Annotated in this window: 50 protein-coding genes, 2 pseudogenes and 1 riboswitch; of the genes and pseudogenes, 39 read left to right on the top strand and 13 right to left on the bottom strand. The window is 62.0% G+C overall.

Annotated elements, in window-relative coordinates:
• Positions 1 to 830 precede the first annotated feature (830 nt).
• Genes P5705_RS12320 through P5705_RS12310 form a run of 3 tightly spaced genes read left to right on the top strand, consistent with a single transcriptional unit; the run spans position 831 to position 3952 of the window.
• Positions 831 to 1547 carry a tellurite resistance TerB family protein gene (locus tag P5705_RS12320; RefSeq protein ID WP_277461135.1) on the top strand — a complete coding sequence of 239 codons (717 nt, stop codon included), beginning with the start codon at positions 831 to 833 and terminating at the stop codon, positions 1545 to 1547.
• Positions 1438 to 3201: a deoxyguanosinetriphosphate triphosphohydrolase family protein gene (locus P5705_RS12315; protein ID WP_346780505.1), complete on the top strand. Its 1764-nt coding sequence runs from the start codon at positions 1438 to 1440 to the stop codon at positions 3199 to 3201. Before P5705_RS12320 ends, P5705_RS12315 begins: the two co-directional genes overlap by 110 nt.
• Complete coding sequence (locus P5705_RS12310; RefSeq protein ID WP_277461133.1) at positions 3185 to 3952, top strand: hypothetical protein; 768 nt, start codon at positions 3185 to 3187, stop codon at positions 3950 to 3952. Before P5705_RS12315 ends, P5705_RS12310 begins: the two co-directional genes overlap by 17 nt.
• Positions 3953 to 4113: 161 nt before the next feature.
• Here the strand turns inward: P5705_RS12310 and P5705_RS12305 are convergent, their stop codons facing one another.
• The gene (locus P5705_RS12305) at positions 4114 to 4686 is read right to left on the bottom strand and encodes a LuxR C-terminal-related transcriptional regulator (protein ID WP_252091596.1); all 573 of its coding nucleotides are present in this window, start codon (positions 4684 to 4686) and stop codon (positions 4114 to 4116) included.
• A 140-nt stretch (positions 4687 to 4826) separates the two neighbouring features.
• Here P5705_RS12305 and P5705_RS12300 point away from each other — a divergent pair, with 140 nt between their 5' ends.
• From P5705_RS12300 to P5705_RS12215, 18 genes are all read left to right on the top strand, one after another.
• A complete protein-coding gene (locus tag P5705_RS12300; protein ID WP_011533742.1) occupies positions 4827 to 6005 on the top strand; it encodes an acetyl-CoA acetyltransferase in 1179 nt (392 codons plus the stop codon).
• A 1-nt stretch (position 6006) separates the two neighbouring features.
• Complete coding sequence (locus P5705_RS12295; protein ID WP_277461130.1) at positions 6007 to 7548, top strand: class I adenylate-forming enzyme family protein; 1542 nt, start codon at positions 6007 to 6009, stop codon at positions 7546 to 7548.
• A gap of 42 nt (positions 7549 to 7590) precedes the next feature.
• Positions 7591 to 8931 (top strand): MFS transporter, encoded by a 1341-nt coding sequence (locus tag P5705_RS12290; protein WP_277461129.1) that lies wholly within the window; start codon positions 7591 to 7593, stop codon positions 8929 to 8931.
• A gap of 198 nt (positions 8932 to 9129) precedes the next feature.
• Complete coding sequence (gene qhpR, locus P5705_RS12285) at positions 9130 to 10134, top strand: AraC-like transcriptional regulator QhpR (protein WP_277461128.1); 1005 nt, start codon at positions 9130 to 9132, stop codon at positions 10132 to 10134.
• A 90-nt stretch (positions 10135 to 10224) separates the two neighbouring features.
• Positions 10225 to 11589 (top strand): NAD(P)/FAD-dependent oxidoreductase, encoded by a 1365-nt coding sequence (locus tag P5705_RS12280; RefSeq protein ID WP_277461127.1) that lies wholly within the window; start codon positions 10225 to 10227, stop codon positions 11587 to 11589.
• Positions 11590 to 11889: 300 nt separating this feature from the next.
• Positions 11890 to 13227 carry a DUF1329 domain-containing protein gene (locus tag P5705_RS12275; protein WP_277461126.1) on the top strand — a complete coding sequence of 446 codons (1338 nt, stop codon included), beginning with the start codon at positions 11890 to 11892 and terminating at the stop codon, positions 13225 to 13227.
• An 18-nt stretch (positions 13228 to 13245) separates the two neighbouring features.
• A complete protein-coding gene (locus P5705_RS12270) occupies positions 13246 to 15072 on the top strand; it encodes a DUF1302 domain-containing protein (protein ID WP_277461125.1) in 1827 nt (608 codons plus the stop codon).
• A 45-nt stretch (positions 15073 to 15117) separates the two neighbouring features.
• Positions 15118 to 17478 carry an efflux RND transporter permease subunit gene (locus tag P5705_RS12265; protein ID WP_277461124.1) on the top strand — a complete coding sequence of 787 codons (2361 nt, stop codon included), beginning with the start codon at positions 15118 to 15120 and terminating at the stop codon, positions 17476 to 17478.
• A gap of 13 nt (positions 17479 to 17491) precedes the next feature.
• Positions 17492 to 18469 (top strand): WD40/YVTN/BNR-like repeat-containing protein, encoded by a 978-nt coding sequence (locus tag P5705_RS12260; protein ID WP_277461123.1) that lies wholly within the window; start codon positions 17492 to 17494, stop codon positions 18467 to 18469.
• A 37-nt stretch (positions 18470 to 18506) separates the two neighbouring features.
• Positions 18507 to 19727 carry an amine dehydrogenase large subunit gene (locus P5705_RS12255; RefSeq protein WP_277461122.1) on the top strand — a complete coding sequence of 407 codons (1221 nt, stop codon included), beginning with the start codon at positions 18507 to 18509 and terminating at the stop codon, positions 19725 to 19727.
• The gene (locus P5705_RS12250) at positions 19721 to 20275 is read left to right on the top strand and encodes a MauE/DoxX family redox-associated membrane protein (protein WP_277461121.1); all 555 of its coding nucleotides are present in this window, start codon (positions 19721 to 19723) and stop codon (positions 20273 to 20275) included. Before P5705_RS12255 ends, P5705_RS12250 begins: the two co-directional genes overlap by 7 nt.
• Positions 20272 to 20874 carry a methylamine dehydrogenase accessory protein MauD gene (gene mauD / locus P5705_RS12245; protein ID WP_277461120.1) on the top strand — a complete coding sequence of 201 codons (603 nt, stop codon included), beginning with the start codon at positions 20272 to 20274 and terminating at the stop codon, positions 20872 to 20874. Before P5705_RS12250 ends, mauD begins: the two co-directional genes overlap by 4 nt.
• Positions 20871 to 21395: a methylamine dehydrogenase light chain gene (locus tag P5705_RS12240; protein ID WP_277461119.1), complete on the top strand. Its 525-nt coding sequence runs from the start codon at positions 20871 to 20873 to the stop codon at positions 21393 to 21395. Before mauD ends, P5705_RS12240 begins: the two co-directional genes overlap by 4 nt.
• A 3-nt stretch (positions 21396 to 21398) precedes the next feature.
• Positions 21399 to 21827 carry a c-type cytochrome gene (locus tag P5705_RS12235; protein ID WP_277461118.1) on the top strand — a complete coding sequence of 143 codons (429 nt, stop codon included), beginning with the start codon at positions 21399 to 21401 and terminating at the stop codon, positions 21825 to 21827.
• A complete protein-coding gene (locus P5705_RS12230) occupies positions 21824 to 22444 on the top strand; it encodes a c-type cytochrome (RefSeq protein WP_277461117.1) in 621 nt (206 codons plus the stop codon). The genes P5705_RS12235 and P5705_RS12230 overlap by 4 nt, the downstream gene beginning before the upstream one ends.
• A 150-nt stretch (positions 22445 to 22594) precedes the next feature.
• A complete protein-coding gene (locus P5705_RS12225) occupies positions 22595 to 23110 on the top strand; it encodes a hypothetical protein (RefSeq protein WP_277461116.1) in 516 nt (171 codons plus the stop codon).
• Entirely contained in the window at positions 23107 to 23823 is a 717-nt protein-coding gene (locus tag P5705_RS12220; RefSeq protein WP_277461115.1) for an NAD(P)H-dependent oxidoreductase, read from the top strand. Before P5705_RS12225 ends, P5705_RS12220 begins: the two co-directional genes overlap by 4 nt.
• Positions 23824 to 23982: 159 nt before the next feature.
• Positions 23983 to 24804 (top strand): MipA/OmpV family protein, encoded by an 822-nt coding sequence (locus P5705_RS12215; RefSeq protein WP_277461114.1) that lies wholly within the window; start codon positions 23983 to 23985, stop codon positions 24802 to 24804.
• Between the two features lie 3 nt (positions 24805 to 24807).
• Here the strand turns inward: P5705_RS12215 and P5705_RS12210 are convergent, their stop codons facing one another.
• Positions 24808 to 25269, bottom strand: coding sequence for a VOC family protein (locus P5705_RS12210; protein ID WP_277461113.1), 462 nt, complete (start codon positions 25267 to 25269; stop codon positions 24808 to 24810).
• A 27-nt stretch (positions 25270 to 25296) separates the two neighbouring features.
• Positions 25297 to 25470 carry a DUF2986 domain-containing protein gene (locus P5705_RS12205; RefSeq protein ID WP_277461112.1) on the bottom strand — a complete coding sequence of 58 codons (174 nt, stop codon included), beginning with the start codon at positions 25468 to 25470 and terminating at the stop codon, positions 25297 to 25299.
• Positions 25471 to 25669: 199 nt separating this feature from the next.
• Here P5705_RS12205 and P5705_RS12200 point away from each other — a divergent pair, with 199 nt between their 5' ends.
• Positions 25670 to 26440 (top strand): ribonuclease T2 family protein, encoded by a 771-nt coding sequence (locus P5705_RS12200; RefSeq protein ID WP_277461111.1) that lies wholly within the window; start codon positions 25670 to 25672, stop codon positions 26438 to 26440.
• Between the two features lie 4 nt (positions 26441 to 26444).
• Here the strand turns inward: P5705_RS12200 and P5705_RS12195 are convergent, their stop codons facing one another.
• Positions 26445 to 27791, bottom strand: a complete 1347-nt coding sequence (locus P5705_RS12195) for a glutamine synthetase family protein (protein ID WP_277461110.1) — start codon at positions 27789 to 27791, stop codon at positions 26445 to 26447.
• A gap of 483 nt (positions 27792 to 28274) precedes the next feature.
• Between P5705_RS12195 and P5705_RS12190 the strand changes: the two genes are divergently transcribed.
• The 3 genes and pseudogenes from P5705_RS12190 (at position 28275) to P5705_RS12180 (ending at position 31674) form a co-directional block, all read left to right on the top strand.
• Positions 28275 to 28910, top strand: a complete 636-nt coding sequence (locus P5705_RS12190) for a lytic polysaccharide monooxygenase auxiliary activity family 9 protein (RefSeq protein WP_277461109.1) — start codon at positions 28275 to 28277, stop codon at positions 28908 to 28910.
• Positions 28911 to 28947: 37 nt separating this feature from the next.
• A pseudogene (locus P5705_RS12185) lies at positions 28948 to 29940 on the top strand (chitinase); the annotation flags it as partial.
• 252 nt (positions 29941 to 30192) lie between these two features.
• Positions 30193 to 31674, top strand: a complete 1482-nt coding sequence (locus P5705_RS12180; protein ID WP_277461108.1) for an AlkA N-terminal domain-containing protein — start codon at positions 30193 to 30195, stop codon at positions 31672 to 31674.
• A 48-nt stretch (positions 31675 to 31722) separates the two neighbouring features.
• On the opposite strand, the gene P5705_RS12175 is transcribed toward P5705_RS12180, so the two are convergent.
• The 3 genes from P5705_RS12175 to P5705_RS12165 all read right to left on the bottom strand — a co-directional run bounded on the left by P5705_RS12175 (position 31723) and on the right by P5705_RS12165 (position 35444).
• Complete coding sequence (locus P5705_RS12175) at positions 31723 to 32118, bottom strand: ACT domain-containing protein (protein ID WP_277461107.1); 396 nt, start codon at positions 32116 to 32118, stop codon at positions 31723 to 31725.
• A gap of 152 nt (positions 32119 to 32270) precedes the next feature.
• Positions 32271 to 32426 (bottom strand): hypothetical protein, encoded by a 156-nt coding sequence (locus tag P5705_RS12170; protein ID WP_277461106.1) that lies wholly within the window; start codon positions 32424 to 32426, stop codon positions 32271 to 32273.
• Between the two features lie 153 nt (positions 32427 to 32579).
• Entirely contained in the window at positions 32580 to 35444 is a 2865-nt protein-coding gene (locus tag P5705_RS12165) for a hypothetical protein (RefSeq protein WP_277461105.1), read from the bottom strand.
• A gap of 278 nt (positions 35445 to 35722) precedes the next feature.
• On the opposite strand from P5705_RS12165, the gene P5705_RS12160 reads away from it, so the two are divergent.
• Both P5705_RS12160 and P5705_RS12155 read left to right on the top strand, forming a co-directional pair.
• Positions 35723 to 36145, top strand: a complete 423-nt coding sequence (locus P5705_RS12160) for a VOC family protein (RefSeq protein ID WP_277461104.1) — start codon at positions 35723 to 35725, stop codon at positions 36143 to 36145.
• Between the two features lie 317 nt (positions 36146 to 36462).
• Positions 36463 to 37860 carry an SGNH/GDSL hydrolase family protein gene (locus tag P5705_RS12155; RefSeq protein WP_277461103.1) on the top strand — a complete coding sequence of 466 codons (1398 nt, stop codon included), beginning with the start codon at positions 36463 to 36465 and terminating at the stop codon, positions 37858 to 37860.
• Positions 37861 to 37891: 31 nt separating this feature from the next.
• On the opposite strand, the gene P5705_RS12150 is transcribed toward P5705_RS12155, so the two are convergent.
• The gene (locus tag P5705_RS12150) at positions 37892 to 38797 is read right to left on the bottom strand and encodes a LysR family transcriptional regulator (protein ID WP_277461155.1); all 906 of its coding nucleotides are present in this window, start codon (positions 38795 to 38797) and stop codon (positions 37892 to 37894) included.
• 148 nt (positions 38798 to 38945) lie between these two features.
• Between P5705_RS12150 and P5705_RS12145 the strand changes: the two genes are divergently transcribed.
• Positions 38946 to 39320: a c-type cytochrome gene (locus P5705_RS12145; protein ID WP_277461154.1), complete on the top strand. Its 375-nt coding sequence runs from the start codon at positions 38946 to 38948 to the stop codon at positions 39318 to 39320.
• Between the two features lie 454 nt (positions 39321 to 39774).
• Here P5705_RS12145 and P5705_RS12140 read toward each other — a convergent pair whose 3' ends face one another.
• A complete protein-coding gene (locus P5705_RS12140) occupies positions 39775 to 40647 on the bottom strand; it encodes a hypothetical protein (protein WP_277461102.1) in 873 nt (290 codons plus the stop codon).
• 673 nt (positions 40648 to 41320) lie between these two features.
• On the opposite strand from P5705_RS12140, the gene P5705_RS12135 reads away from it, so the two are divergent.
• From P5705_RS12135 to P5705_RS12115, 5 genes are all read left to right on the top strand, one after another.
• Entirely contained in the window at positions 41321 to 41578 is a 258-nt protein-coding gene (locus tag P5705_RS12135) for a hypothetical protein (protein WP_277461101.1), read from the top strand.
• Positions 41579 to 41721: 143 nt separating this feature from the next.
• Positions 41722 to 42009, top strand: coding sequence for a DUF3077 domain-containing protein (locus tag P5705_RS12130; RefSeq protein ID WP_277461100.1), 288 nt, complete (start codon positions 41722 to 41724; stop codon positions 42007 to 42009).
• A 191-nt stretch (positions 42010 to 42200) separates the two neighbouring features.
• Positions 42201 to 42405: riboswitch (cobalamin riboswitch) on the top strand.
• 93 nt (positions 42406 to 42498) lie between these two features.
• Complete coding sequence (locus P5705_RS12125; protein WP_277461099.1) at positions 42499 to 43236, top strand: (2Fe-2S) ferredoxin domain-containing protein; 738 nt, start codon at positions 42499 to 42501, stop codon at positions 43234 to 43236.
• A gap of 325 nt (positions 43237 to 43561) precedes the next feature.
• Complete coding sequence (locus tag P5705_RS12120) at positions 43562 to 44173, top strand: hypothetical protein (protein WP_277461098.1); 612 nt, start codon at positions 43562 to 43564, stop codon at positions 44171 to 44173.
• A gap of 406 nt (positions 44174 to 44579) precedes the next feature.
• Positions 44580 to 45533: an endonuclease domain-containing protein gene (locus P5705_RS12115; protein WP_277461097.1), complete on the top strand. Its 954-nt coding sequence runs from the start codon at positions 44580 to 44582 to the stop codon at positions 45531 to 45533.
• A gap of 375 nt (positions 45534 to 45908) precedes the next feature.
• Here P5705_RS12115 and P5705_RS12110 read toward each other — a convergent pair.
• A pseudogene (locus tag P5705_RS12110) lies at positions 45909 to 46824 on the bottom strand (LysR family transcriptional regulator).
• Complete coding sequence (locus tag P5705_RS12105) at positions 46821 to 47072, bottom strand: hypothetical protein (protein WP_277461156.1); 252 nt, start codon at positions 47070 to 47072, stop codon at positions 46821 to 46823. The pseudogene P5705_RS12110 and the gene P5705_RS12105 overlap by 4 nt, the downstream one beginning before the upstream one ends.
• On the opposite strand from P5705_RS12105, the gene P5705_RS12100 reads away from it, so the two are divergent.
• The 4 genes from P5705_RS12100 (at position 46975) to P5705_RS12085 (ending at position 51187) form a co-directional block, all read left to right on the top strand.
• The gene (locus P5705_RS12100; protein ID WP_277461153.1) at positions 46975 to 47895 is read left to right on the top strand and encodes an ABC transporter substrate-binding protein; all 921 of its coding nucleotides are present in this window, start codon (positions 46975 to 46977) and stop codon (positions 47893 to 47895) included. The two genes, P5705_RS12105 and P5705_RS12100, sit on opposite strands and share 98 nt — an antisense overlap.
• Positions 47896 to 47969: 74 nt before the next feature.
• A complete protein-coding gene (locus tag P5705_RS12095) occupies positions 47970 to 48821 on the top strand; it encodes an ABC transporter permease (protein WP_011533796.1) in 852 nt (283 codons plus the stop codon).
• Positions 48818 to 49651 (top strand): quaternary amine ABC transporter ATP-binding protein, encoded by an 834-nt coding sequence (locus P5705_RS12090; protein WP_277461095.1) that lies wholly within the window; start codon positions 48818 to 48820, stop codon positions 49649 to 49651. The genes P5705_RS12095 and P5705_RS12090 overlap by 4 nt, the downstream gene beginning before the upstream one ends.
• Positions 49652 to 49663: 12 nt before the next feature.
• Positions 49664 to 51187, top strand: a complete 1524-nt coding sequence (locus tag P5705_RS12085; RefSeq protein WP_277461094.1) for an HAL/PAL/TAL family ammonia-lyase — start codon at positions 49664 to 49666, stop codon at positions 51185 to 51187.
• A gap of 198 nt (positions 51188 to 51385) precedes the next feature.
• On the opposite strand, the gene P5705_RS12080 is transcribed toward P5705_RS12085, so the two are convergent.
• Positions 51386 to 53053 carry an alpha/beta hydrolase gene (locus P5705_RS12080; RefSeq protein WP_277461092.1) on the bottom strand — a complete coding sequence of 556 codons (1668 nt, stop codon included), beginning with the start codon at positions 53051 to 53053 and terminating at the stop codon, positions 51386 to 51388.
• A 243-nt stretch (positions 53054 to 53296) separates the two neighbouring features.
• Here P5705_RS12080 and P5705_RS12075 point away from each other — a divergent pair, with 243 nt between their 5' ends.
• On the top strand, positions 53297 to 55018 hold the full coding sequence (locus P5705_RS12075; RefSeq protein WP_277461091.1) for a hypothetical protein: 1722 nt from the start codon (positions 53297 to 53299) through the stop codon (positions 55016 to 55018).
• Positions 55019 to 55082: 64 nt separating this feature from the next.
• Entirely contained in the window at positions 55083 to 56012 is a 930-nt protein-coding gene (locus P5705_RS12070; protein WP_277461090.1) for a malate dehydrogenase, read from the top strand.
• Between the two features lie 77 nt (positions 56013 to 56089).
• Here the strand turns inward: P5705_RS12070 and P5705_RS12065 are convergent, their stop codons facing one another.
• Positions 56090 to 57316, bottom strand: coding sequence for an MFS transporter (locus tag P5705_RS12065; protein ID WP_240066139.1), 1227 nt, complete (start codon positions 57314 to 57316; stop codon positions 56090 to 56092).
• Between the last annotated feature and the right edge of the window lie 355 nt (positions 57317 to 57671).

Here is a 57671-nt window from a genome sequence, read left to right as displayed (position 1 = left end):
CCTGAGGTAGAAAATGCGGCAAAACACAGTAAGGACTATAAAGAGAACTGTAGCGCACGCCAGATGAACGCCGGGTACCCGTTCAATCGCTGGGGGCTCAATACACTTGGCTATCGCGGCTCCCGCCGAGCGCACGGCTTCGTCAACAGCTGGGCATAGCTTGCAGCTGCATGGGAACAACGCAATCCCGAGTGCAGCGAAAGCCGCAATCTTACTCAGCCAAGCCTCGCACTTCGAACCGCCAAGGTAGGCAAATAAGAAAGCGGCAATTGAGAACAGGGCCCCCACAAATACGTCCCGCGCCCAACCGCCTTGAATATATGCTTCACTGATAGAAGCAAGCCATTTACCTGCCAAGAGGGTGCACACTGCTCCCAGGGACACTGCAATAAGACCCACTATCAGCTTCATGGTGCCTTGATCTATGTCTTCAGGCTCATCCCTCGGGTCACGTGTTGCTTCGATAGGGCATCGGCCAGGGAGTGCGTTTGAAGGAGTTTCTGTGTCCATATAGGGAATCTCGAGTTATTCGGACAGTGTTCCGATGGATGAATGGGCGGTGCTGGCGCGGTATAAACCCTCGTTCCACACCTGACACTATGCAATCAGGATGTACTGTCGAACTTCACTATCCCTAGAGCTCCTCTCGAACGGCCTTGGAGGCACATTTAGGTTTAGCACAGGGCGGCTGGACTTGCCCCCGCTAAATCGGACACCAATTCCCCGTTAAATTGATGCTGCTTGCCCGTCAGTCAGACGGTCATGGCGAATTACCTTGCGGGGTCTATCGTTGCTTCTCTGGGCAACGACTACCGAGCGAGGGCGCTGCAATGAACACCAGTGATCTACTCGAACAGTTACTGCGGGCCGGGCAGGGCTCGCAAGCGCAACAAGGGAGCGGTGGCGTGTCATCGCAAGACGGCCTGGGCGGTTTGGGCGGCTTGCTAGGAGGGCTGCTGGGAGGCGGCAGTGCAGCGGGTGGCGGAGGTGGCCTTGGTGGTTTACTCGGCGGCCTGCTGGGTGGCGGCAGCGCAGGCGGCGCTACCCAGGGGCGTTCCGCAGGTGGCACCGATTACGCGGCCCTGGCGTCGTTGGGCATGCTGGCGTTCCAGGCCTATCAAAGCTGGCAGCGCAGCCAGGCGGCAGCCCCGCAACAGGCCCTGCGTACTGTCGATCAATTGTCCGGCCCCGATGCCGACAATCACAGCCATGCCATCTTGCGCGCGCTGATTGCGGCAGCCAAGGCTGACGGTCGCATCGACCAGCAAGAAGAACAGCTGATCTACGCCGAGATCAAACGTCAAACCAGCGACCCGCAACTGCAACAATGGCTGGATGAGGAAGTCAGCAAGCCACTCGATGCTGCCGAGGTGGCACAGTCGGCCCAGGACCCGGCCATGGCCGCGGAAATGTACCTGGCCAGCGTGATGCTGGTGGATGACCAGCAGGCCGCAGAGCGGGCCTATCTGGACGAATTGGCCAGTGCACTGCAAATCGATCCGACATTGCAGGTGCACCTGGAACAGCAGGCCAAAGGCGCCGCCTGACTGGGCTGAGGTACCTGCGCTTCTCGTTATTTCGAGTCACGCGCAGACCACGACTGCTGGTCGGCTGAGGCAGCTGCGCGTTTGGCTGTGGAGCTCAATGTGCTACTGTTCTCGGCCATCTGAACGCAGCCTTCCGGGAAGGACCCTGATGAAAGAACAGCCAGCAGCCCCAAGCATTTGGTCTGAAGCACGTCGCCCTCGCAAACCTGATGCTTCAGTCGAGGGTGGAGGTAGGCAAGAGGCCGAAGTTGAGTCCTCCAGCCCTAGCAGGGACCACCGATCGGTCTTTCAGCAGGACTATGATCGCTTGCTGTTTTCCACTCCGGTTCGTCGCCTGGCTGATAAAACTCAGGTCTGGCCCATGGAAGAAAATGATGGCGTGCGTACGCGCTTGACGCACTCTCATGAGGTGGCCAACCTGGCGCGCTCTATTGGTGCTCGTGCGTACAAGGCAGTCCGCGATGAGTTCAAGCTCTACAGCACCGACGAAGGGCAAACCGATGTCATCAACCCTTTATTGTTATCAATAGGTCTTGGGCACGACTTGGGTAATCCTCCGTTTGGTCACCAAGGGGAGGTTGCTATTGGGCGTTGGTTTGAACGACGTAAGAACTGGATCTTTACTCACCTTCGCGAAGGCGTGGAGGGTAAAGGTGACACCCCTTTAGACGTTACAGTCCCCAATGCTTATCGGTCTGAGTTCACTGACTTTGATGGCAATCCGCAGAGTCTTCGCCTCCTGACCCGCTTGCAGACCCATATTGACGGCCTTGGTCTCGACCTGTCCGCTGCTACTCTTGCTGCTGGATTGAAATATCCTGTGAGTTACTTGAGCAGGGTTAAAAATGATCCCGTCAGGAAAAAAGGCGGTTACTTCGAATCTGAAAAAGACGTGGTTGAGTGGGTGAGAGCGCACACTGGTCTGGAGGAAGGACAGCGTCACCCTCTGACTTGGATCATGGAAGCGTGTGACGATATTGCTTACTCCGTGTTGGACGTGGATGATGTGCTCAAGAAAGGCATTATGTCTCCAGATGATATTCTGGTGATTCTACGTCAGGTGTTTAAAAGCGATGATCCGGTAGTTGAAAAGATTCAAGGCGTCTTCCGTAGAGTCGAGTCGCGCAAACTTTCCCCGAAGAATCAGCGTGATATCAAGATCGAGTACTTGCGCGCATGCCTGATCGGAAGTTTGATCGATCACGCGAGCGCCAGGTTCGTGGCACAGTCTTCCGCTATATTTTCATTTGAGCCAATCCAGCCGTTGATGGACAGTAGCGTGCTTTGTGGGGAACTGCAGAAAGTCGCGAAGCAGAACGCCTTTAATCATTATTCCGTGCTGCGAACCGAGGCATTGGGTGCAGCGGCTATCGATGGGTTGATGACAGTGATTTGGGAGGCGATTTCTCATCGGAAGGATATTTCCGACCTTCGTTCTGCGCGGATAGGGGCTCGTGCCAAGTATGTGTTTTCCTTAATCAGCCAAAACTATGTTGAGCAGGCTCATGAGCCTACCAATCCCTCAGAAGTGGCATCAGGCCTGCGCTATCGTGAGCTTCGTCTACTCACCGATATGGTGTCAGGAATGACCGATACATTTGCCATGCGTCTCTGGAACGATATTAAAGATATGCCCGATGCCAATTGCGCCTAATCAATCTGCGTTAAAACGCCGACTGGATCGATATCTCTGGAGCAATAAATCTCGAGAGATGGAGGCCTTGCAGGCGATTTTGGCGGAAAATTTTCTCTCCTTTGAACGGGTTGCGGTGATCGGTGGGCTTGTCCGCGACCTTGCTCGCGAAGGTCGATATGGCTTCAGGTCTGATGTGGATCTTGTCATTGAAGACTCCAAAGAGAAGGTCAAATTGCTGGCCGAGCGGCTTGGTGCGGAGCCTAACCGGTTCGGCGGTTACGGTTATAAAAGTGGGCCATGGAAAATTGATTTCTGGGCCCTCGAAACCACATGGGCACGACAGCATGTGCCAATGCAAACATTGGAAGATGTTCTGCTTGGCACTTTCTTTGACTGGGATGCGATCGCTTATGATCTGAGGGCGCGGAAGCTGATATGTCCTGAGGACTATTTTGAACGTTTAAAGACCAAGAGACTTGACGTTAATTTGCAGCCTAACCCCTCTCCCATGGGGAATCTTGTTCGAGCGATCCGAAGGTTGGTGATATGGCAGCTGGCCCCGGGTGAGGCGCTAAGGCGCTTCATTGATGAACATCTGGATGAAGAGGCACTCCGTTATGTTCAAGAGAAGGAGGCGGAGTTGTTTTCCTACTGTGTGTCAACGCGATGGGGGAATGTTCAGGAGGCGAAACTCTCCTTGTTTTATGAGCGAGCAATTGAGGTGCGTCAGTATGAGTTGTTCGATGTGGATGATAGGTGGCAAGGGTAGTTTTGTTTTCGTGGTCGAGTGTAATTCATTTTTGGCGTAATTCTGTCAAGGATCGAGGGTTAAGTTGACAGTGGATAAAGTGTGTTTCTTTCCCGAGGGAAGCTTGATTTGCCTGTCAAGAAGCGTTGCTTTGGCTTTTGAGCTGCGCTCAAATCATACTCTCAACTAATAAAAATAATCTTCGAAACCAACTCCGCACTGTTCTTCGCCTGCAACTTCTTCATCAACCGCGCCCGATGCACCTCCACCGTTCGGTGCGATATCCCCAACCGCCGCGCCACCTCCTTGCACGTCAACCCATTCACGATATGCAACGAAATCTCCCGCTCCCGCGGCGTCAGCTGAACCGTAGGCGCCGGCTGCCGATCAAGCCGTTCAAAGTGCCAGATCATCAGCTCGAACGGATCCTCCGTCGTCAACGTGAACCCATGGGCCCGCGCCCAGAACACCTCGCCATTGCGATGCTGCATGAACCGCTCATCGGTATAGAAAGCCCCCAGCCCATTGCGCAGCCAGTGCTCGCTACGTTCGCCGATGGCTTGGTAATCCGCATGGGAGGGATACAACAACAAGGTCAGATGCCCTTGCAGTTCTTCCCGGGTATACCCGAACAGCCGCGCAAACGCCTGGTTGCAGTCGAGCATCCGCCGATGCCCGGTAATCAGTTGCGGCGCGGGCGACACCTGAAATGCCAGGCGCTCGAGGTCGGGGTAGGGTGGGGTATGTACTGTCATCAGGCGTCCTGCCTCGGTGTCATGGTCATGCCCCGTAGCGCTCACTACTTACTCACGTACGTAGTTGCCCCAACTAGCGTGGGATTCGGGTGCTGACACATTGTATGGATTACCCGCTTCAAGGACAGAAGAAAATCACCATGTTTCATGATTCCGTTTCCATCGTCGCAGCCGCGCACAGTCCTTTTGGTCGCCTGGATGGCCTGAACCTCGAGGACCTGATCGTCAAGGTCACCCGCGACGCCCTGGCCGATGCCGCCATCGAAGCCGCCGAGATCGATGCGTTGTTCCTCGGCCACTTCAACTCGGGGCTGGTGGCCGATGGCTTTCCCGCCTCGCTGATGCTGCAGGCCGACCCGCAACTGCGCTTCAAGCCCGCCACCCGCTGCGAGAACGCCTGCGCCTCGGGGGCGGCGGCGATCCAGGCGGGAATCCACGCCATCCGTAGCGGCGCCGCCGAGCTGGTGCTGGTGGTGGGGGCCGAGAAAATGACCGGCAACAGCACGGTCGAGGTCACTCGGGCGCTGGCCGGCGCCGGTTACCAGAACGCGATGTCGGAGGCTGGGCTGAGCTTCGCCCAGCTGTTCGGCCAGGTGGCGCAGCAGTACACCGAGCGCTACCACAGCCCGCTGGCATCGATGGCGGCGATCGCGGTGAAGAACCACGCCAACGCCATGGCCAACCCGTTGGCGCAGATGCACCGGGTGATGGACTTCGAGCACTGCAACAACCCGTCGCCGAGCAACCCGCTGATCGCGCCGCCGTTGCGCCTGACCGACTGCTCGCTGATCAGCGACGGCGCGGCGGCGATCATCCTGGCGTCGCCGCGCCGGGCGCGCTCGATGCGGCGCCAGGTGGCGATCCGCTCGATGGTGCAGGTCAACGACTTCCTGCCGTTGTCGCGCCGCGACATGCTGGCCTTCGAGGGGCCGCAACGGGCGATCCACGGGGCGTTGCGCGAAACCGGCGTGACCTTGAACGACCTGAGCTTCGCCGAGGTCCACGACTGCTTCACCATCGCCGAACTGCTGATCTACGAAGCCATGGGCTTGGCCCCTAGAGGGGAAGGGCACCGCGCCATCGACGATGGCACCGTGCGCCCGGGCGGGCGGCTGCCGGTGAACCTCTCTGGCGGGCTCAAGGCCAAGGGGCACCCGGTGGGGGCCACCGGGGTGTCGATGCATGCCCTGGGCTTTGCCCAGCTGGTCGGCGAGCCTATCGGGTTGGGTGTGCCGGGCGCCGAGTTCGGCCTGCTGTTCAACATGGGCGGCATGGCGGTGGCCAACTACGCCAGTGTCCTGCAGGCGGTGCGGGTGTGACATGAACATCGCCAACTGGCTGTGCGACACCGCCCAGCGCTGGCCCCAACGCGCGGCGCTGTTCGAGGGCGCGCGCCAGGTGGCCGATTACCAGGCGTTCGCGGCGCGGGCTCGAGCCCGGGCCCTGCAATTGCGTCACGAATACGGCATCTCGCCGGGCGATCGGGTGGCGCTGCTGATGAAGAACAGCTGCGGCTACCTCGAACTGCTCTACGCCATCTGGTGGTGCGGGGCGGTGGCGGTGCCGATCAACAGCAAGCTGCACGCCCTGGAGGCTGCCTGGATTGCCGGCAATGCCGGGGCCTGGCTGATCTACACCGATGACGGCCAGGTATTCGACGGCATCGCCTTGCCGCTCGGCTGCCGGGAGCTGGCCGCACCCGGATTGGGCGAGCTTCGGCAGGTGGCGGGTGAGGAGCTGGTGCGGCCGCACCCACGCACGGACGCCGACCTGGCCTGGCTGTTCTACACCTCCGGCACCACCGGGCGCTCCAAGGGGGTGAAACTGTCCCATGGCAACCTGGTCGCCATGTCCCTGTGCTACCCGCTGGATGTGGACACGGTGGGCGCGGACGATGCGGTGCTCTATGCCGCGCCGATCTCCCACGGCGCCGGGCTCTACAACTTCATTCACGTACGCTGCGGCGCCCGCCATGTGGTGCCGGAGTCCCGTGGGTTCCAGGCGGCGGAGCTGTTCGAGCTGGCCCAGGCGCTGGGCAATGTCAGCCTGTTCGCCGCGCCGACCATGGTCAAGCGCATGGTCGAGCAGGCCCGGCTGCAGGGCTATGGCGGCGAAGGGCTGAAGACCATCATCTACGGCGGCGGGCCGATGTACCTGGCCGATCTGGAACAGGCGTTGGACACCTTCGGCCCGCGCCTGGTGCAGATCTACGGCCAGGGCGAATGCCCGATGACCATCAGCGCGCTGTCCCGTGAAGCCATCGCCGACCGAGCCAACCCCGACTGGCCACGCATCGCCGCCTCGGTGGGGCGTGCCCAGGCCTGCGTCGAGGTGCGGGTGGTGGGCGCCGATGGAAGCCCCTTGCCGCTCGGGGCAACCGGCGAGATCGCCGTGCGCGGCGCGCCGGTGATGCAGGGCTATTGGGACAATCCGCAGGCCACCCGTGCCGCCCTGGTGGACGGCTGGCTGCTGACCGGCGACATTGGCCAGCTCGACGATCAGGGCTACCTGACCCTGACCGACCGCAGCAAGGATGTGATCATCTCCGGCGGCAGCAACATCTACCCGCGGGAAGTGGAAGAGGTGCTGATGCAGCATCCCGGGGTGTTCGAAGTGTGCGTGGTGGGCGAGGCCGACCCCGAATGGGGCGAGTCGGTGGTAGCCTTCGTGGTGCCGCGCAGGCCGGGTTGCCTCCAGGCCCAGGCGCTCAACGACTGGTTCCTGGCGCGCATGGCCTCGTTCAAGAAACCGAAAAAATACCAGTTCTGCACCGAGCTGCCGAAAAACAGCTATGGCAAGATTCTCAAGACCCGCGTGCGCCAGTGGCTGCAAGACCCGAAAGGGGCCTTGAGCAGCCCCTGAAGCACGGTATTCATGGACAGCAACACGACAGGAGTTCCCTTGATGGGCATGTCACCCAATACCCCCCAGCGCCAGCGGCGCCGGGCGTTTCTCGGCGCCACCACCGGTCACTTGATCGAGTGGTACGACTACGGCGTCTACGGCTTCCTGGCCTTGTACATCGGCAAGGCCTTCTTCGTCTCCGACGACCCCACCAGCAGCCTGCTGGCCAGCTTCGCGGCCTTTGCCCTGAGCTTCTTCATCCGCCCTTTGGGCGGTTTGTTCTTCGGCCCCCTGGCGGACCGCATCGGCCGCCGCCGCACGCTGATCACGGTGCTGGTGCTGATGGCCGGCTCCACCTTCCTGCTCGGCCTGTTGCCAACCTACGCCAGCATCGGCATCGCCGCGCCGGTGTTGCTGGTGCTGATCCGCTGCGTGCAGGGTTTCTCCGCCGGCGGCGAGATCGGCACCATCACCAGCTTCATCTCCGAATATGCCGGTCCCGGGCGCCGAGGCTTTGCCACCTGCTGGCTGATGGTCACCGCCGTGCTCGGCCTATTGTTGGGTGGCGCCGTGGCCAATGGCATGACCTGGGCGCTGGGCGCCGAGCTGATGCAGGCGTGGGGCTGGCGGATTCCGTTCCTGATCGCCGGGCCCCTGGGTTTCATCTCGCTGTATATCCGCCTGAAGCTGGAGGACAGCCCGGAGTTCATCGCCCTGGTGGAGGCCGGGGAAACCTCCAAGGCGCCGCTGCGCGAGGTGTGGCAGTGGAAGCGCTCGATTGCCCTGGTGTTCTTCATCATCACCCTGCACAGCTCGATCTTCTACCTGGTGCTGACCTTCGCCTCGACCTACATGTCCAACACCCTCAAATTCGACAGCGGCACCACCTTGCTCTACGTGTTCGTCGCCAGCCTGTCGGCGGCGGTGGTGATGCCGTTTGGCGGCGCCTTCACCGACCGCTACGGGCGCAAGCCGTTCCTGATGGTGATCGGCGTGCTGGCGACCCTGGCCATGTACTGGTTCTTCAAGGCGGCGCCCGGCGCCACCCCGGCCACCTTGTTCTGGCCGTTGATGGCGGTGGCGATCCTGTTCGGGCTCTATGCGTCGTCGACCTATGCGCTGATGAGCGAGTTGCTGCCGACGCGCATCCGTTCCACCGGCATCGCCATGGCCTACAACATCCCGGTGGCGGTGTTCGGCGGCAGCGCGCCGTTGATTTCCACCTGGCTGATCAAGGTGACCGGCGATATCACCGCGCCCTGGTATTTCTATGTGGCGACTGGGGTGGCGTCGTTGATTGCGCTGGTGGTGCTGCGCAAGGAAGACTTCGTGGCCTGCGCCCAGGAAGTGCGGCAACCTAGCGATGTTGAACCAAGCCCCTTGAACCTGCGTTCGGTTTGATCCCCTGTAGGAGCCGGCCTTGCCGGCGAACACCGGCACAGCCGGTGCCAGCCACCGCGTTGCCTGTTTCGCCGGCAAGGCCGGCTCCTACAGCACCATTCGCACCTGCCTGTTGAGGCTTTGCCTGGTCTCGGCAACAATCGGTTACGATGCCGGTTGCTGAAAACGGCACAGACTCACTGGCCTGCGAAGAACAACATGAAATCAGCGCGCACTGTCATCTCGGAAAACTTCTTCCGCCGCTTCAAGCCCATCTTCGCCCCGCACCTGGACGCCCTTGGCATCGACTTGCCGTTGCTGGACCGCGCCGATATCGAGATCCCCGGCGACCAGTACGTCGCCCTGTGGGAAGCCGCCGGCACCCGCAACCCCGCCATCGGCCTGACCCTGGGCAGCCAGACCGAAGCCGACGATATCGGCGCCCTGGGCCACGCCTTGCATTGCGCGCCCAGCGTCGAGAAGGCGCTGATGACCCTGCACACCTACATCGTGGTGTTCGCCCAGGAGTCATCCATCGACTACTGCTGCGAAAGCCGCCAGTTGCGCATCACCTACCAGGTCACCGACACCACCGTGGTCAACCGCCGCCAGGACGCAGAGTTCGCCATCGCGGCGATCCTGCGCCAGCTGCAGCTGATCACCGCCAGCCCGTTGCGGCCGTTGCGGGTGGACTTCGAGCACCCGCGCCCGGCAGATGTCTCGGTGCACAAGCAGTTGTTCATGTGCCCGCTGTTCTTCGGCCAGGCGACCAACCGTATTACTTTGCCCATCGAGGTGCTCAAGCTGCCGGTGACGCAGGGCAACGAGCGGCTGTTCCAAGCCCTGGAGCCCTACCTGCAACGGGAACGCGAGCAGCGCAGCGTCAGCGACGAGCTGCTGCCCCAGGTCACCCGCATGATCGCCCTTGGCATGGCCAGCGGCGTGCCGTCGCTGGACGAGGTCAGCGCGCGCATGGGCCTGAGCCGGCGCACCCTGCAACGTCGGCTCAAGGACCAGGCCATCGAGTTCTCGGTGCTGGTGGAGGAGGTGCGCCGCGACCTGGCGCTGGGTTACCTGAACCATTCCGACTACTCGATGACGCAGATCTCGCTGCTGCTCGGTTACGCCGAGTCCGGCTCGTTCACCCGTGCCTTCCGCCGCTGGACCGGGCAGTCGCCGCAGCAGTTCCGCCAGGCCGGGCGCGCGCCTGGCGCGGGGTGCTGAAAATCTGGCATCGCCGGGCAATCCAGTTGACGTGTCGCCCGATAGGCTCGAAGGGACCGCATGTTCCTATGCGAAACCCGAGAGTCCAGCATGAACGACAACAACAACGACGCTGTGCATGAACATCGCTCCTTCTGGCAACACGACTACGGTATCTACGCGCCCAACACGCGCCTGACCGAAGACCTCAAGGTCGATGTGGCGGTGATCGGCGGTGGCTTCACCGGGCTCAACACGGCCTGGCAGTTCAAGCGCGACAACCCCGGTGCCCGGGTGGTGGTGCTGGAGGCGGCCTTGATCGGCTTCGGCGCCAGCGGGCGCAACGCCGGTTTCAGCACCAAACTGTTCGGCCTGGAGCCGGAGCTGGTGGTGCTGCGCTGGGGCCGGCAGAAGATGATCGACGCTCACCACTACCTCGAAAAGGCCGTGGCCTATACCCGCGAGGTGATCGACAGCCATGGCATCGATTCGGATTACCGCCATGCCGGGCTGGTGCGGGTCAGCTATTCGCCGCAGCAGGCGGCGCGCCTGGGCAAGACCCTGGCGCTTTACGAATCGCTGGGGCTGGCGGCGGACATGCGCTGGCAGGACGGCGACGCGCTGCGCCAGCAATACGACTCGCCGCGGCTGCTGGGTGGCATTCGCGAAGCCGAGACCGGCTACCTCGACCCTTGCAAGCAGGTGCGCGGGCTCAAGGGCCTGGCGGCGTCGGTGGGGGTGCGTATCCATGAGGCGACGCCGGTGCTCGATTTCGACAGCAGTGGTGCGGGCATCGTGCTGCGCACGCCCGTGGCCAAGGTGACCGCCGACAAGCTGGTGATCGCCACCAATGCCTACTCGCGGCAGGTTCCCGGCTCGCGTGCGCTGGAGCGCCGGCAATTCCCGCTGTGGACCTACCAGGTGGTCACCGAGCCGCTGGGCGACGCGCTGTGGCAACGCCTGGGCTGGCAGGGCAGGGAGGCGTTCGGTGACAACCGGCAGATGCTGCACTACTTCCGCCCGACCGTGGACGGTCGCATCGTCATGGGTGGCGGCGATGTGCTGGCCTATACCGGCAGCGCCATGGACGAGCAGCCGTCACCGGCCAGCTGGGCGCACTGCGAGGCGCACCTGAAGTGGATCTACCCGCAGCTGCGCGATGTGCGCATCGCCTACCGCTGGGGCGGGCCGGTGTCGGTGAACGCCGACATGGTGCCGGAGATCAGTTTCATCGGCGATGAACGCATGGTCTATGCCGGGGGGTGTTTCGGCCATGGGGTTGCGCTGTGCCACCTCAACGGGCGGACCATCGCCGACTTGCTGCAAGGGCGGCGTAGCGAATTGACCGACTTCTGGATCGTCAACCGCAAGGCCATCGCCATGCCGGGCAACACCCTGTCGTGCTGGGCCGGGCGCACGGCGCGCCAGGCGCTGCGGGCGTGGGATTGGTGGGAAGAGCGCGCCCTCAAGGCCTGACACATCCTTCTGTAGGAGCCGGCCTTGCCGGCGAACCAGGCGACACGCTGCATGGAACCGGCGTTGCCGGTGTTCGCCGGCAACGCCGGCTCCTACAGAAGAGGGCGCACATTCGGGGCCTGGCACCGGATGACAAACACCCTGGCGCGCGCGGTCAAGCCGCTGCCCGTCGCCATTGAATACTGTCTGTCACGCAGAGCCGGAAACGCTTTTTGGGCCGTCCCTCGGCGGCCCCTTTTTCCCCTCTGCCTGCAACGAACTGCCTTTCGATAACCACAACAATCACGCAAGGAAAAGTTCATGAAACGACGCCCCCTGTCCCTGTTGGGCGGCGCGCTGCTGGCGCTGCTCGGTACCACCACCTCGTTCACGGCCGTGGCGGCCCTCACCCCATCAGGCGCGGAAAAGGCCGGCAACGCCGACGGCAGCATCCCCGCCTGGACCGGCGGCCTGACCCTGGCCCCGGCCGGCTGGTCGCCGGGCCACGGCGATCCCTACGCCGCCGACAAGCGCCTGTACGCGATCGACGCCAACAACGTGGCCCAATACCAGGCGCAACTGCCGGAAGGGCAGGTAGCGCTGATCAAGGCCTACCCGGGCTACCGTCTCGACGTGTACCCCACCCACCGCAGCTGCGCGATCCCCGACGAAGTGGCGCAGCGCACCCAGGCTTTCGCCGGCCAGGCCAGCATCGGCGCCGACGGCTGGCGCCTGGAGCGAGCAGCCGGGGCGGCGGTGCCGTTCCCGCAACCCAAAAGCGGCATCGAGGTGCTGTGGAACTACAAGCTGCGCTACATGGCCAAGGGCCGCAAGGCGCAGATCTCGTTCCTGCGCCGCGAGCCGGCCGGGGGGCTCACCGAGGTGCGCCAGTGGGCCAGCGAGTACTACCCCTACAACGACCCGGCGGTGAAGGCCCCGGCAGACACCGACGACGTCGAGGCCAAGCTGCTCTACGACATCCAGTCGCCGTCCTCGCGCGCCGGCGAGATGTACCTGGTGCACGCCCGCCTGGACCAGCCGCAGAACGCCTGGATCTACTTCCCCGGCCAGCGCCGCGTGCGCCAGGCGCCGACCTTCGCCTACGACAACCCGATCGCCGGCTCCGACAACCTGTACTTCGTCGACCAGATCAATATGTTCACCGGCGCCCTGGACCGCTACGACTTCAAGCTGCTGGGCAAGCGCGAGATGGTGGTGCCGTACAACTCCTACCGCCTGGTGGACAAAAGCAACACCTACGACAAGCTGATCGGCGAGCACTACCTGGACCGCGACGCCCAGCGCTACGAGAAGCACCGGGTGTGGGTGGTGGAGGCCACGGTCAAGGCCGACAAGCGCCACTCGTTCGCCAAGCGCGTGTTCTATTTCGACGAGGATAGCTGGAGCCTGCTGCACGTGGACATGTACGACGCCAAGGGCAACCTGTGGCGGGTGCAGGAGGGCAGCTTGTGGGCCGACCCCGAAATCCAGGCCTGCACCAGCTTCGAGTACGTCAGCTATGACCTGATCGCCCGGCGCTACATCGCCGACGGCTTCACCCAGCAGGGCGCGGCCCTGGACCTCACCGCCGGCCTGCAAGGCCGGGTCAGCGACAAGCAGTTCAATGCAGGCGAACTGCGCCGTCGCGGCGAGCGCTGACCGCCAGGAGAGCAGAGCATGAACACATTCCCTTCGCGGGCATGGGCGCAGGCCGCCCCGTGCCCGGCGCTGGCCCTGGCCGTCCTCGGCCTGCTCGGCGCGCAGCCTTGCCAGGCCTTCACATTCGGTAGCGAGGATGGAGTCTCGGGCAGCTTCGACTCGACCCTGTCCTACGGTTTCGCCAGCCGCCTGCAATCGCCCGACTGCCACTTGCTGGGCAACGACAACGGCGGCTGCAACACCGGCACAAACAACGAGCTGGGCCGCTATTACAACCTGGAGCGCGGCAACGGCTACGCCAACGCCGACATCAACTACAGCAACGCCGACGATGGCAACCTCAACTACCACAAGCACGACGTGTTCTCCCAGGTGCTCAAGGGCACCCACGAACTGAGCCTGCGTTTCGGCGAGGGTTGGAGCGCCCTGGGGCGGGTGGCCTGGGCGCGGGACTTCAAGATGGACGACACCCGTCGCACCGACCTGGAAGGCCCGGCCAGGCGCGACGCCACCAAGCGCTTCGACCTGCTCGACCTGTGGCTGGCGAAAAGCTTCGACCTCGGCGAGATGCCGGCCAAGGTCAAGGTCGGCAACCAGGTGATCAGCTGGGGCGCGGAGCTGTTCGTCAGCGGCGGCATCAACCAGATCAACGCCCTGAGCCTGCCCAAGTACCACACCCCAGGCACGCAGTTGAAGGAAGTGTTCATCCCCGCGCCGATGGCCTCGTTCAGCCTGGGGCTGACTGACACCCTGAACCTGGAGGGCTACTACCAGTTCAAGTGGAACGGCTACGACGTCGACCCGGTGGGCAGCTATTTCTCCAGCGCCGACATCGCCGGCGAAGGGCGGCGGGCGATCTACTACCCGACGGGCTTTGTCGAAGGCCTGCAACCCGGTACCTGCGCGGGGACACCGAGCGGCCGCTGCGGCGACCCGCTGACCAGCGGCCTGAGCCACGAGCAACTGGTGGCCAGCGGCCTGGCGGTGCCCTATGGCGGCGAACACAAGCCCGGCAATGGCGGCCAGTACGGCCTGGCCCTGCGCTGGACGGCCGAGTCGATCAACACCGAGTTCGGCCTGTTCTACCAGCGCTACCACGACAAGCTGCCCTTCATCGGCTACACGGCGCGCAGCAACCCGGATGCCCTGGTGGTGGACGACTACTTCATCAATTATGGCGAGGACAAGGACCTGTTCGGCCTGTCGATGAGCACCCTGGTGGGGCCGGTGGCCGTGGCCGGCGAGCTGTCGTTCCGGCCCCACGACAGCGTGGCCATCGACCCGACGGTGGCCTTCGGGCAAGGCCTGACCGGCAGCTACAACCGCTACAGCGTGTTCGACACCGGGGTGAGCAAGGGCTTCGTCGAGGAACGCAAGTGGCAGGCCGACGTCAACGCCACCTACACCTTCTCGGGCAACGACCCGCTGGGCTTCATCCCCAACGCCCTGGGCGCCTCCGACGGTTTCCTGCTGGCGGAGGTGGCGGTCACCCGCTATCCGGGGCTGGACACCTCGGGCCGGGTGCCCTACGTGCTGCCGGACTACTCGCTGCCCGACCGCACCTCGTGGGGCTACGTCACCGAGTTCGGGGTCAACTACCCGAACCTGTTCGACAGCGGTGTCACCGTCACCCCGCAGCTGGACTTCAGCCACGACGTCAAGGGCACCACGCCCAACGCCATGCCCTTCGTCGAGGGGCGCAAGTCGCTGACCACCTCGTTGCTGTTCAACTACCGCGACCGCTGGAAAGGCGGCTTGCAGTGGGTGCGCTACTGGGGTGGCGGCGACAACAACCTGATGGCCGACCGCGACTTCGTCAGCGGCAATATTTCCTACTCCTTCTGATCCGGCCGCCACGTGCTCGCAAGGCGCGTGGCGGGGAGGTTATTCATGCTGGCTTATCTGGTCTCGGCGCTCGAGCGCCTGGTCTTTCGCCATCGCCTGGCGACCCTCGGCCTGCTGGCCGTGGTCACCCTGGTGATGGGCCTGTTCGCCGCGCGTCTGGAGATGTCGGCGGGCTTCGATAAACAACTGCCGCAGCAGCACCCCTATATCAAGACCTTCAACCAGTACCGCGACGTGCTGTTCGGCGCCAACCGGGTCATCGTGGTGCTGCGGGCGCGCCACGGCGATATCTGGAATCCGGTGGCGCTCACTCGCCTGCACGACCTGACCCAGACGCTGTTCTTCCTGCCGGGCATCGACCGGCGCAGCGTCACCTCGCTGTGGACGCCGAACACCCGTGCGGTGCAGATCACCGAGGAAGGCATGAAGGCCGAGGACGTGGTCGGCGGCGATGTCACCGTCGGCAACCTCGATGCCCGGGCCATCGCCGGCATCCGCGAGCGCACCCTGGCCGGGGGCTTCGTCGGCAGCCTGGTGGCCACCGACCAGCGCGGGGCGATGGTGGTGGCGGAACTGGCCGACCCGGACCCGGTGACGGGCAAGCGCCTGGACTATCTCGCTTTCAGTCGGCAATTGGAGGAGCAGGTGAGGGCGCAGTACGCCAACGCCGACTTCGACGTGCAGATCATCGGCTTCGCCAAGCAGATGGGCGATATCGGCGCCGGCGCCCGCAGCGTGGTCGAGTTCTTCGCCCTGGCGTTCGTGCTCACGGCGCTGGCGGTGTATGGGTACACCCGCTCCTGGCGCCTGACGGTGCTGCCGCTGGTGTGCTCGCTGGTGTCGGTGGTGTGGCAGTTCGGCACCCTGACGCTGCTGGGCTTCGGCCTCGACCCGCTGGCGATCCTGGTGCCGTTCCTGGTGTTCGCCATCGGCGTGTCCCATGGCGTGCAGCAGGTCAACTTCATCGCCAAGGAAGTCTGTGCCGGCGCCGATGGCATGACCGCCGCCCGGCGCAGCTTCGTCGGGCTGATGATCCCGGGCACCCTGGCCCTGATTACCGCTTTCGTCGGTTTCGCGACGTTGGTGCTGGTGCCGATCCCGATGATCCGTGAGCTGGCCATCACCGCCTCGGTGGGGGTGGCCTACAAGATCGTCACCAACCTGGTGATGCTGCCGGTGCTGGCCAGCTACTGCCGTTTCGACGCGCGCTACGTGGCACGGGTCGAGCGCCTGCGGGCGCGCCGCGAAGGGCTGATGACCGGCCTCGGGCGTATCGCCGAGCCACGCAACGCGGTACGGGTGACGCTGCTGGGGGCGGGCCTGATGGTGCTGGCGGTGTGGCAGAGCCAGGGTCGGCATGTCGGCCATGTGCTGCCGGGCGCCCCCGAGCTGCACGCCGACTCGCGCTACAACCAGGACGTGGAGCAGGTGGTAGGGCACTTCGCCCTGGGCCTGGACCTGTTCACCGTGGCCGTGCAGACCCCGGCGGGTGGCTGCTATCGGCATGAGGTGATGGCCTATGTCGACCGCCTGACCTGGTACCTGGGCACCTTGCCCGGCGTGTTGTCGGCGCAGTCGCTGCCGGCCATGGCCAAGCTGGCGGCCTCGGGGGTGAACGAAGGGCAGCCGAAGTGGGCGGCGCTGCCGGTCGACGAGCTGTCCCTGGGCGAGGCCGTGCGCCAGGTGCCCGAGGCGCTGCGCCTTTACGACGCCGACTGCACCGTGCTGCCGGTCAACCTGTACCTGGCCGACCACAAGGCCAGCACCCTCAAGCAGGTGACCGCGGCCATCGAGCAGTACCGCGAGCGCCATGTGCTGCCCGGGGTGAACGTGCGCCTGGCCAGCGGCAACGCCGGGGTGCAGGCCGCCACCAACGCGGTGGTGGAGGGCTCCGAGTTGCCGATGATGCTCTACGTGTACCTGACCATCGTGCTGCTGGTGGGGCTGGTGTACCGCGACTGGCGGGCCATGCTCGCCTGCTGCCTGCCACTGACCCTGGCGACCTTCCTCGGGTACTGGTTCATGAAGGCCCTCGACATCGGCCTGACCGTGGCCACCTTGCCGGTGATGGTGCTGGCCGTGGGCGTGGGGGTGGATTACGCCTTCTACATCTACAACCGCCTGCAACTGCACCTGGCGGCGGGGCGCGACATCGTCGCCGCGTTCCAGCAGGCGTTGCGCGAGGTGGGCGTGGCCACGGTGTTCACCGCGCTGACGCTGTCGGTGGGGGTGGCCACCTGGTCGTGCTCGGCACTGAAGTTCCAGGCCGACATGGGCCTGCTGCTGACCTTCATGTTCATGGCCAACATGCTGATGGCGGTGACCCTGCTGCCGGCCCTGGCCGTGGTCCTGGAAATGCTGGTTCCGCGACGGGGGCCGGTACGCGCGCCCCTGGTCGCCCATTGAGAAGGGTTGGCTGATGAAGAGTGTTCGCGTGTTGCCCTGGGTGCTTGGGTTGATGTGCGTGGGGCAGGCCTGGGCCGCACCGGCCATTGCCCTGAACGAGGTACGCCAGGCCCCTTTGGTGGCCGTGGCCAGGGCGGGGCAGGGGTTGGTCGCGGTGGGCGACCACGGCGTGGTGGCGCTGTCCGCCGATGGCCGGCAGTGGCGCCAGGCGCGCAGCGTGCCGGTGGATGGGCTGTTGACCGCGGTGAGCTTCGTCGACAGCCAGCAAGGCTGGGCCGTGGGCCATGGCGGGGTGTTGCTGCACAGCGTCGATGGCGGCCAGGACTGGACCTTGCAACAACATCTGGAGGGCAAGCCGGTGCTGCTGTCGGTGCTGTTCACCGATGCCCGCCACGGCGTGCTGGTCGGTGCCTATGGCTATGCCGCGCGCACGGCCGATGGCGGCGTCACCTGGCAGGCATTGCAGGTGGGCGAGAAGGGCGACGACTTCCACTTCAACCAGGTGTTCCAGGCCGCCGACGCCAGCCTGTTCATCGTTGGCGAGGCCGGCCACGCCTACCGCTCCACCGACCAGGGCGGGTCCTGGCAAGCCTTGGATACGGGTGTCAGTGGCTCGCTGTGGACCGGCACCGGCCTGCGCGATGGCCGGGTGCTGCTGGCGGGCATGAGCGGGCGGGTATTGCTGGGCGACAGCCAGGGCCGGCATTGGCAGGTGCTCGACTGCGGCAGCCGCGAGGCGATCACCGCCGTGGCGCAACTGAATGACGGCCGCGTGGCCCTGGTGGGCAACGCCGGCCTGGTGGCGGTCTCCGACACGCAGGTGGCGCACTTCACCAGCACTCAGCGCGAGGACCGCCAGAACCTCGCGGCCCTGGTCGCTCGGCCGGGCCATCTGTTGCTGCTCGGCGCCGCGGGCGTGGTCGACAGCGTGGCACCGGATGCCAAGCCGACTGTCACCGCGCGCCAATCCACCGAAAATGCCCCTCGATAGACTCAAGCCCAGGCCGATCGCCTGTTGCGGAGCCCCTATGTTCAAGCGTTCCTTGCGTCATCTGCTGTGTGGCCTGTCGTTGCTCGCCGGTGCGTCATCGGTGTTGGCCGGCTTCGTGCCGGAGCAGGCCCGTGTCGAAGTGCTCGGCGATCATCGCGACCAGCACTGGTTCTGGCTCTGGGGCAGCAATGCGCCCAACATGGTCGATGGCCGTGCCTACCTGTTCGACGACCAGGGCCGCAACCTCGGCCAGCTGAGCACCGGCATCTGGTCCAATGGCCTGCAACTGGCGCGCAGCCGCGACGAGCTGTACGCCACCGAGATCTACTTCAGCCGGGGCGTGCGTGGCCAGCGCAGCGACGTGGTCACGGTGTACGACGCCAGGACCCTGAGCCCCAAGCGCGAGATCCCGATCCCGGCCAAGCGCATGACCGCGTTGATCTCCACCGGCCTCAGCGTGCTGTCCGACGACGAGCGCTTCCTGCTGGTGCTCAACTTCACCCCGGCGCAGTCGATCTCGGTGGTCGACCTGGCGCACGACCGCTTCGTCACCGAGGTGCCGATCCCGGGCTGCGCGTCGATCTACCCGGCCGGCCCTCGTGACTTCTACGCGATCTGCGGCAATGGCGGGTTCTTCCACCTGCGCCTGGATGAGCAAGGGCAAGTGGCGTTGCAGGAACGCACCCCGTCGGTATTCGACCCGCTGCAGGACCTGCTGCTGACCACCGGTGTGCGCGATGGCGACACCTGGTACTTCGTTTCCCAGCACAACCGCGCCTGCGCCCTGGGCATGGGCGCCGACGGTGTGCGGCCGATCAAGCAGTGGTCGCTGGTCAGCGACCAGGAGCGCGCCGATGGCTGGGGCATCGCCGGCAACCATGGCGTGGCCCTGCACCAGCAAAGTGGGCGGCTGTACGTGCTGATGCACAAGGATGTGCCGGAGAACTACCAGAAGCCCGGCACCGAGGTATGGGTGTACGACGTGGCCACGCAACAGCGGGTGGCGCGCCTGTCGCTCGAGGGGCAGAGCACCGCCATCGGCGTCAGTCAGGGCGACCGGCCTCGGCTGTACAGCCTGGACTGGGTGGTGCCGATGCCGAGCCTGTTCACCCTGTGGGTCTACCTCACCAAAGGCGAGGCCGGGCTGACACCGCTGCTGCGCCAGGGCGTGAACCTGTACGACGCCGACAGCGGCGAGCACCTGCGCAGTGTCGGCGATATCCCCTTGGGCTTCCTCAACGTGGTGATGCCATGGTGACCGTCGCACTGCTGCATGACCCCCTGGTGCATGTCGCCAGTGTCGGTGGGTTGACCTTATTGCTGGGCGCTGCCGCGCTGCACAAGCTGCACGATCCCCAGGCGTTCGCCGCTGTGTTGCAACGCTATGCCCAGGTACTGGGCCGCTGGTGCGCGGCGCCTGTGTGGCCGCACCTGTTGCCGGTGCTGGATGTGCTGGCCTGCTCGGGGTTGCTGCTGAGCCTGTGGTGGCCGCTGGCAGCGCTGCCCGCCGTAGGGTTGCTGGTGCTGTATGCCGGCGTGCTGGCGGCGGCCGTGAGCGAGGGTAGCTCCCTGGAAGACTGCGGCTGCCACTTCGGCGGCCGCCGCCAGCCGCCGTCCGCGGCGCTGGTCTGGCGCAACCTGCTGCTGGCGTTGGTCGCTGGCAATCTGCTGACGCCTGTGAGCGAACGTCCGCTGACCTGGCTCGACGGCTGCACCCTGGTGTTCGCCTTCATCAGCGTCGCCGCCCTGTACCTGCTGGCCAACCAGCTGATCTCCAACCGTGCACTCCCGAGGCAACGGCCATGACTTACGCACTGATCATTTCCAGCCTGCTGTCCTGGGCGATCATCCTGATGCTGACCCTTGCCGTGTGGGCCCTGGCGCGCCAGGTCGGGCTGCTGCACGAACGCATCCAGCCGGTGGGGGCGTTGTCCCTGGGCAAGGCGATCAAGGCCGGAGACACGGCGCCCGTGTTCACCTTGCCCAGCCTGAACGGAGGTTCGGTCAACCTCGGTGGCGCCGACGGGCAAGGGCAGGGTACCTTGCTGTTCTTCCTGTCCGAGACCTGCCCGGTGTGCAAGACGCTGCTGCCAGTGCTCGATGCGCTGCGTCGGCAGGAGCGGCTGAGGGTCGTGCTGGCCAGCGATGGTGAAGTGGATGAGCACCTGGCCTTTATCACCGCCCACGGCTTGCAGGCGTTCCCTTACCTGCTCTCCCGAGAAGCGGGCCTGGCCTACCAGATCAGCAAGCTGCCCTACGGCGTGCTGATCGATGAGCACGGCACCGTCGCCAGCCACGGCCTGGTCAACACCCGCGAGCATCTGGAAAGCCTGCTGGAGGCACGGCGCCTGGGGCATGCCACCGTCCAGGCGTACAACGCCGCGCAACAGGGGCAGCAGCCATGACGATCCGTTGGTTCGACGAAGCCACCCAACTGCTGACCCGCCGCGTTGCCCGCGGTACCTCGCGCCGGGGTTTCCTTGGTGGCCTGGGCACCTTGCTGGTCGGCGCCGGGGCGACCACGTTGCTACCGGTGTTCCGAGGCGACGCCTTCGCCCAGTCCAGTGCCGGGCTGCAGGAGTCGGGGGACCCGAACAGCTGCGAGTACTGGCGCCACTGCGCCATCGACGGCTTCCTCTGCGGCTGCTGCGGCGGCACCTCCAGCAGTTGCCCGCCGGGCACCGTGCGCTCGGACATCACCTGGATCGGCACCTGCCACAACCCCACCGACGGCAAGGACTACGTGATCTCGTACAACGACTGCTGCGGCAAGAGCAACTGCGGCCGCTGCGTGTGCCAGCGCGACCAGGGCGACACACCGCTGTACCGCCCGCAGAGCTCCAACGACCTGAACTGGTGTTCCGGCAGCCAGGCGGACATGCCGTACCACTGTTCGCTGTCGGTGGTGATCGGGGTCAAGGAGTAGGGCATGGCCGGCCGTCTGTCGTGCGCGCTCACCCTGGCCCTGCTGGCGTTCGTCGGCAGCGCCCTGGCCACCGAGCCGCGCCAGTTCGACTACATGCTCAACTGCCAGGGCTGCCACCTGCCCGACGGCAGCGGCAACCCGGGGCGCGGCGTGCCGGCGTTTCCCGGGCAGCTGGGCAAGTTCCTCGGGGTGCCGGGTGGGCGCGAGTACCTGGTGCAGGTACCGGGCTCGGCCTTGTCGGGGCTGTCGGACGACGCCCTGGCGGGGGTGCTCAACTGGATGCTGGCGCGTTTCGACGCCAGCCACCTGCCCACGGATTTCAAACCCTACAGCGGCGCCGAAGTGCGGCAGTGGCGCGGCGCGGTGCCCGCCGATGTCGAGGCCACGCGCAAGCGGCTGCTGCAACGCATTGCCCAACGAGAACAACAATGAGAGCACTTCAACCGATGACGCCACGCCTTTGCGCCGGCCTGCTGGCCCTGGCCAGCACCTTCATGGCCCACGCCGAAACCGCGCCCGCCCAGGCCGCCACCTGTGTCGCCTGCCATGGCGCCCAAGGCCAGGGCAACCCGGCACTGGGCGCGCCGCGCCTGGCCGGGCAGCACGCCGAATACCTGCTCACGCAGCTGCGCGATTTCAAGGCCGGGCGCCGGGGCTATGACCCGCGGGATAGTCACGGTGCGCAGATGCGGGCGATCGCCGCGACGGTGCAAGAGGGGGAGCAGGAGCCGCTGGCGCGCTACTTCGCCGGGCTCGAAGGTGGCGCCGTTGCGCCGCCAGTGCCCGGCGCAACGGGCCAGGCGCTCTACCAGGGCACCTGTGCCGCCTGCCATGGGCCGCAGGGGCAGGGCTTCGCGCACCTGAAAACGCCGAACTTGCGACTGCTCGACCGGACTTATCTCGACCGCCAGTTGCTGGCCTTCAGCGACGGGACCCGGGGCAGCGAGCAGCACGGCAGCGAGCTGGCGATCTGGATGCGCGGCATTGCCCTGCAACTGCATGGCGATGAACAACGGCGGGTGTTGCTCGACTACATCGCCACCCCATGACCTGCGAACCAACAATCTCTGTAGGAGCGGCTTCAGCCGCGATCACCCGCAAAGCGGGTGCCCGGCACCGCGATGCCCGCATCGCGGCTGAAGCCGCTCCTACAAGTATGGATTTCCAATGTTGTGAATTTGAGGAGAAGTGACCCCTCCATGCCATCCCCCAAGTTTCTCAAGGGCTTTCGCCATGAACTGGCCAACCGCGCCTTCGCCCTGGCCGCCGTCCGGCGCATGGCCTCGCGCCTGCAAGGCGAGCAGGCGCACCCATTCTGGAACACCTACGCCGACCTCGAGATCTTCAACCAGCCGCGCTACCAGGCCGCAGCCGACCTCTGGGGGCTGGACACCACGCCCGGCGTGCTGACACGGTTCAAGTCCTGGCTGCTGACCTCGGTCCCCCGGCCCCTGCAAGGCCTGCTGCTGCGCGTCGTCTATCGCAAGACCGTCAAGTACATGGCCTGGCTGCAAGCCCTGCGCGCCATCGGCCCCGGCGATGCGCAGCGCTTCCTGGACTACATGATCGACCAGGAGCAGCTGCAGCTGGACATGATGCGCTTGGCCCTCACGGGCCGTTACCGCGATGTGGCGCGCCAGGCCGATGCCTTCTTCCTCAAGTACAACGGCGTCAAGCTGCTGGCATTCACCCCTGAGCCGATGGAGTCGCAATGAATGTCCTGATCGTCCACGCCCATCACGAACCGCAATCCTTCAGCAGCGCCATGGCCCGGCTGGCGGTGGAGGTGTTGGAGGGCCAGGGCCACGCCGTGCAGGTGTCGGACCTTTACGCCATGGGCTTCAACCCGGTCGCCAGCGCCGAGGACTTCCAGCAGCGCGCCAACGCCGATTACCTGGTCTATGCCCTGGAGCAGCGCCACGCGGTGAAGAACGGCACCCTGGCGGCCGATATCGCCGCCGAGCTGGACAAGATTCGCTGGGCCGACCTGATCATCCTCAACTTCCCGATTTACTGGTTCAGCATGCCGGCCATCCTCAAGGGCTGGATCGACCGGGTGTTCGTTTCGGGCTACTGCTATGGCGGTACGCGCATCTACGACCGTGGCGGTCTCAAGGGCAAGCGGGCGATGCTGAGTTTCTCCCTGGGCGGGCAGGCGCACATGTTCGGGCCGGATGCCGTGCATGGTGAACTCGATACCTTGCTGCGGCCGATCCAGCGCGGTGTGCTGGGTTATGTCGGGCTGGCGGTGCTGCCGCCGTTCGTGGCGTTCCATGTGCCCTACATCAGCGAAGAGGCGCGCCTGCAGTACCTGGCGCAGTACCGCCGGCACCTGTTGACGCTCGATGAGCGGGCGCCGCTGGTGTTCCCGTCCCTGGATGATTTCGATGCCACTTTGAAGCCCAATGTGGCTCGACCTGACCTGTAGGAGCCAGCCTTGCTGGCGAACCAGGCGCACACGGTGCAATGCCATTCGCCTGCAGGACGAAGCCATTCATCCATCTTCACAGAAACTTGATAAACCCTGAAAAGAACGTTGAACCTCCCTCGCTAGCATGTTCCCCATACACACTAGCGAGTCATGAACATGTTCGAATCCAAGTCCATCAGGAAAGTCCTCGGCGCCTCGTTCGCCTTCAACGCGCTCCTGGCATCGACCCAGGCCGGCGCGAATGAAAAGAGCGCGCTGGACAGCATCTGGGGAGACGAAACCAAGGTAACCGCAGGCTTCGCCCTGCACACCGCGCCGCGCTACTTCGGCGCCAAGGGCAGCCAGGGCCACTTGCTGCCGTCGGTCACCGTCCAGCGCGGCATCTTCTTCGCCGACAGCCTGTCGGGCGTGGGCGTGCAGTACCAGTCCGACAATGGTTTCAGCGCCAGTGCCGCGCTCGGCTACGACTTCGGTCGCGCCGACGGCGACAGCAAGTACCGCAATGGCTCGGACAGGCTGAAGGGGATGGGCGCGGTGGGCGGCGCGACGGTGGTCGACATCAACCTGTCGCAGCAGCTCCTGCCGTGGCTGGCGGTCACCGCCGAGGCTGAATTGCGTACCGGTGGCTACAAGCGCGGCGACCGCTATCAGTTTGGCTTGTTGAGCACCCTGCACCAGAGCGACCGGGACACCGTCACCCTGAGCCTGAACGGCCATGCGGGCCAGGCGAAGTACAACCAGACCTACTTCGGCGTCACCGCCCAGCAAAGCGAGAACACCGTGTTCGAGCGCTTCAAGGCGGACCAGGGCATCTACGCCTACTCCAGCGAACTGGCGTGGATGCACCAGTTCGACCAGCACTGGTCGACCATCGCCAGCGTGAATGTCATGCACTACACCGACCAGGTGCGCAAGAGCCCGATCATTCGCCAGGACACACCGGTGACGTCGACCTTCGGTGTGCAGTACGCGTTCTGATACCTACGGTGCGCGGAACGCCTCTTCGATGAAGGCCTCGAGCGCCTGCGCCTCGAGGATCTCGATCGAGAAGTGCCCGAAGCGTTTCGGCAGCCAGATGATCCGCGCACCGGCAGGCGACTGCAGGTGCTCGCGGGCCAGCGGGTTGCCGTTCTCGTCCTCGGGCTGCACGCCGTTGGCCACCAATTGGTCATAGGCTTGCTCGATGTCCGGCGTGGCATAGCAGTGGCGGTAGATCATGCCTTCGCCGTGGGCATCCAGCAGCTCCTTCAGGTTGCCCGCCAGCGGCTGGACCAGCATGAAGCGCTCCGCGCCGAGCAGGGCGATCGCGTAGCGCACGTGCAGGCCGCCGCGCTCCCACACCAGTGTCCTGGAGATTCGAGCGCCCAGTACCTGGGCGTAGTAGTCGCAGGCGGCCTCAAGGTCGCTGACCAGCACATCGACATGGCTGAACTTCAGGTCCATCGCATCGCTCTCCAGCTGTGGCTGCGCTCAGGGCTGTGCCGGTGTCTCGGGGGTCGGCTCGGCCTGTTGGCTGGCCTCGGCAGCCAGCTTCGCCCGGTCGGCCTTGGAAATGTAGGTGTTGCGGTTTTTCGGCGCCAGCTTGGCGCTGGCCTTCTTGGCGTGGGCTTTCAACAGCTGGTTGATCTTTTTGCGACGGTTCATGTTCTGTGATCGAGAAGAGGCGGGTGAAGACTGTACCCGAGGGCAGCGAAGCGCGCGATTATACTTCGCCCTGGCCGCTGGCTGGCCAGCACCAACCGACCAGCCACTGACGAATCGTCACATTCGAGGTACACCATCGCCTGGCTGGTACCCAGCACACCCGCGCATGGAGCGCATCGAACCCGACAAGGAGTTGAACATGGCAAGCCAATCATTGCGTTCGGCCTGGATGAACGCGCTGCTTTGGGGGGCACTGGCAGCGTTTGCCAGCCAAGCCGGCGCCGAGGAAGTCTGCGCATTGCCCGATACCGTGGAGCCCGCGCCGGCGCGCCCGGTGGACTACGTCAACAAGGACCTGCCCACGGACTACCTGGCCCTGGTGCTGTCCTGGTCGCCGGAGCACTGCGAGGCCCAGCGCAACAAGCCCAAGGCGCAACGTGAGAAGCACGCCTTCCAGTGTTTCTCCGGCAACCGTTTCGAATGGGTGGTGCATGGGCTGTGGCCGCAGAATGGCTACGCCCGGTCCGACCGGGATCATCCGCGCAACTGCCAGAGCGTCGGCTCGCTGCCGGCCGCGTTGGTCAAGCAGCACCTGTGCATGATGCCGGGCGCGGACCTGATGCAGAACGAATGGCAGGCCCATGGCACCTGTGGCTGGTCGTCCCCCGATCGCTATTTCGCCGATATCCAGCGGGTGTACGACACGCTGCGCCGCCCCACCACGCAAGAGATGCTGGGCAGCGACCCTGGCCCGAACCAGTTGGTGGAAACCAAGGTGAGCACGATCAAGCAGGCCTTCCTGTCGCGCAACCCGGCGCTGCCCGCGCAGAGCCTGCGGGTTTCGGTGGGCTCGGGCAACCGCTTGAAGGAGCTCTGGATCTGCCTCGACAAGCAGCTCGCGCCCATGCCATGCCCGGCAGGCGGGACCCCCGACAACCAGCAGATCAAGGTCCGGTCGCCCTATCAGTGAGCGTTCAGACACTGAGCTGGAGAAACTCGCGCTCCCAGGCGCTGATCACTTGCCGGTAATGCCTGTGCTCGGTGCGTTTCACCGCGATGTAACCTTGCACGAAGCGCTCTCCGAGGTACTCCCTGAGTACCTCGCAATGCTCCATTCGGGCCAGTGCCTCCTCGAGCGTTTGCGGCAGGCGCAGGCCGTGGTGGTCGTAGGCGCGGCCTTGCACGGGGGCGCTTGGGCTGACCTGTTCGAGCATGCCGAGGTAACCGCACAGCAGGCTGGCGGCCAACGCCAGGTAAGGGTTGGCGTCAGCGCCGGGCAGGCGGTTTTCCACGCGCATCGCCGTAGGTGCGGACGCGGGTACGCGCAGCCCGACGGTACGGTTCTCGGTGCCCCATTCGACGTTCACCGGGGCGCAGCTGTCCGCGAGGAAACGGCGGAAGGAATTGACGTTGGGCGCGAACAGCGGCAGCACGTTCGGCAAGTAACGTTGCAGGCCGCCGATGTAGTGCAGGAAGCGTTCGCTCATGGCGCCATCCGCCCCGGCGAAGAGATTGCCGCCGGTGGCCATGTCCAGCACGCTCTGGTGGATATGCATCGCGCTGCCGGGCTCATGGGCGATTGGCTTGGCCATGAAGGTCGCGCCGACACCGTGCCGGATCGCGGCTTCGTGCAGCGAGCGCTTGAACACGATGAGCTGGTCGGCCAGGCGCAGCGGGTCGCCGTGGCGGAAGTTGATTTCCATCTGCGCGGGGCCACCTTCGTGGATCAGGGTGTCCAGGTCCAGCCCTTGGGCTTCGCACCAGAGATAGAGGTCCTCGAACAAGGGGGCGAATTCGTTGGCCGCATCGATGGAGTAACTCTGGCGACCACGTTCGGCCCGGCCCGAGCGGCCGTCAGGGGCCTCGAGCGGCAGGTCGGGATCGTGGCTGCGCCGGGTCAGGTAGAACTCGAGCTCCGGCGCGACGACCGGCTTCCAGCCCTTGTCGGCGTACAGGCCGAGCACGCGCTTGAGCACATTGCGCGGTGACAGTTCGATGGGCTTGCCGTAGCGGTCGAAGGTGTCGTGGATGACCATCGCGGTCGGCTCCGTGAGCCAGGGCAATACGTAGACAGCCTGCGCAGCCGGGCGGCAGAACATGTCGACGCCGGCCTCATCCAGCAGCGCATAGAAGATCGGGTCGTCGACGAAGTCGCCGGTCACCGTCTGCAGCAGCACGCTTTCCGGCAGGCGCATGCCGCCTTCCTCGAGGAACCTGGTGGTGGAAGCGATCTTGCCGCGGGCAATGCCGGTGAAGTCGCTGATCATGCATTCGACCTCGGTGATGCCCTGTTGCCTGAGCTGGCGTTCAAGGGGGTTCATACAAGTCTCGGCGGTTTATGAATCATCCGTGTGGCGCACAAGGCGATGGAGGCCTTTGCGCAGTGCTTCTGTAGGAGCCGGCTTTGCCGGCGAACACCGGCTGTGCCGGTGCCAGCCACCGTGTTGTCTGCTTCGCCGGCAAAGCCGGCTCCTACAGGGGGCGTTAACAGGGTATGGATTCGCGTATCAAGTTGCCGTCGAGTTACCGCCTGCTTTCGTAAATTCTTGATAAAGCGCTCTGGATAGGCACGCTCAGGGTATGCAACCAACAGATAAGCGCCGCCTGTACGTGTAGGACTTCCGCCCCAGGTAGAGTGAGCAAAATACGGATGCACTGTATATTCATCCAGTATTTGCGGGAATTTCCTGCTCCCACGTCCCCCAGAACGAAAAATGGCCCCGTGGACAGAAAATCCAGCTCGGTTAGTTTGAAGGCCTCTCCGCTGGAAACGGAGAGTTCTCAAACCAAATGGAGCTACAACGATGAACCAACCACAATCGCAATCCCCACTTCGTCACGGCCGCGTCATGTCCCCGGCCTCCCGCGGCGCCGTCGCCATCGACCTCGGCCTGCTCGGTGGCTGGCAGGTCAACGAGATGGAAGGCGGCAAGAACTTCCCGGCCCTGGTCGCCGGCCCGTTCCCGGCGCCGTTCGAGACCGACAGCCCAAGCGTCGCGCCACCCGCCGACGGCTACATCCTCAGCGGCGGCAAGGCCGACGCCCGTGACTGCGTCAACTTCACCGACGAGGAAATGAGCAAGAAGCTCAACCGCGCCTTCACCTGGCCGCTGCTCAATGTCGACCCAGGCCAGGTATTCAAGGTGAACTGGGTGTACACCGCGCCGCACACCACCCGTGGCTATCGCTGGCTGATCACCAAGGACGGCTGGGACCCGAAACAGCGCATCACCCGCGCCCAGCTGGAAGCCAAGCCGTTCGCCGAAGACTTCTACCCGCAGGTGCCGTACTACAGCCATGCCGGCGAGTTGAAGGCCAAGATCGATCATGAAGTGAAGCTGCCTTCGAACAAGAAGGGTCGTCATGTGATCGTGCTGATGTGGATCGTGGCCAACACCGGCAACGCCTTCTATCAGGCCTTCGACGTCGACTTCCAGTAAGCCGGCGGATATTCCACACGTTCTGAAGGACTAGAACATGTCTACGTTTGACTTCACCCAACTGAAAACGGCGGAGGATGCCGCCTCGAAAATGCCAAGCCTGGCCGGCAAGAAGATCCTCATGGGCTACTGGCACAACTGGCCGGCCGGCCCCGCCGATGGCTACCAGCGCGGTCAGTTCGCCAACATGAGCCTGGAGGATGTGCCACGGGACTACAACGTGGTGGCTGTGGCCTTCATGAAGGGCAGCGGTATTCCGACCTTCAAGCCCTACAACCTGTCCGACGCCGAGTTCCGCCGCCAGGTGGGCGTGCTGAACAGCCAGGGCAGGGCGGTGCTGATGTCCCTGGGGGGCGCCGATGCGCATATCGCGCTGAACCCGGGCCACGAACAGCCACTGGCCAATGAGATCATCCGCCTGGTGGAAACCTACGGCTTCGATGGGCTGGACATCGACCTTGAACAGAGCGCGATTGACTTCGCTGCCAACAAGACCGTCCTGCCCGCCGCGCTGAAACTGGTCAAGGACCACTACGCCGCCGAGGGCAAGCACTTCATCATCAGCATGGCGCCGGAGTTCCCCTACCTGACCGCCGCCGGCCGCTACGTGCCCTACTTGAAGGCGCTGGAAGGCTACTACGACTTCATCGCGCCGCAGTTCTACAATCAGGGCGGCGACGGGCTCTGGGTCGAGGAGGCCAACAACGGCCGGGGCGCCTGGATCGCGCAGAACAACGACGCGATGAAAGAGGACTTCCTCTACTACATGACCGAAAGCCTGGTCAGTGGCACCCGCGGATTCACCAAGATCCCGGCCGACAAGTTCGTCATCGGCCTGCCGGCCAACGTCGATGCCGCGGCCACCGGCTACGTGATCAACCCAACGGCGGTGTCCAACGCGTTCAAGCGGCTGTATGCCAAGGGCATTTCGATCAAGGGCCTGATGACCTGGTCGGTCAACTGGGACAGCGGGGTGAACAAGAACCACGTGCCCTACAACCAGGAGTTCAGCCGGCGCTACGGGCCGTTGACCAGCGGCAGCAACCTGGCTGGCGCCACGCAGGATGAGCTGCAAGCGCAGACGGCTGGGTAACACGCGATCACGGCGACATCCGGCAGACTTGCCGGGTGTGCCACGGATTTGATTGTCGAGGCCAATCAATCGGAATCCGATGCCGCAAGGCATCGGATTTTTGCCGTCCTCCGCCGAGGTAGCGAAGTGGCAGAGCGGATGTCCGAAAATGGCGAGCCTCATCCCTGCCCAAGGCATAGGATGTCATCCATGCCAAACATCATCGAACCCCCCGAAAGCGACGCCTGCTACCTGGCCATGAAGGCGCACGATGCCCGTTTCGACGGTGCCTTCTTCGCCGCCGTGACCAGCACGGGTATCTATTGCCGGCCGGTGTGCCGGGTGAAGACGCCACGGCGCGAGAACATCCGTTTCTACCGCCACGCCGCCCAGGCCGAAGCGGCAGGCTTCAGGCCCTGCCTGCGTTGTCGGCCGGAGCTGGCACCCCGTGCGGCCGCCTGGAGCACCGAGGACGCGTCACGCATCCTGGCGCTGCAGGCGGCGCGGCTGATGGACGAACCGGAAGCCTTGCTGGGCATGACGGGCACGGGCTCGATGGTCGCCATCGCCAACCATCTGGGCGTGAGCGACCGACACCTGCGGCGCATCTTCGAGACACAGTTTGGTGTTTCGCCCCTTCAGTACCTCCAGACGCGACGGTTGCTGGCGGCCAAGCAATTGATCGCCGACACGCAATTGCCAATGACCCAGGTGGCCTTGTCCAGCGGGTTTGGCAGCGTGCGTCGGTTCAACGATGCGTTTTTCCGGCACTACGGCCTGAACCCGAGTGCGCTGCGCCGCGCCAAAGCCTCGCCGGGCGGGCAGGGCGTCAGCGTGCGTCTGGGCTGGCGCCCACCTTATGACGTGGAGGCCATGCTGGGTTTCCTGCGCCTGCGCGCCATACCTGGGGTGGAGTGTGTGGAGGGCATGCAGTACTCGCGCACCCTACGCCTTATCAAGGGCAGGCACGAATACACCGGCTGGCTGCGGGCACGCTTTGACGAGGCGCACGCCCAGGTGCTGGTCACGATCAGCGAGTCCCTGGCAATCGTGCTGCCTACGGTGATCAACCGCGTGCGCGCCGCCTTTGACCTGGATGCCGATCCGCTCGCCATTCACAGCGCCTTGCACGCCACGTTCCCGTTGGGCGAGGGCGTGCGTGTTCCCGGGGCGGTGGACGGTTTCGAACTGGCGGTGCGCGCCGTGCTAGGGCAGCAAATCACTGTGGCAGCCGCGCGCACGCTGGGTTCGCGCCTCGCCACCGCGTTCGGTGTCCCCGTCGAAACCCCCGTTCCAGGCCTGGGCCGCTTGTTCCCCACGCCGGCCGCCCTGGTCGGGGCCAGTGGCGATGCGCTTGGCCGGCTGGGCATCACCCGCCAGCGCCAGGCCGCGCTCAAGGCCTTGGCCGAGGCCGTCGAGGAGGGGCGCCTGGTCTTGAGCCCTGGCGTGGACGTGGCGGCGACGTGTGCCCAGTTGCGGGCATTGCCCGGTATCGGCGACTGGACGGCCCAGTACATCGCGATGCGCGCACTGCGTTGGCCCGACGCGTTCCCGGCCGGCGATGTGGCGTTGCAAAAAGCCCTGGGCGTGAGCAGTGCCAGCGCCGCCACGCAAGCAGCGCAGGGCTGGCGACCCTGGCGTGGCTATGGGGTGTTGCGCGCCTGGTTGGGGTTGGCAGACACAACACGATGACCTGCGAAGCGATCCACAAACGTGTGCGTCATGTGCAAGGGCGATCACTCATTGGCGCGAGAGCGCGTTCAATACCGCCATGGCGTTCTGGGCGTCATTCACGCCGACGAAGATATGGTCATGGTAATAGGCGGCCATCACATTGCAGCTGATACCGGCCTTGCCCAGTGCAGTGGCGAACGCCGCAGTCAGCCCCACGGCCTCCAATGAGGTGTGCACGGTCAGGGTGATCCAGGCACATACGCAGGTGTAGGGCAGCTTCAGCGCATCGGCGCTGCTTCGCTGCAGAATCACGGTCCATCCTTCGCGTTCCCTGAAACTTCCGACAACCTCCACGTCTGGCAGCGTCATCGGGTCAATGCCGGTGACGAACACATATTCGCCGTCGTTGAGTTCGGGCTTCATGGACTGGAGCAGTTTTTCAAGTGAGGTCTCGCCGTTCATCGCGGAGATCCTGTGGGGGGAGCGGGCAGTCCAGGGTGTTCACCAGGAGAGATTGAAACTAGGCTTTTTACGATAAGTGTCTGCGCGACGATCATGCTGCGTTGAAAACAGGCGGGTGCGCCAGCCCGGTCGGAATGCTCATTGACAACCCGTCAAGTCGTGCGCGACTCCGCCTGTTTTCGCCTTGCCTGATCGAGCACCGGATGCCCGTTCTGCTCTTGATGACGCAGCACCGCAATGGCCATCGGACCGGCCGCCTCGACCGTCTGCGCCTGAACCCAGGGCATGTCGGCCGGTACGATGGCCACGGCTTCGGCAGTATGGGCAGTGAGCTTACCGGCAAACGCGATAGCAAAAGCACCAACCGATTATGCCAGCATCCAAATCAAGGCGCAGTGATGAGCCTCTACTCCTGTACGAAAGCTCTTTTTGCGAAGTCCAGACAATGCAAACATTTTTACTCAATCACGGATTGCTGACGCAAGAAGAACCGAATAAACAAATACCCCCACCATACTAAGAATACGAATACGAAAGTAAAAGCCAGGTTCTATGGGGTAGAGACCCGTCAGCCACCAATCCGCTCCATCACCAAGCGTAACCCAATTGCCGAACCTTGGCGTTTCGTCTATCCTCCGAGCTATATCAGCAGGAACGTCCAGCTGGGCACTTATTTTGGCATGCCGTAAAGGGCTGCCGGGCTTAGGTTCAATCGTTAGCTTTGTTTTAACTCCAGTCTGCAATATCAGACGTTTAAAGGGGGCGTCGTTAGCGCGAAGCTGAAGTTCGTCGTCAAATATTATCGACGCGAGTATAATATTATCCATGCTGAAGTTCTCAAACCCCGCCACATGAAGTTCAAGTCCGAATAGACCACTCATAGATTCATCACCTCTGATCTTCCATGTCAGCCCCTCCTCAGGTACACAGCGTTCTACGTTGTAATCCGGTTCGGCTTTCACAATCTCCTTAGGCAGGCCGCCTTCCTTGAAGTGCATGCTGGCAGGCCCCTCAAACAGAGGAGCGCTATCAGGCTTCGGTATGATCCTTATAGTGTGTTCTTTACCTCGATCCAGTATCATCGGGCTTTCGGGCCAACTCCAGAGATCGATCAAGATATGCGCATGATCAGTCAATTTTGACTGTGCCCGCGCAGCCCTTGAGACAGTCGTCACGAACCCCGGCATGTGAATATCAAGCCCGAATGTGCCAGGGGCCGCACCTTTTACCTCCCACTCCAACCCGCTTGCGGTCAGTGCCCGCTCTTCCTCGTAGGGCGGAGAGGCCGGCACCTGACTCGGGTCGGTCAGGCTCTCAGCTTTGAAACCTAATTTGCATTTTTCGCTCAGGCTCGCCAGTGGGCTGCTGGGCTCGACCCTGATCTTGCGCCCCTTGTCTAGAGGGAAGATCAACGGGTCACTCTCCATTTCGCCATCGACCATCACCGTCACTTCGTCAATTAAATGCTGTGACAGCAGCACCCCGTTCGGCAACGTCGTCATGGCCTCAAAGCGCTCGACATGAATCGTCAGTCTCAAGCTACCACTGACGTTTTCCCCCGTCAGCGTCCAGCTCAGGCCCTCCTCGGTCATATCCTTCTTGATCCCATAGCCCGGCTTCGCGACCACCTGCCCAGGGCTCAGGTCCCCGCCATCAAAGGTTATCCAGCCCTTGAGCTTGGTTCTTCCCAGGCCACTGTGATCTCTGGGTTTCAGTTTGATCGCAAGGGGAGTGCCCCGTCGCAGGACCAGCGACCTGCCACCCAGCGGATCTTTATCATCATTGATGAACACCTGCGTTTCGTCGCCAAGTTCTTTGGACAGCGCCAACACCTTTTCCAACATCAACGGGGTGGTAAAACCTGGCATCTCGATCTTCAGGCCAAACTGGCCACTGTTGCCACTGTCCTTGGGATTGAGGCACCACTGGACGCCCGCATCGGTGACCTCTTCACTCTCGACACCGTAGGCAGGGTCAGACGGCACCTGCCCTTGTGAGAACTCGCCCTCGATCTGATCAAATTGCAGCTTGGCGGTAAGCTTCATCAACCTCAGTGGGCTGTGCTCAAACGGTATGATGCGCACCGTCGCATTCACGCCACGATGGAAAATGGGGGGGCTCTCCTCCATCTCGGCCTCGTCGAGCATCACCTTGAGTTCGGCCTCCTCAGCCAAATTGGCCGACATCTGCACCCCTGGCAGCAAAAACGGCACCTCCTTGCCCAGTCTGTCCGACCACACCTGAAGCTTGAACTCCCCGCTGTCCTCGCCGGCGTTGATTTCCCAAGTGAGCCCGTCCTTCGTCATCTCCCGTTCGATCGTGGGGCAGAAGTCGATGCCCAGTTGCTTCTCGTCCTGCGGCTTGGCGTTGCGCAGCAGGCTGTTGTCGAACCAGCCCAGCGTGATCATGTGACCAATAAAGTAATCGTCTGCGCTTTCAGGGGTCAGGGTCAGCTCGTATTTACCACCACGAGCCAGGCGCATTCCCAGCTCAGAGGGATCGACGACCGGCCCATCTTTTTCACGGAGGACCAGCGTCATCAATTCATCCCAGGGCGCTTTGACAAAGGCTCGGAGTTTTTTCTCTATGGATATGTCGTGCCCGAGTGCGTCTTTACAGGCAGCCGTTATCGTAATGTACTCCCCCTCGATATCTTCCTCCTTGGGTATGTACTCAAACTTCGACTGGCCATTTGTGTCGGTCACGATGCGCTGCGGGGCCTGGACGCCAACCGTCCACTCCACCTCTACCCCCGGCATGGCACGCTTTTCGACAAAAGCGCTGTTCACCGTGACAGTCAGGGTTACGGCTTTCCCGCCAACGATCGGCGTCGTGCCATCCCACTCCAGGTCGGTGATGCTGAACCAGTGATCGCCCACATCTGCTTCAAAAAGGTACTTGGGCGCTTGCCAGTAGCTGCCCAGGCCTAACTTCACCAGACCGGAGCGCGCGTCATCGCGCTTATCCGCCTCCAAGCCCCATTGTGCAACACCACCAGACAAGGTCAGGTAGTGATGCTCCTTGTCACTACTATTATCCTGATCATCGTCCTTCAAGGGGGGCGTCGCGCTCAAACCGTATAGCGTCGACGCCCCCTCATTGTTGTCCATCCAGAGAACGCAGAGGCGTTGCTCCTTCCAGAGACTGCCGGGTGGCGCGGTGATCTTCAGTTGATGCCTCGCACCATGGCACAGCTTGAACGGCGGCTTTTGCTGGGGGGAATCCGGCTCGCCTTCCGGCGAAAACACGATCAGTTGCAAAGGTGGATCGCCTGCCTTGTGGGTTGCAGACGGAGCAAGGCGCTGAGGCGTTTCTTGTTTGGACATCGCGACCTCCGGTGTGCTTCTGTAGCGTTTCCGAAGACAGTAGTACGCCGTACGGGTTAACAAAACTGGCAGAAATGCTAGGGCGATTCATGAAACATCGGCCAGCCCAGGATGCAACGCCATTCGATTGGCGAATATGCCATATACGAATTGTCAGTTTTCATTCGAGACTTGAATGAATGAAGCTGGTCATCCACATCGGAATAAATCACCGAAGCCCGGCAGGTATTGCACCCTGCACACGGAAAGGGCGGAGGACTGACCCAGGAGGTGACAAGGTGACGGTTTTCACTATCCAGCAAATCGACCACATCGTGCTGCGCGTGCAGGACATGCAGCGGAGTGTGGATTTCTATACCCAGGTACTGGGTTGCTCGATCAGCAAGCACAACGAAGAGCTCGCCATGATCCATCTGGCGGCGGGCGGTTCGATGATCGACCTGGTGGATATCGAGGGCCCACTGGGTGTCAAAGGCGGTGGGGCACCCGGCAAAGAGCGGCGCAATGTCGATCACTTCTGCCTGCGCGTGGAGCCGTTCGACGAGCAGGCAATCATTGCCCATCTGCAAGGGCACGGCATCGCGGTGGAAAAGGCCGCCAGCCGATACGGGGCCGAGGGTGTGGGCTTGTCGCTCTACTGCTTCGATCCTGACGGCAATCAGGTGGAGCTCAAGGGGCCGGCGGAAATCGCCAGTGCGTAACCAAACCGTCAGGATTATCCGGGGTTGATCCCCTGCAGGAGCGGCTTTAGCCGCGAAATGGGCACCGCGGTACCCGGCACTACCGGTTCCAGCGGATGCCTATCCTCGGTTTCATGCCTGTCGCCAACTCCTCAATCGAGGCGCGCGGCTACACTGACTTTGCAACGCTGGTAGGAGGATTGCCTCAGTTCGACTGCCGATGGCAACAGCATCGCCGACAACAAACTTGACCGAAGTACCGGATTAAACAAAGGGAAGTCCGCGCAGTGTCCCTTATGAAGCACTACCTGCTTTAGCCACTGTGAGGACAAAGCGTCATGAACATCGCCAGACTCAACCCGAAGCTGATGGTTGTGGGGGACTCACTGCCCCAGGGCTGCAGAAGCCTTACCGTCAGGGCCTCGCTCTGTGCCCAGTCCTGGCCGGCTCGGCTTGCTGGCGCGCAAGGCTGGGACTTTGTTCCTCCCGATCATCCATGGGAAGTGTTGTTCGATCTCGAACAGGAAATCAGGCGACTGAACCCGATCCTCGTCGCGCCCTCCGCACTGTCCCTGGTCGGCTTGCCCGAGCGCATCCTGGACAACCTGAATCTCTGGGTGGCGGCCACCCCCAAGTCCCTGCATCAATCCTTCGACAACCTCGCCATTGCCGGGAGCGAGGTTCACCATATGTACAGCGGTTCATGGAACGCTTTCTTCAAGCAAGTACAGGCGCACCTGAGGACCGATCTCGCGGCACAGCTCGACCATTTCTCCGATCTGCATATCGCTATCAATGGCCAATATGTACTGAACCCACAGAAGGTCGCCGATTTCGATGACTTCTCCCCGCTGGACTGGGTCGAGCAGCGGCAACCGGAAATGTTGGTGGTGCACTCCGGGCACAACCACGGGCTTTTCAAGTTTGGCTTCCTGGGGAAAAACCAATCGATCACCCAGGGGGAGTACAACGGCAGGAACTATTTCCAGCAGTGGCAAGAGGTGGCTGAACGGATTGCCAGGCTTCCAGCAGCGGTCGAGCGCGTCGTGATCGTACTGCTGCCCAAGATCAGCGCGGTTGCCGCATTGCAGCCTGTATCCGACCTGCGTGAAGATGGCTATCCCGAAGCCTACCGTGTCCGTTTGCTGCCGACGTCGTTGAAGATTGACCGCAGTGTCGTTGTCCAGGCCGACGCACAAGTCCGTGAGGTCAACGCAACAATACGCGACCTGTTTATCGAGGCCGCGAACGCAACGCAAACGGCACACCGTCTGGTGTTTGTGGATACCTACCAGGCATTTGATGAAATCGACTATAAAAATCGGTTGAACGAGACGGCCCGTGTCCGGGTGAATGCCAGCCAGTTCATTGATAATCGCTATCTGGACGGCGCGTTGGACTTCGCGGCCCCGCAGGGGAAACGACTCAAGGCCGGCGGCTACCTGAGCATCGATGGCATGCATCCCAGTGGTGCGGGATATGCCGATCTCGCCTGCCGGGTCATGACCGAGCTCAACCTGCCCCATGACCGGGATGCCATCATGCAGCACGCATTCGACCAGGATCGGTTGCTCAGCAACTACCCATTGGAACTGGATGCGGTCCTGAACTATGTCGATGTGCTCAGGCCCTTCAACGACGCCAATTGGTTCGCCACCGATTCGCCGGATCGGCTGAGGGACCATACGCATTTCAGCCAGGCCATCAAACAGCTGGCCAAGCTCTTCACGAAATAATCGGGGTTTGGTTCAGTGCGTTTTCCGAACGTCAGGTGCCTTGGCTGCAAGCAAGGATCGCGTCCCTGATCCAGCGGTTCGCCGGGTCCGCGTCCTTGCGTGAGTGCCAGGCTTGTTGGTACGACAGCACCGGCAGGCCCAGCGGGGCATCGAAGGTGCGCAGCGCCGGGTAGCGGTCGAGGTCCCGCACCGCCCAACTCGCCACCGTCAGGATGAGGTCGGTGCCGGCGATGAGTTCGATGGCGGCGCTCCAGTGCGGCAGCGCCACGGCGATCCGACGCCGTACCCCCATTCGCGTCAGCACGCGCTCGATTTCGTCGTTGGCATCGGGGCGCAGGGCGAGCATGACGTGCGGACGCTCCAGCCACTCCTCGAGCGACAGGCAGCCGCACGCCGGCAGGGCGCTTTCATCGGCGAGGCTGACGAAGTGTTCGGGGAACAGCTCCTGCACCCGCACGCCTTGGGGGTATTCCGGGAAAATGCCCAGCGCCACGTCGAGCTCGCCATCCGCCAGCTGGGCCATCATGGTCTCCCGGCTGGCCTGGCTGACCGCCAGGTCCACCCCGGGTGCGACGCGGCGAACATGACGAACCAGCCTGGGCAGCACTCGGCGCGCAGCGTAGTCGGAAAGTGACAAGCGGAAGCGCGCCTGGGATTGGCCCGGGTCGAAATCGGCTGCACCCAGCAGATCATTGAGATGCCTCAGGGACTGCTCGAGCGGCCCCAGCAGACTTTGTGCGCGGGCGGTCAGCACCAACTGGCCGTCACGGCGTATCAGCAAGGGGTCATCGAAGTGGACGCGAAGTTGAGCCAGGGCATGGCTGACGGCGGGCTGGCTCTTGTGCAGGCGAACCGACGCACGTGTCACGTGCCGCTCCAGCAACAGCGCGTGAAGGGTCAGCAGGAGGTTGAGGTCGATCCGTCGTAGTGCTTCCAGCATGTGCTCGATTCTGTCCGATGCGTCGGGGCAGGGTAGCAACATGTCGAAGGGGATGACAGCTGCGGCACTTATTGGATGGCGCATTCGGGTGGTGGCGTGTGATGCTGGTATCAAATGGATTTTGAGCCATGGAGGCAGCTTGGGAATGAATGTTTCACGTATCGCGATGCTGGGGATCTTGTCACTGCTGCAAACGCCGCTGTCCTTGGCGGAAAACACCAACGGGAAAAACCTCTTCGTGCAGCGCTGTGCCGTGTGCCATGGCGCGGATATCAAGGGGACGGGGCCGTTGGCAAAAAAGAGCAACCCGCCAACGCCGGACCTTACCAGCGCTGCATTCAAGAAGCGCTTGAACGACTATCCAGGCGTTATCGTGTCTTCGGTCATCCTTCGCCCAAATGGAAACCTGATTCCGAAAACGCTGCAGGAGAATGGGGTGAAGATTGCGCCGCATGCCTGGAGTGTCAAAGATTTTCGCGATCTGCATGAGTACATGAGTGGCGTGATTTCAAGGAAATGATTAGCTGGGGATGAAGTCCTGCATGGACTAATCAGACTTTCCCCATTTCGCGTAGGGCGTTTCCCAAGCATGCTTTGAGCACTTTTGCGCTATCGAAGTGACGGCTAGTCTCGCCGGGTCGTTGCCAAATCAACGACCGGGCCTGCAAGCCCGTCTGAACATCGATCTGTGCTCACTTTCTGAGTCGCTGGCGCTTGTCAGTGGTTGTGCTCAATGGTGGCTATGTGCGGTTAGCCTTCGGGCTGGCCGGGTTAGTGCTCGATGTTCCCCGGACTTGCAGACCCGCACGTAGCCGCCACCCATCTCCCTGCAGGTGATCGGGTGCCCGGTTGATCATTCATGAACGTCGAGTATGAAGTCATGTTGAAGATCGTCCCGGATCCACCACCCTCCATAGCCCCACTCACTTCCTTGAAAGCATGTCAAGTATTAAGCGTATGGCTTTATGTGTGTGTTACGTGGGCTTTGACTTAAAAACTCTATCTATTTTTCTCATTACCCTGTCGCACTGAAGTGCAATAGAGAAGTGTAGTAGCGAAACTATAACTGAGATAATAAAGAATACCGCCACTGTTGTGATTGATCCTGGGTAGCTGTCGCTTTTGAATATAAGCTCCTGCACAGGTTGTGCATAGCCGAAAACTGTAGCTGCTACGATAGATGCAAAGGGAAGCCACAAGGAGCAAGTGCGCAATCTAAGGGCGAGTGAATTTTCATTGTTTTCAAGAGCTGTTAGAAAAACCGTATTCAGCTGTGCGATCCTCATGAGATCAGGGTTTTTGTGCTTTTCCAGTGAAAGCAGGGAAGCATGTACACCACGAAGATTTAGCCAAACGCCAATCACAAACACCATAGACATTAGTGCCATCACTATAACGAAATCATTGGCTGGTATCTCTGTACCAAGTATTGGTATTTGTCTTGAGGGAAGCTTGGCTTCTTTTATGGTGTTGTCTGTCATGTTGATTATGAAGTTGCGCAGGGAGTAGTCATGCACTAGTTCTTCATAAGACAAGGAGCGTAATCGGAAGAGCTCCTTCTCTCCAATATTTTCGACGGAGCATGCGGAGTTAATGTCAAGGTCTTTATTTGTTTTGCCTGGTTTTTCTGAATCTATTAGCTCTTTGTAGCATTTTTGTTTTTTTAGGGTGTGGTTCAGGATGCGATGGGCTTCAGTTCCTGAGAGTTGCGCTTCTTGGAAGCTGAATCTCTCCAGGTAAACATGAAGTAGTATTAGGACCGATATAAGTATGGCGGTGCTCATGAACCAGCGCATCCTGTTTGCCGATGCTTTAAAAACGTCGAGCTCTTCTTGTCTTATGTCCATGGGCAGAGTCTACCTTCATTGGATTCGATCATAAGTGTAGACGACGTTCGGATTCTCAGATCATGATGGTGATAACGTGTAGCGGTGCTGAAATTCGCATCGGTCTGGCAAATGGGCGGTAGTGGTGATTTATAGCAGCATTAATTGACCATAATTGCCGATCAGCAACGGCTGCAAATGGCCAAGAGGGGGCGATGGACAAAGTAATGACAGAAAGGTGGCGTCACCGTTGCTGCTTTAAATCTAGAAGGCCGAAGGGCTTGCCGCTACCACCTCTTAAAGCCCAGTGAGTGGGTCCATGGGGAAGCAGAGTCTGTTACTCGGGTGATCGGTTTCACACCGTCCTACATGGAGAGTCAGAATTTCCTCATTTCCAGTAGGGCGTTTCCCAAGCATGCTTTGACCACTTTTGCGCTATCGAAGTGACGGCTAGTCTCGCCGGGTCGTTGCCAAATCAACGACCGGGCCTGCAAGCCCGTCCGCAAAAGATTCACTGCCAAGGCAGCAACCTGTAATCGTGTTGCTTGTTGTGTCATGGCGGCTGCGTATGGGAGGCTCTCGGGCCTGCCGGTTTTCTCTTTTGCGCCGGTCTTGCAGACCTGTACGTAGCTGCCACCCTATCCACTGCAAGGGTGGCGTGGTGGCTGAAATCCAATGCAAAAGAGGATTTACCATGCTCAAGATCGTTCCCGATCCACCCCATTCCACCGAGTCTCCTCACTTCCTCGAAGACACCCTGGTCCACGCCGCCGAGTACGTCATGTGTGCGTTGGCTGTGTCCCACCATTCCTTGACCCACCTGCCCAAGTCACCCGCCACGCTGGTGATGCTGACGGTGATGCACGAACTCGATGCCACTCGCGCGTTGCTGGAATCGGCATTGGCTCAGCTACAGATGAGCGCCCGACCGCCGTCCTACACGCTGCACTGACAGCCCTGCACAGCCCCTGTAGGTGCGGCTTCAGCCGCGATGCAGACACCGCGTTACCTGGCACCAGCGTCGCTGGTGATCGCGGCTGAAGCCGCTCCTACAGGTAGCTCGGTCACCCCTTCAAAGCTTCAGAGGAACCTCGAATGGACAACGATATCCCAGCAGACCACGGCCAACTTGGCTGGACCGTCGGCACCTGCACGTTTATGGAAGGCGCCATCAAAGGCACGCGCCTGTTCCGCGTAGAACCCGGCAACTGCGCCAACCACGCCATGGAACAAGCCTCCGTGCTGCTCGATAGCGCCCGCCGCGCGTCATTCATCGGTGTGATGGACAACGAACCGGTGCTGGTCTGGGCGTCGCACTACCTCGGCGATATGGCCAAGGCACTGATGGACGATGCGCATATGGGGATATTGAAGAAAGTCTGAAATGGCAACCCAGCCACGGCGTTTCAAATAGGTGCGCAACCTCAGGGAATCGATGCCTTCGTCTGGTGATTGGCCCGGCTGTGCCGGGCATCGCCAGCAAGGCTGGCTCCTACGGTTTTTGGTGCAGCATTGGCCTCTGTGGGAGTGCCGGACCCGGTTCATCACCTTGACGCGCACTGCACCGAATGTTCACATGCCGCCCAGTTTCAGGTGTCCCAAGCCGCCGCGCCTGGGGTGAAACGGGAAACCGGTACGCGCTTCGCGCCAGTCCGGTGCTGCCCCCGCAACGGTATGCGAGTGATGCCCTCAATCAGACCACTGTGGCCAACCGGCCATGGGAAGGCGAGGGCATCCAGCCTCGCGAGCCCGGAGACCGGCCTGGAATGTTTTGGCGACACTCCTGCGGTGGGCAGGCATGGGCCGGTCTGGGCCCATGCTCGATGCCTGCCTGTGCGTGCTTCTGCGAAATTCACTTCGAGAGAGCATGTGATGACTTACCAGCGCGTCTTGTTTGTCGGGCCGGGCCTTGCGGGCGGTTCAGCAGCCGAGGCCTTCGGCGCGGAACTCTGCCAACTGCGGGGCGAATCCGCTCGGGACGATGTCGTCGACACCCTGGACGGGTTCGAGGGCTTGTGGGCGGTCTTGCGCAAAGCCTTCGCCGACGGGCTGGAGCTCGTGTTGGTGGTGGACCTGGAACCCACCTCCGACGGCGCCTACCTGGACTGGCTGCGCGATGAACTGGGGCGCATCGCGCGTGAGCAAGGCCATCAGCCGCAAGTCTGGGTCACGGCGCAAGCGTTGGGGCGCCGCGGCCTGGATGCGCGAATGGCGTGTGCAAGCATCGAGGACCACACGCGGCACCTGGCCTGCGACCAGGTCAATGCAGTGGCAGCCGACCCTGACTGGTCGAAGGTCCCGGACCATGCACGCCAGGTTTTCCTCTGCACCGGCCCGCGTTGCGTCCGGCGAGGCGCCTTGCCGCTGTGGAAGCAACTGCGCCGCGAGTTGCTGCAACGGAAACTGATCGAGGTGCCGGGTGGCGTGCTGCTGACGCGCACGGCTTGCCAGTTCCCCTGCAACCTGGGGCCGGTGCTGACGGTGTATCCCGACGCTTGCTGGTATCGGGTGCGCAACAACGAAGAGGTGCAGCACCTGGTCGAGGTACATCTGTCGGGTGGCGAGGTTGCGACCGAGCTGCTGGTCCACGGGCGGGAGTTCAATCGGTAGGGCTTGAGGGCTACGCCAAACATGCAAGTGGTCGTGCGTAGGTCTGAATCGCACCTAGTTTCGTAGACACCTTTGAATGGTCGCTTCTGGCCGTGAACTGCCCTCCATCAGGGCCGCTAAGGGTCGATAGCTGCCGGCAGAGAATGGCAGCTATCGATCCTGAACGGGGTGCAGCAGTAATAGGCTGATCAGAGACAATGGCAGATTCGACCCCGATAGTCCCTCAGTCAAGAGAGCTGCGACCTGGCGAAGATGCTTCGACTGCGTTGCCAACGATAAGCTAGCCCCCCTGTTTCACTCGCCCCCTTGGACACTGAGATCCGCAATGAAATGGACCACAGCAGTGCTCGCTATTGCTCTCTCGCAGGGAGGCTGCGCCGAGAGCAAACCAACCTGGAGAGCGACCTCTTCGACGGACGAGTCCACCAACATGACGACCATGATGGTCAGCACTGGCGACACAGAGAGTGCTAGCTGGTTCTTCACAAGGCCGGTGTACTACTTTCCGGTGATTCGCAAGGACGGTGATGAGCTTTTAGTTGGAGTGATGTCCGGCGGCAGGGCCAGGCTGCCGGTCGGTACCGTGCAGCTGCTTGTCGATCAACATGAAGCCTGGACCATCACCCCGCAGGAAAACCCGGTGAGTCTCTCCCCGGCCGTTTTCCTGAAGGATGTGACTGCCACTGGTGAGCACGCTGAAATCGTCAAAAATGCCGAAAAGCAGGCCATGGATGCCGCTACGCAAATAATGAGCCCCTACACGCTGGCCTCCGGCGAAAAAGCGAAGCAGATCATTCGGGACCTTGTGACTGGGAAAAAGCTGCAGTACCGCATTGTGGCTATCGACCAAGCTGCCTCGACCACAGGCGAAACTGTCATCGATCGCTCGTTCTCTCAAGCCCTTCGTGCGATCGGCATCGACCCCGACACCTTGTGAACAAACGCTGCTCATCACACCCTGGTGCCCGGCCGACTTCTCGGCGGACGGCAGCTATGGGTCGTTAGCTGCCAATCGTGGATTGCTGCTTTCGCCCCTCAGCCATGCCTGCGACTGGTCAGATCGAATGCAAGTGACTGATCACATCGAATGCAAACGTGTGGTCACGCGGGTGCAATTACGCACCTAGGCCGATTATCCTGTAGGCCGTGCGAGCTCCTTGGCGATTTACACCATTTCCTGGGATAGGATCGGATGGAGACCGGCAGCTCCATGCAAAGCATCTTGCCTGCATCAAAAGCGTGCAAACCTGAAGACGGGAATCCGGTCTGAGGGATTGAGTTACCCCTCATCATTCCCACCAACGTTCACATTCGGGCCGATACACTCCACAAGAGACAGCTTGATGAAGAAACCAGGCCACCATACGCCGACATCCCCGAGCTGGTACCAGGATCGAGGACCATCCTACATCGAGGATGAATTCAACAAGGCTGCTGCAGACCTAGCGGACTTGATCGAGAGAGAAAGCTGGTTCGGTGACGCGGAACGACATCATCGCTACCGAGTAGATTTCTTCTTGAAAGATGCTCGACTCATCATTGAGCTTGATGGGCATGCCTACCATTCGACCAAGGAACAACTGGAAAAGGATGCAATCAAGCAACGTTATCTAACCCGGGCTGGTTACACGGTTATTCGCTTTACCGGCCGAGAGATCGTCAGAGACGTACAGGCTTGTGTTGCAGAGGTCAGGCAGATGTACAAGGAGTGCATGCAACGTGCACCAGCCAAGTATCGAGTCATGTACATTGATTACTCGTTTGTCATCGCTCAGATGAAGAGAGCATTGAGATTTTATCGTGAGATCCACCCGCAGAAGGTGCTAACCCCCCAACCCCTAGAGAATGTCATCCCACACGCAATCGAGTGGCTGCATGAAAAGTCATTCATCACAGTTTTCGTCTTCTGTCCTGAAGACCTTCATAGTGAAATCGCACACTTGAACTCAACGGTGATGGACTATGACAAGGGAGAGATCAGGTTCAGTACTATGCCGAGTGATCTGTACTCAATTGATCTAGGCGAGCACCTAGAGGATTTTTCTCACCTCTTTGACGAGTTCATGGTGGCTGCTGACGATCCAATCTACAGAGACTCCATCCGGGCAGTTTTGCCCAAAGAGCTTAGCGAAATGACTATCGGAACCTTTACCCACAAGTATCTTGCAAACGCCAAGCTTCTACGCTTAGGGAATGAGGAAACTTCCTTTGCAGGAACGGAGTTGGCGTATGTGCTTTGGCAAGATATTTGGTACGTGATCGGCGCTGCGCTGGGGCTTGAAGTTTACGAGTTGTGACTACTCTGGACGCCCCCTCTCCGATAGATCTCCAGCTCCCCGACCTATGCTCAAGGGGAGGGGCGCCATGTCCTCGGTACCGTCCGTTTCTAGCCGATAGCCGTCATCTGCGAAGGGCAGCTTTGGGTCGAATGCAGACACTCCTCGGGTGGCAGTCGAGCGCACTTGCCTAGCGTGACTCACTGCCGATCTGGTGCTGCTCGCCAGCCACATGGCGCCCCCCAGGCCCGACGGATGCCCATTTCCAGAGGGTATCTGCGGTTTCAGTGCGCCGCTCACCACTGAGTAAGCACTTGCATGGCCGCCAGATCGAGCTCGCCGGGCGTCTCATCTACCCGCCAGCAGTCGTCATATGACATTCGCCCCACCCGTTGCTCATTCGGATGCAAACGACGGTCGCTCCGCGAACCATGCCACCGCCAGCTCCTTGAATGCCTCGGCCGAAGGCGTCAGCGGATAACGCTGATCATGCGCCAGCACGATGCTGTGGGTTGGCAGTTTCTCCTGAGTCGGCCGACATACCAGCGCTTGACCATCGTAACTACGGTCACCGAATGGCCGGGTATAGATCAGCGCCACGCCAAAGCCATTGGCGACAATGGCTGCGCTGCAACTCAAAGGTGCGCACACGGTGCACAATGGCGGGGGAAAGGTCGTAAAAGCTGAACAGATCCAACACATGCTGCCAACTGTGGACCTGATCGGTGACTACCAGGGTGTATTCGGAGAGCGCCTTGAGGCTGACACGCGACTCTTTGGCCAACGGGTGGTCGGCCGACAGCAGCACCTGGGCGGTCAGCTGACACAGCTGGGTGCAATGCGTGTTCGGCGGTAAACCCAGGTCGTAGGTGATGGCCAGTTCTATCGCGCCCTCACTGAGCCGCTTGCCAACATAATCGAAGCTGCCATCGCGCATATCGACCGTGACCCTTGGGCAGGACTCCTGCATCCGTCGCACGATTTGCGGCAGGCAATAGGGCGCCAGGTCTTCAAAGCAGCCGACCACCAGTTCGCCGACACACTCGCCGGCATTGGCATGGATCTCGGCAAAGGTCTGAGCCTCTGCCAGCACCCGACGGGCCTGGACCATGACGGTACGACCGAATGGGGTCAGCGATATCCCGAGGCCACGTTGGCGTATGAAGATCGATTGGCCCAACACCTCCTCCAGTTCGGTGATGGCCGCCGAGATGGAAGGTTGTGAAACATGAAGCTCCATGGCGGCAGTGGTCAGGTTTCCGTGCTTGGCCGCTGCGAGCGCGTAGCGAAGCTGTCGCAGTGTGAACTTCATAGTTTTTTCCGTGGTGATGCATCAGGACTTATTATTTTATCCTTTTTTAAGGTTGTGAAATATTTCTCCTGCGCAGTGATCATCTTGTTTGGGAGCTTCACAATGACAATTACAAAGGCTCTGCTGACCACGACACTTTCTTTAGGGCTCTTGGCGTCCGCTGGCGCCAGCCAGGCGGCCGGTTGGTGCGAGTCCGGCAAACCGGTGAAATTTGCCGGATTGAACTGGGAAAGCGGGATGCTGCTCACCGAGGTGATGCAGTTTGTGCTGAAAAATGGCTATGGCTGTGACACTGACAGCCTGCCGGGTAACTCCATCTCCATGGAAAACGCCCTGGGCAGCAACGATATCCAGGTTTTCGCCGAGGAGTGGGTAGGGCGCAGCGAGGTCTGGAACAAGGCTGAGGCCGCCGGCAAGGTCGTCGGCGTCGGCTCACCGGTGGTTGGCGCGGTAGAAGGCTGGTATGTGCCGCGTTATGTAATCGAAGGCGATGCCAGGCGCAAACTCGAAGCCAAGGCACCGAACCTCAAGAGCATCGCCGACCTGGGGCAATACGCCCAGGTGTTCAAGGACCCGGAAGAACCGGACAAGGGGCGTTTCTACAACTGCCCGGCCGGCTGGACCTGCGAGCTGGACAACAGCGAAATGCTCAAGAACTATGGCCTGGAAAACACCTACACCAACTTCCGCCCGGGCACCGGTCCGGCACTGGATGCCGCCGTGCTGTCGAGTTACAAGCGTGGCGAGCCAATCCTCTTCTACTACTGGTCGCCAACCCCGCTGATGGGCCAGGCCGACCTGGTCAAGCTGGACGAGAAGCCAGGCGTGGATAAATCCGTGACGATCAAGGTAGGTGTGTCGAAGACTTTCCACGAGCAGGCGCCGGAGCTGGTGGCTGTGCTGGAAAAGGTCAATCTGCCGATCGATCTGCTGAACCAGAATCTGGCGCGCATGAGCAGGGATCGTGTCGAGTCGGCGGAACTGGCCAAGTTGTTCCTCAAGGAGCACCCCGAAGTCTGGCACAGCTGGGTCAGCGAAGACGCAGCCAAAAAGGTAGATGCGGCACTCTGAGGGTGTGGGCGGGTCCGGCGCCTGCCGGACAAGCCACATAGCAGTCCGCTTCATGCATTGCTCGAGAGAACTCCATGTTCCCCAAAAACTTCACGTTTTCCATTGCCGACTGGGTCAATGGCTGGGTCGACGCGCTGGTCACCAACTACGGTGACGTGTTCCGGCACATTTCCGACACCCTGCTGTGGGCCATCGTCAACCTCGAAGGTTTGCTGCGCGCAACACCCTGGTGGCTGATGCTGGCCATCGTCGGCGGTATCGCCTGGCACGCCACCCGCAGAGCCGTACCCACGGCGGTGATCGTCGGCCTGCTCTTTCTGGTCGGTGCGGTCGGGCTCTGGGACAAGCTGATGCAGACCCTGGCGCTGATGCTGGTAGCCACGCTGATCTCGGTCCTGGTCGGCATCCCGCTGGGTATCCTGTCGGCGCGCAACGATCGCCTGCGGGCAGTGTTGATGCCGCTGCTCGACATCATGCAGACCATGCCCAGCTTCGTGTACCTGATCCCGGTATTGATGCTGTTCGGCCTGGGCAAGGTGCCGGCAATCTTTGCCACCGTCATTTATGCCGCCCCGCCGCTGATTCGCCTGACCGACCTGGGCATTCGCCAAGTGGATGGCGAGGTCATGGAGGCGATCAACGCGTTCGGTGCCAATCGCCTGCAACAACTGTTCGGCGTGCAGTTGCCACTGGCGTTGCCGAGCATCATGGCCGGTATCAACCAGACCACGATGATGGCCCTGTCGATGGTGGTCATCGCGTCGATGATCGGTGCCCGTGGCTTGGGTGAAGACGTCCTGGTCGGCATCCAGACCCTCAATGTAGGCCGCGGCCTCGAAGCGGGCCTGGCCATTGTGATTCTGGCGGTTGTGATCGACCGCATTACTCAGGCCTATGGCCGGCCACGGCATGGGGTGGGCAAATGAGCACCAAGCAGGCGATGAGCAAGATCGAAGTCAAACATGTGTTCAAGATCTTCGGTGCACGTACCGAAGATGCCCTGAAACTGATCCACCAGAACAACACCAAAGAGCAGGTCCTGGCCGAAACCGGCTGCGTGGTCGGGGTCAACGACCTCTCGTTGTCCATCGGCAGCGGTGAGATCTTCGTGATCATGGGGCTGTCGGGCTCGGGCAAGTCGACCCTGGTGCGTCACTTCAACCGCCTGATCGACCCCACCAGCGGTCAGATCCTGGTCGATGGCGAGGACATTCTGCAATACGACATGCAAGCCCTGCGCGAATTCCGCCGGCGCAAGATCAGCATGGTGTTCCAGAGCTTCGGCCTGTTGCCGCACCGCACCGTGCTGGACAACGTCGCCTACGGCCTGAAAGTCCGTGGCGAGAGCAAGACCCTGTGCACGGAGCGTGCCCTGCATTGGATCAATACCGTGGGCCTCAAGGGTTACGAGCGATCGTACCCGCACCAGTTGTCGGGCGGCATGCGCCAGCGCGTGGGCCTGGCGCGTGCCTTGGCTGCCGACACCGACATCATCCTGATGGACGAAGCCTTCAGTGCGCTTGACCCGCTGATTCGCGCCGAAATGCAGGACCAGTTGCTGGAACTGCAAAAGACCCTGCACAAGACCATCGTCTTCATCACCCATGACCTGGACGAAGCGGTGCGCATCGGCAACCGAATTGCCATTCTCAAGGACGGTCGCCTGATCCAGGTCGGCACGCCGAAGGAAATCCTCTACCAGCCTGCGGACGAATACGTAGATCGTTTCGTGCAGCGTCGCGTAGCTTCGCTTTAAGGAACCGCGTGTATGTCGTTTGCCGAAAAAATCATCATCGCCGAGGCGCCCGTTCGCTGGCAGGACGTGGTGGCTGTGGCCCGGCATGGCGCGACGCTTGAGCTGGCCCCATCGGCCTGGGCGCGGATCGACAACGCCCAGGCGATTGTCCAGCGCATCGTTTCCAGCGGTGACCGCGCCTATGGCGTCAACACCGGGCTTGGCGCCTTGTGCAATGTCTCGTTGCAGGACGAACAACTCAGCCAGCTCTCGCACAACACCTTGCTCAGCCATGCCTGCGGCGTGGGTGCCGCGCTGTCGGACGAACAGACCCGGGCGATCATGTGCGCGGCGATCATCAACTTCTGCCAGGGCCGTTCCGGCCTTCAGCGCAAGGTGGTCGAGGCGCTGCTGACCCTGCTCAATCAGCACGTCACTCCGCAAGTTCCGAAACAGGGGTCGGTGGGGTATCTGACCCACATGGCCCATATCAGCATCAGCTTGCTGGGCGTCGGCCTGGTCAGCTATCGCGGCCAGATCGTGCCGGCGCAACAAGCCTTGGCCGAGGTCGGCCTGGCGCCGATCAAACTGGGGGCCAAGGATGGTCTGTGCCTGGTCAACGGCACCCCTTGCATGACCGGCCTGAGCTGCCTGTCTCTGGATGACGCCACCCGTTTGAGCCAATGGGCGGACGTTATCGGCGCCATGAGCTTCGAGGCCCTGCGCGGCCAGCTCGATGCCTTCGACCCTGAAATCATCGCGCTCAAACCTCACCCCGGCATGCAGCGTGTGGGCAGCAATTTGCGTCGCCTGCTGGACGGTAGTGAAATCATTGCCAGCAGCCAGGGCATTCGCACCCAGGACGCCTTGAGCATTCGCTCGATTCCGCAGGTTCATGGCGCCGCACGCGATCAGTTGGAACACGCGGCAAGGCAGATCGAAACCGAACTCAACTCCACGACCGACAACCCGATGCTGTTGGGTACACCCGAGGCATATCGGGTGGTTTCCCAAGCGAATCCGCACGGCCAGTCCGTGGCCATGGCGGCCGATTTGCTGGCCATCGCAGTGGCCGAGATCGGGGCGATTGCCGAGCGTCGACTCGATCGCCTGATAAACCCTTTGGTCAGCGGTTTGCCGGCCTTCCTGGTCAGCCAACCGGGTGTGAACTCGGGGATGATGATTGTCCAGTACGTGGCCGCTTCACTCTGTGCCGAAAACCGTCAGCTGGCCCAACCGGCCGTCATCGACAACTACGTCACCTCCGGCCTGCAGGAGGATCATCTGAGCATGGGCACCAATGCCGGGTTGAAGCTGCACCGCGCCCTGGAGAACTGTACGCAGATCCTCGCCATCGAATACCTGTTGGCGGCCCAGGCATTCGAGTTCCTCAAGGAGCAGCGCTTTGGCGCAGGCACCCACGTTGCCTGGCGGTTGTTGCGCGAACGGGTCCCGGCCTATGCCCAGGACCGTTGGCTGGCCCCGGATATCGCCAGCAGTGCATCGATCCTGAAGGACCCCGGCCTGCTTGGCGCTGCCTTCCCCGAGCTGCTGTGACGGGTGCAGGCGCCTGGCTGTTTCGACCCGTGCGGGTCGACCTGGACCCTGACGGACGATGCGCCGCCGTGATCGTCGGGATCCTGGCGCAACTGCCGTTTCCGAGCAGTCCCGATTGGGGTCTACAGCCAATCGCCGCCGCTGACGCTCGTCAGCGGCAGGCTTTGGTCGACACTTTGGCGCGCTGATGCGCAGCGCTCACTGTGCGGCTAGCGGAGTCTCGGCCCGAGATTCGGCGCTCGGTGCATATTGCTCGATCAGGCGCCACAACAATCTACCCATGGGAAGGCGGTAGATATCGCTATGAGCGCCCCCGCCCGAGCCCGGTGAGTTGAATTGGGTAATGCCGTCGGATGCGTCGATGTAGCTGACCTTGCCCCGACTCAACGTCGATGCCGTGCAATGGCTGTCACCTACCTTGCACAGGCTGAACAGGCCATTCGGGGAGGCGGAGGTATCGCTGGCTTTCAAGCAGTCGAACGTGGCAGACCTGGCCGGAACTGCCACGCCACACACCAGGTTCCAGGACTTGATCGAGCCGGAAGGGTCGTACCAGAACACCGGGCCTCCGGCAGCGCCGTCATGCTCCGAGGCGGTAAGCGCAATATGGGTTTTCCGCAGTTTTGCAAAATCCCGATAGGGCGCGCCTTCCTTGCCGTCACCCACGGTGAAGCGGTTGATACTGACCGCTCCCTGAAGGCCCACTGCCAGGTCCACATGGCTTTGCGGATAGGCCTGCCGTGGCGCCAGCGCGGGCGAGCTGAACAGTGCACGCATCATGGCGCGCGCACCGAAGCTGTGGCCGATGGTGACGACTTTGGCCTTGCTCTTGGACGCCGCGAGCGCGTTGGGCACAGTCTGGTTGACGAGCATGTTCAGCCACGTCAGGCCGATCTCGTCGGCGTCATTGGCCTTGTTGCCATAGCTGAAAAAATTGGTGAATGCGTTGGACCAGAAGGATGGCCAGGTCACACCGATGACGAGAGGACGAAAGCGTGTGGTGTCGAGGACGTCCGATTTGGGGCGAGTGGCGATGGCCTCTTCGCCTGATGGCTTGTAGACCTGGAGGCTCTGCAGGGCCTTGGCCTGGTCATGCGTTTGCTTTTGCGCCTGGCCAACTTCATAGGCAGCGGCCATCAGGTTGCCTGTGATGTCGTTGATATTACGTATGGCCTCGTCCTGAGCGGTGTTCCAGCCCATGACCACGATGACGACATGGGTGTAGCGAGAGCCGCCAAGGTCCTCGGTGAGGTTTTGTTCTAGCAACGCCAGCGCTTGCTTGCTCTCTCGGTACAAACCCGTGAGGTCTGATCGGGGCTGCTCCACGTTGTGCGGGGCTTTGCAGGCATTCCAGTCACTGACTTTTGTCAGGTTGTAGTCTTTGCGGATGCCGGCCAGGGCCTCGCTGACATAAGCGTTGTAAACAAAGCAATGGGACTTGGCCACATAGCCTGTGGCCTGGTCCGCCAGCACGCCATTCTTGAGGATGTGTGAGACGAACATCGCTTTAGTGTCCCGGCCTTGGATGCGTTCGATCTGGTGGGACGTATTGGTGCTGGTATCTTCCTCCTCCTTGAAATACGTAGCGTCGGCGTGAAACAGCCCCTTGCTCTCTTTGTTGACCTTGGGCCCACCGATGATCGGCTGTGGGCTTTTTTCGAGCGCGACCACGTAACCGGGGTAGTGGAGGGCTGTCCCGGAGGGGAAATAGAGCATGCTGTGGAACTTCACTGCATTGACGCTATCTACCTCCAGTTTGTTCTCGTAGGGCGTCATGACGCGATCCGTCGAGGTGCAGGCGATCATGATCATGGACATCAGAAGCGCGGACAGTATCGTCAAACCTGCTTGCGGGAGCCTGAGCATGGAGTCCTCCGTGGAGCGGTGTATTCCGTCTGGTTGAGGTGATATCAAAATGACTCTAGCCGCTTTCGCGCATTCAGCATTTACAACGTCCAATGGTTTCAAGGCCGCTGAGCGGCAGGTTGCGCCATGAACTTGACACTCGAACATTCGAGACTTTACTGAAGACGTCAGGTCATTCATTTCCCAGCAGTTTGCGATGGGGGCGCAAGCGGGCCGGCGACTCGCCGGTCAAGGATCCCCCACATGCCCAATGCCAACGATGTGAAGTGGTTCAAGAACCAGTTTCAGAGCCAGATGTCGCCTGCGCTAGCCAATACGCCCTTGACGGTGGACTTCATGGCCGCGATCGCGTGTCAGGAAACAGGAGAAGTCTGGCCGGTACTGCGCAACAAAGGCTTGCCGGTGCCCGAGATCCTGGAACTCTGTGTCGGCGACACCCTGGATGTGAACAAGCAGGATGCAAAGAAGGGGCGCCAGGCCTTCCCCAAGGACAAGGCGGCACTGCTGGCCGCTCCCAACGGCCAGGCCATGTTCGACATTGCCCATCAGGCCCTGGTGGACATGGCCAAGCATATTGACGGTTACGCCAAAGTCGCCCGTAACCCGGACAAGCTTTGTCATGGGTTCGGGATATTCCAACGTGATTTGCAGTTCTTCAAGAGCGACCCCGATTACTTCCTGCAACGGCGCTACGTCAACTTCGACGATGCATTGCAACTGAGCGTTGCCGAATTGAAGCGCGGCCTCAAGCAACTGGGTCTGAGCAAGCGATCGTCCCTCAGTGACATGGAACTTGCTGCCGTCGGCATCGCTTACAACACCGGCGGTTTCAATCCTCGTAAAGGGCTGCGCCAGGGTTTTTTCGACGGTAAGCGGTTCTACGGCGAGAACCTCTTCGACTTCATCCGCCTGGCTCACACCGTTGCCGTGAAGGGCCAGCCGCCACTGTTGCCTCAGCCTGCGCCGGGGCTTTCATTGGTGCCCCCTCCCAGCGAGCTGACGGCACAAGGCGAATTCTTCAGGGTCGACACGCGCGAGAGCCCGTTGCGCATGCGTAGCGAACCGCGCAAAAGCGACCCGCCGCAAGCCAACGTGATCGCCAACCTGCCGGACGGCCAGCCGGTGCGAGCCCTCACCGGCAAAGTGCGTAATGGTTTTGTGGAGGTGGAGACGTCACTCAACGGAGCCTTGCTGCGCGGTTTCGTTGCGCAGAAATTCCTGATCGCAGATTCGACAGTACAGGACATTCCGCTCGTCAGCCCATCGGCATCACCGCCTACCAGCGGTATCGTCGCCGTCTCCATGCCACGCAAACCGGGTGTGGTGACGCGGCGGATCGATTTCGCCGGTGCCCATTCACTCAACGAAGCGAGCATGCCGCAGCGGCTTGGTGATTCGGCCGACAGTTTGCGCGCCGAACTGGCGGCCATCGTTGACTGGCTGGCGGTGGACAAGCCGGCGCACAAGCGCTACCAGCCCAGGGAAGGCTTGACCTTCTGCAATATCTATTGCCATGACTACTGCATGCTGGCGGGTGCGTACCTGCCGCGGGTGTGGTGGACAGAGAAAGCACTGATCACGCTGTCGCAGGGCAAGCCGGTCGAGCCGCTGATCGGCACTTCCCTCCGCGAAATGCGAGCCAACGACCTGTTCCGTTGGCTGCGCGATTTTGGCCCGGACTTCGGCTGGCGCCAGACGGGCACGCTGAGCAAATTGCAGCAGGCCGCCAACCAGGGCGGCATAGCGCTGATCGTTGCGCGGCGCAAGGCGGAAGGGAAGTCCGGGCACATCGTTGCCGTCGTCCCTGAAACGGCGCAGAAGAGCGCGAGGCGCGATGCCAATGGCGAGGTGGTGGCGCCGCTGCAGAGCCAGGCTGGGGCAAGGAATTTCCGCATGGAGACGGGGATGGCCAACTGGTGGAATGGCGAGCAGTTTGCCGAGAGTGCATTCTGGATTCATGGGTGATGCGACGCTGTCATTCTCTGTACAGCCGAGCGTGCGGCGATCAGCGCGCCGAGAGAGGTGTGAGGTGAACAAACTATCAATCGTGGGTGCGGGCATGGTCGGTGAGGCGGCGGCGCAGATCATCGCCCGGGAAGAGTACTGCCGTGAGTTGATGCTGGTCGATGTGCAGGGCGACCTGGCGAAAGGCAAGGCGCTGGACATCTGGCAGGCGGCCGTCGAGTCCGGTTCCGATACCCGGGTTCACGGTGGTGCCAACGCCGAGATGCTGCAGGATTCCGACCTGGTGGTGATCACCGCGGGCGTGCCGCGCAAGCCCGGTCAGTCGCGCCAGGATGTGCTGAGCATCAACCTGCCGATTCTCGACGGCATCATGCAGGACATCAACCGTCACGCTCCGGCGGCGACGGTCCTGGTGGTGTCGAACCCTGTCGACGTCCTGACCTACCGGGCCTGGAGCTTGAGTAGTGGGGGACGCGGCAAGGTGTTCGGGCAGGCGGGGGTGCTGGATACAGCACGCATGAAGTGCTTCATCGCCGAGGAAACCGGCTTTTCCGCCCGGGATATCACGGCGCTGGTCCTGGGCGGGCATGGCGACAGCATGGTGCCGTTGATGCGCTGTTGCGCGATCGGCTCGGTGCCGCTGTCTCACTTTCTCTCCAGTGAGCAGATAGAGCGGATTGTGCAACGCACGCGCCAGGGCGGTGGCGAGATACTGGGTTTGAAGAAAATGGGGAGCGCCTGCGATGCGCCGGGCGTGGCCATTGCGCAGATGGTGGATGCCATCGCCAACGGGCGCAATCGCATCCTGCCGACGGTCGCGATTCTCGAAGGCGAGTACGGGCGCAACGACATTGCCATGGGGGTTCCCTGCGTGCTGGCGGCAGAGGGGCTTGCACGGGTGATCGAGTTGCCCCTGGATGCGCAGGAGCAGGCGATGTTCGACCACTCTGCGGACGCAGTGGTGCGGGACATTGCTGAGATGAAGGCGTTGTAAAGGGCGGTGCTTTCAAGGTGGCGGCGGTAGCCTTGCAGCGCCTTCGAGATCGAGCGCTGCAAGGCTACCGCCAAGCATCAGGACGGTTGAGCCGCCAGGCTGTTGCTGACACTACGCCCCAGCACCAGCACCGTGACAAATCCGCAGCCAACCAGCGCCGTGGCCAGGCTGAACAGCACCGCGCTGCCCATCTGGTCGACGATTTGCCCACCGAAGAACGAGCCCAGGGCGATGATCACCTGGAACATGGCGACGAACAGCGGCATGCCACGTTCGACATCCTTGGGCGCCACGACGAACATCCAGATGCTGGCGCAGGCCGGGAAGGCGCCGAAGGCAAAGCCCCACAGCGCGATCAGCATCGCCGCGCCAGTCAGGCTGGTGGCGAAGTAGGGGAACAGCGCGGTGCCGACGCCGATCATCAGCGCCACCAGCATCAAGGTGTGGCGCACGCTCTGGTTGGCGGCGAAGCCGGCGAAGATATTGCCCAGTACCCCGGCCACGCCATAGAGCAACAGCAGGGAACCAATGGTCGGCCCATCGAAACTGGCGTTGTGCTTGAAGAACGGCGCGACATAGGTGTACGCGGCGAAGTGCGCCAGGCCGATCAGCAGCACCGCGATCAACCCGACCCGAGCCTTCGGGTTGACGAACAGGGCTGGCAGGTCACTGATGCGAATGGCCTTGTCCGGGTTGAGTCGTGGCAGCAGGAAGACCTGCGCCAGCAGCACCGGTATGCCCACCAGCGCAGTGACCAGGAAGGTCGTGCGCCATCCCATCAGCCCGCTCAACCAGGTGCCCACGGGCACACCCAGTACAGTGGCCAGGGTCACGCCGACCATGATGATCGAGGTGGCCTGGGCCACGCTCACGCCCTTGGGCGCCAGGCGTCCGCTGAGGGCGATGGCGGTGGCCCAGAAGCCACCGATGCTGATGCCCAGCAGCACGCGGCCGAACAGCAGCAGGCTGAAGTCGGTGGCGTAGGCCACGACCGCGTTGGCGATGATCATGATCAGCGTCAGGCCGATCAGCAGGTAGCGCCGGTCCAGGGCGCCGATGCCCACCGACAGCAAGGGGGCGGCGAGGGCTGCCATGATGCCGGGCAGGGTCACCATCAGCCCGGCGTGGCCGGCGCTGATGCCGAGGTCGCTGGCGACATCGTTGAGTACCCCGACTGGGAGGAACTCGCTGGTGACCAGGGCGAAGGCACCCACGGCAACCGAGAGAATTGCCAGCCACTGTTGGCTGACGCTTTGCTGATCATGTTCGGGACGGCCGTGTGAGGCCTGGCTGGCGCTTGGCATGGTGCGGATTCCAAGGGAGTGTCGCCTGGAGCAGGCGAGAGGAGCGAGGAGACAATTCGGGGGCGATTATAGAGGGCGGTGTTTGCATTCAAACAGATGTGCCTTTCGATAGTCATCATCAGTGCGATCGATGGGGCGCCCTGAATAGAGCGCTTCCTACATCTATATATGCAGTGTGCCGCACCAGTGAGGCCATGGTCGGCCCGTCCAGGCACAATGGCTTGGAACAAACCTGTGTAGGAGCGGATTCATCCGCGATGCGCCGCGTAAGCGGCGCTCGATCTGCGGGGCGGTGCAGGTGCTGAGCGCACGCTGGCGGCCGTTATGCAGTCTTCTCGCTAATTATTTGAAATTA

Source organism: Pseudomonas entomophila (assembly GCF_029478665.1).
In the GTDB taxonomy this organism is placed as follows: domain Bacteria; phylum Pseudomonadota; class Gammaproteobacteria; order Pseudomonadales; family Pseudomonadaceae; genus Aquipseudomonas; species Aquipseudomonas entomophila_F.
This window is presented reverse-complemented; position numbering and strand designations above follow the sequence as displayed.

Coding starts and splice junctions, on each gene's coding strand:
- P5705_RS12275 (WP_277461126.1), top strand. CDS start 11,890: ATGAAACGACGCCCCCTGTCCCTGTTGGGCGGCGCGCTGCTGGCGCTG.
- P5705_RS12140 (WP_277461102.1), bottom strand. CDS start 40,647: ATGGACATAAGACAAGAAGAGCTCGACGTTTTTAAAGCATCGGCAAAC.
- P5705_RS12280 (WP_277461127.1), top strand. CDS start 10,225: ATGAACGACAACAACAACGACGCTGTGCATGAACATCGCTCCTTCTGG.
- P5705_RS12220 (WP_277461115.1), top strand. CDS start 23,107: ATGAATGTCCTGATCGTCCACGCCCATCACGAACCGCAATCCTTCAGC.
- P5705_RS12125 (WP_277461099.1), top strand. CDS start 42,499: ATGACTTACCAGCGCGTCTTGTTTGTCGGGCCGGGCCTTGCGGGCGGT.
- P5705_RS12175 (WP_277461107.1), bottom strand. CDS start 32,118: ATGAACGGCGAGACCTCACTTGAAAAACTGCTCCAGTCCATGAAGCCC.
- mauD (WP_277461120.1), top strand. CDS start 20,272: ATGACTTACGCACTGATCATTTCCAGCCTGCTGTCCTGGGCGATCATC.
- P5705_RS12270 (WP_277461125.1), top strand. CDS start 13,246: ATGAACACATTCCCTTCGCGGGCATGGGCGCAGGCCGCCCCGTGCCCG.
- P5705_RS12305 (WP_252091596.1), bottom strand. CDS start 4,686: ATGACAGTACATACCCCACCCTACCCCGACCTCGAGCGCCTGGCATTT.
- P5705_RS12145 (WP_277461154.1), top strand. CDS start 38,946: ATGAATGTTTCACGTATCGCGATGCTGGGGATCTTGTCACTGCTGCAA.
- P5705_RS12085 (WP_277461094.1), top strand. CDS start 49,664: ATGTCGTTTGCCGAAAAAATCATCATCGCCGAGGCGCCCGTTCGCTGG.
- P5705_RS12135 (WP_277461101.1), top strand. CDS start 41,321: ATGCTCAAGATCGTTCCCGATCCACCCCATTCCACCGAGTCTCCTCAC.
- P5705_RS12215 (WP_277461114.1), top strand. CDS start 23,983: ATGTTCGAATCCAAGTCCATCAGGAAAGTCCTCGGCGCCTCGTTCGCC.
- P5705_RS12165 (WP_277461105.1), bottom strand. CDS start 35,444: ATGTCCAAACAAGAAACGCCTCAGCGCCTTGCTCCGTCTGCAACCCAC.
- P5705_RS12095 (WP_011533796.1), top strand. CDS start 47,970: ATGTTCCCCAAAAACTTCACGTTTTCCATTGCCGACTGGGTCAATGGC.
- P5705_RS12240 (WP_277461119.1), top strand. CDS start 20,871: ATGACGATCCGTTGGTTCGACGAAGCCACCCAACTGCTGACCCGCCGC.
- P5705_RS12235 (WP_277461118.1), top strand. CDS start 21,399: ATGGCCGGCCGTCTGTCGTGCGCGCTCACCCTGGCCCTGCTGGCGTTC.
- P5705_RS12210 (WP_277461113.1), bottom strand. CDS start 25,269: ATGGACCTGAAGTTCAGCCATGTCGATGTGCTGGTCAGCGACCTTGAG.
- P5705_RS12315 (WP_346780505.1), top strand. CDS start 1,438: ATGACCAGCAGGCCGCAGAGCGGGCCTATCTGGACGAATTGGCCAGTG.
- P5705_RS12195 (WP_277461110.1), bottom strand. CDS start 27,791: ATGAACCCCCTTGAACGCCAGCTCAGGCAACAGGGCATCACCGAGGTC.
- P5705_RS12260 (WP_277461123.1), top strand. CDS start 17,492: ATGAAGAGTGTTCGCGTGTTGCCCTGGGTGCTTGGGTTGATGTGCGTG.
- P5705_RS12075 (WP_277461091.1), top strand. CDS start 53,297: ATGCCCAATGCCAACGATGTGAAGTGGTTCAAGAACCAGTTTCAGAGC.
- P5705_RS12080 (WP_277461092.1), bottom strand. CDS start 53,053: ATGCTCAGGCTCCCGCAAGCAGGTTTGACGATACTGTCCGCGCTTCTG.
- P5705_RS12290 (WP_277461129.1), top strand. CDS start 7,591: ATGGGCATGTCACCCAATACCCCCCAGCGCCAGCGGCGCCGGGCGTTT.
- P5705_RS12310 (WP_277461133.1), top strand. CDS start 3,185: ATGCCAATTGCGCCTAATCAATCTGCGTTAAAACGCCGACTGGATCGA.
- P5705_RS12115 (WP_277461097.1), top strand. CDS start 44,580: ATGAAGAAACCAGGCCACCATACGCCGACATCCCCGAGCTGGTACCAG.
- P5705_RS12090 (WP_277461095.1), top strand. CDS start 48,818: ATGAGCACCAAGCAGGCGATGAGCAAGATCGAAGTCAAACATGTGTTC.
- P5705_RS12205 (WP_277461112.1), bottom strand. CDS start 25,470: ATGAACCGTCGCAAAAAGATCAACCAGCTGTTGAAAGCCCACGCCAAG.
- P5705_RS12295 (WP_277461130.1), top strand. CDS start 6,007: ATGAACATCGCCAACTGGCTGTGCGACACCGCCCAGCGCTGGCCCCAA.
- P5705_RS12120 (WP_277461098.1), top strand. CDS start 43,562: ATGAAATGGACCACAGCAGTGCTCGCTATTGCTCTCTCGCAGGGAGGC.
- P5705_RS12300 (WP_011533742.1), top strand. CDS start 4,827: ATGTTTCATGATTCCGTTTCCATCGTCGCAGCCGCGCACAGTCCTTTT.
- P5705_RS12230 (WP_277461117.1), top strand. CDS start 21,824: ATGAGAGCACTTCAACCGATGACGCCACGCCTTTGCGCCGGCCTGCTG.
- P5705_RS12130 (WP_277461100.1), top strand. CDS start 41,722: ATGGACAACGATATCCCAGCAGACCACGGCCAACTTGGCTGGACCGTC.
- P5705_RS12265 (WP_277461124.1), top strand. CDS start 15,118: ATGCTGGCTTATCTGGTCTCGGCGCTCGAGCGCCTGGTCTTTCGCCAT.
- P5705_RS12250 (WP_277461121.1), top strand. CDS start 19,721: ATGGTGACCGTCGCACTGCTGCATGACCCCCTGGTGCATGTCGCCAGT.
- P5705_RS12065 (WP_240066139.1), bottom strand. CDS start 57,316: ATGCCAAGCGCCAGCCAGGCCTCACACGGCCGTCCCGAACATGATCAG.
- P5705_RS12190 (WP_277461109.1), top strand. CDS start 28,275: ATGAACCAACCACAATCGCAATCCCCACTTCGTCACGGCCGCGTCATG.
- P5705_RS12155 (WP_277461103.1), top strand. CDS start 36,463: ATGAACATCGCCAGACTCAACCCGAAGCTGATGGTTGTGGGGGACTCA.
- P5705_RS12200 (WP_277461111.1), top strand. CDS start 25,670: ATGGCAAGCCAATCATTGCGTTCGGCCTGGATGAACGCGCTGCTTTGG.
- P5705_RS12255 (WP_277461122.1), top strand. CDS start 18,507: ATGTTCAAGCGTTCCTTGCGTCATCTGCTGTGTGGCCTGTCGTTGCTC.
- P5705_RS12225 (WP_277461116.1), top strand. CDS start 22,595: ATGCCATCCCCCAAGTTTCTCAAGGGCTTTCGCCATGAACTGGCCAAC.
- P5705_RS12320 (WP_277461135.1), top strand. CDS start 831: ATGAACACCAGTGATCTACTCGAACAGTTACTGCGGGCCGGGCAGGGC.
- qhpR (WP_277461128.1), top strand. CDS start 9,130: ATGAAATCAGCGCGCACTGTCATCTCGGAAAACTTCTTCCGCCGCTTC.
- P5705_RS12180 (WP_277461108.1), top strand. CDS start 30,193: ATGCCAAACATCATCGAACCCCCCGAAAGCGACGCCTGCTACCTGGCC.